The organism is Curtobacterium sp. ME-Dv--P-122a, from assembly GCF_030209645.1.
Lineage (GTDB): Bacteria > Actinomycetota > Actinomycetes > Actinomycetales > Microbacteriaceae > Curtobacterium > Curtobacterium flaccumfaciens.
This window is the reverse complement of record NZ_JARVRO010000006.1, coordinates 616,355-672,142: the sequence shown is the minus strand read 5'-3', so window position 1 is coordinate 672,142 and position 55,788 is coordinate 616,355. Positions and strand designations below refer to the sequence as shown.

Genomic DNA, 55,788 nt, shown 5'->3' with positions numbered 1-55,788 from the left:
CGATCAGCGAAGTCAGGGCGTCGGTGGTCGCCTCGACTTCGGCGTCGTAGAACACCGCGATCTTCTCGAGCATGATCTCGAGGGAACCGGCGTCTTCACCGACCGCGACCATCTGCGTCACCATTGCCGGGAAAACCGATTGTGCAGCGAGTGGCACCGCGATTGATTCACCTTTCCGCACGGCCTCTGCGACATTGTCGAGCGCGCGCTTCACGACGAAGTTGTTCGACACTTCCCCGACGATCCGCAATGCCTGCAGAATGGGAACGCCGGCGCCGATCATGTTCGAGAAGTTGCGAGCGAACCGAGCAATGACGATCTTCTTCTGCAGCGGGCCGAACACCGGCAGTTTCAGGGTGATCGGATCGATGAACGCTCGGACGCGTTCGGTGTTCTTGTTCGCTCGCCACCAGAGCCACGCCAGCACGACGACGATCGCGAGCGGGATCGCGACGTACCGCATGGCGTGTGACAGCGTCACGAGGATCTGCGTCGGCAGCGGGAGCGTGCCGCCGAGCGACGAGAACATGTCCTGGAAGATCGGGACGATGAAGATGAGCATGATGGCGACCGCCACCAGTGACATCACGAGCACGACCACCGGGTAGGTCATCGCCGACTTGATCGTCGAGCGGAGCTTGTGCTCCTTCTCGAAGTTCGTCGCGATGGAGTCCATGGCCTGGTCGAGGAACCCGCCGGTCTCCCCCGCACGGATCATGTTGATCATGATCGGCGGGAAGTCGACCGGGTACTTCGCGACGGCGTCGGAGAACGAGACGCCGCGCTCGACGTCGTCGCGGACCTTGCCGAGGATGTCCTTGAGCTTCTTGTTCTCGGTCTGGTCGGACAGGATCGTCAGGGTCCGCAGGAGCGAGAGCCCCGAGGTGAGCATCGTCGAGGCCTGTCGCGACATGATCGCGAGGTCCTTGAGGCCGACGCCCTTCTCGAACCCGGGGATCTTGATCTCGGTCTGGAGCCCGGTGCCGGCCTTGGCCTCGGTGATGGCGATCGGTGAGACGCCCATCCCCCGGAGGCGCTGGACGACCGCCCCCTCGGACGCGGCGTCGAGGCGGCCCTTGACGAGCTTCCCGGCGCCGTCACGCCCGCGGTAGTCGAACGCGAGTGACATCAGTAGCCTCCGGAGAACTTGTCGCCGAAGTCGATGCCGCTGGCGGCGATCGCGGCGGCCGAGGAATCGGACGGGGACTCGACGCGCTGGACGAGCCGGTCGAAGCCCTCTTCGTCGTGCACCTTCTCCATCGCGGCCTTGCGCGAGATCGTGCCGACGTTGACCAGTTCGGCGAGGTCCTGGTCCATGGTGTGCATGCCGAGGTCACGGCCGGCCTGCATGGCGGAGGTGATCTGGTAGGTCTTGCCCTCGCGGATGAGGTTGCCGATGGCCGGGGTGATCGTCATGATCTCGGTGGCGACGACGCGGCCGACGCCGTTGGCCTTCGGCACGAGGGTCTGGCAGACGACACCCTGCAGGGTGGCCGCGAGCTGGGTGCGGATCTGCCCCTGCTGGTGCGGCGGGAAGACGTCGATGACGCGGTCGATCGTGCCGGGGGCGCTCTGCGTGTGCAGGGTGGCGAACACCAGGTGGCCGGTCTCGGCGGCGGTCAGCGCGACGGAGATGGTCTCGAGGTCGCGGAGCTCACCGATCAGGATGACGTCGGGGTCCTGCCGCAGCACGTGCTTGAGCGCGGAGGCGAAGGAGTGGGTGTCGGCGCCGACCTCGCGCTGGTTGATGATCGACCGCTTGTGGTCGTGCATGAACTCGATCGGGTCCTCGACCGTGACGATGTGGTCGGCACGGCTCTCGTTGACCAGGTCGATGAGCGCGGCGAGGGTGGTCGACTTGCCCGAACCGGTCGGACCGGTGACGAGGACCAGTCCACGGGGCAGGCCGGCGAAGTCGCCGACGTGCGCGGGGATGCCGAGCTGCTTGAGCGTCTTGATCCTGGTGGGGATGATGCGGAACGCGGCGCCCCAGTTGCCGCGCTGCTGGTAGTAGTTCACGCGGAAGCGGTACTCCGGCGACAGCGAGTACGCGAAATCGAGCTCCTGGTCGTGGTCGAACTGCCCGGCCTGTTCGACCGACAGCAGCGTCTTGAGTGCCGCGATGACCTTGCCACGCGACCACGCGCCTCCGGGCACGGCCGGCCGGAGCGAGCCGTCGACGCGGACGGTGGGCGGGGCGTCTGCCGTGACGTGCAGGTCGGAGGCCCCCTGGTAGACGACCTGTGCGAGTGCGGTGATGAGGTCGGGGTCGGCGACCTCGCGTGCGTGCCGGGCGAAGTCGATGTCACCGGCCGAGGCCGCGGCGGGGGCCGGAGCAGGTGCCGGCGGTGCGGCGTGGTGCGCGCCGCTGGAGGCGATGGCCGGCAGCTGCTGGGTCGCCGGCTCGGCGTACCCGTAGGTGGCGGTCGAGGACGGCACCGCGGCGGGCGGCGTCGCCGGAGCGGTCGCGGACTGCGCCACGGGCGCAGCCACCGGACCACCCACGGACCCGGCAACCGGGCTGGCCACGGCCGTGCCGGTGGGCGCGGGCCACACCGCCGAGTCGTCCGTCAGGTCGTAGACCTGCTCGGGCGGGGCGGCCTTGGCTGCGGCCAGACGCGCGGCACGGCGGGAGCCTAACTCGGCGCCGGGGGTGCCGGGGTGCCATCCGGCGACGGGCTCGTCGCCGGGCATGGTGATGTCGTACACGGAGTCGGTCATCTGCTCGTCCTGTTCCCCGGTCACGCGACGACGCGCAGGATCTCGTCGACGCTCGTCATGCCGAGCTTGACCTTCTCGAAGCCGTCCTGGCGGAGCGTGAGCATGCCCTGCTGCTGGGCGACGCGGCTGATCTCGGCGCTCGAGGCACGACCGACGGCGAGCCGCTCGATCTCCTCGGTCACGGTCATGACCTCGTGCAGGGCGATGCGGCCGCGGTACCCGGTGTTCGAGCAGACGGCGCAGCCGACCGGGGCGAAGAACGCGGGCATCTCGTCGCCGGGGGCCAGGAACCCGAGCGCCCGGAGCTGCTCGATCTCGTACACGGCGGGCGCCTTGCACCGGTCGCACAGCCGGCGGGCGAGGCGCTGGGCGACGACGGAGTCGAGGGCGGACCCGACCAGGAACGGCTCGATGTCCATCTCGGTCAGGCGGGTCACGGCCGACGGGGCGTCGTTGGTGTGCAGTGTCGAAAGCACGAGGTGCCCGGTCAGCGACGCCTCGATCGCGATCTGGGCGGTCTCGTGGTCGCGGATCTCACCGAGCAGCACGACGTCGGGGTCGGACCGGAGGATCGAGCGGAGCGCGGAGGCGAACGTCAGGCCGGCCTTCGGGTTGACCTGCACCTGGTTGATGCCGGCCATCCGGTACTCGACCGGGTCCTCCACCGTGATGACGTTGATCTCGGGCTTCGCCACGGCGTTGAGGGTCGTGTACAGCGTCGTCGACTTGCCCGAACCGGTGGGACCGGTGACCAGGATCATGCCGTAGGGCTTCGAGTACGACCGCTGGTACGCCTGGAAGTTCTGCTCGAGGAGGTTGAGGTCCTTGAGGGTCAGCGAGGTGTTCGTGTTGTCGAGGATCCGCATGACGACCTTCTCGCCCCACACGGTGGGCAGCGTCGCGACGCGGAGGTCGATCTGCCGGCCGCCGTGTCGCACGGACATACGGCCGTCCTGCGGCTTGCGACGCTCGGCGATGTCGATGTCGCTCATGATCTTCAGGCGGCTGATCACGCCGTTCTGGATGTTCTTCGGCGCCGGCGCCATCTCGTGCAGCACGCCGTCGATGCGGTACCGGATCCGGACCTCGTGCTCACCGGGCTCGATGTGGATGTCGGACGCCTGGTCCTGGATGGCCTGCGACACGAGCAGGTTCACGAACCGGACGATCGGGACGTCGTCGAGGGCGCCGTCGGCGATGTCGACCTGCGCCTTCGAGGTCGTCGACGCTTCTTCTTCGAGCGACGACGTCAGGTCGTTGAGCTCGTCGTCGGCGCGCAGGTACCGGTCGAGCGCAGCGACGAGGTCACGCTCCTCGACCTGCAGCGGCTTGATCGCGCGACCGGATGCCGTCCGGGCGTCGTCGATGGCGAGCACGTTCGTGGGGTTCACCATCGCGAGGATGAGCAGGTCGCCCTCGAACCCGACGCCGAGCACGCCGTGACGACGGCACAGGGCCGCCGGCAGGATCGACACCGCGGTGCCGTCGACGGGGTAGTCGCTCAGCGGGACGGTGCGTGAGTTGTTCGACGCGGCCCGGGCGGTGATGAACTGGGCCTCGCTCACGACGCCCTGGTCGACCAGGCCGCGGATGGCGCGCTCGTCGAGGTCCTCGTCACCCGTCATCGCATCGAGGTGCTCGATGGGCAGGGCGCCGTTCAGGATGAGGATCTCGGACAGGGTCGCCATGAGTCCCGTGCCTCCTTGGACTCGCGCACGGCGAGACGTCGTCGGGTGATGCGCCACCAGGGATGTGGCGCCCGACCACGCTACTTCTGGGGCCCTCGCCGACCGCAGTCCCAGAAAGAGGGGGCGGAGGGGGTCCGGCTGCACCCAGAACTGGGGTCCACGACCGGTTCGGCCCCGGTCCGGGGGACGTCCGGGCCGGAACGCGGTGCTCGTCCGAGGGTGCATGTCCGACAGCCTCCCGGACCCCGCACGGCTGCCGGTGTCCTGGCGAGCTGTCAGTGGAGAACGTCGGCGCGACACGGGGTGTGGAGGAACGAGGCCGCCGTCCGACGCGGGCCGGACAGCGCGGCACCGCGGAATCCCTCTCGACGTGCGCCCCCACCCGGGCACATGATGAGACATGGACATCACGAGCGTGACCGTGGGGTTGCCCGTCAGCGACATCGAGGCGTCCTGCCTCTGGTACGGCGCGGTCTTCGAGCGCACCGAGCCGGACCTCGAGCCCGAGGACGGCGTCGCCGAGTACGAGGTCGGCGGCATCTGGATCCAGCTCTACGTCGACGAACAGGCCGAGGAGAACCCGGTCAGCGTCCGCTTCGGCGTCGACGACGTCGCCGCGCAGCACGCACGCATCGGCGCGCTCGGCATCGACATCGGCCCCGTCGAGTGCGTCGACGGGGCGGTCGACTGGTTCGACGTCCGCGACCCCGACGGCAACGTGCTGAGCCTGTTCTCGCTGGTCGACGAGACCGGACGCGGTTCCGGCCGCGACAACGGCGCGGGCCGCGCGCTCTAGCCGCGACCCCACGGCGGACGGGAGGCCCGTGGCGGCCCCGCACCGCGCCTCCAGGCCGTCACGTGGTGACGACACGACGAAGGCCCCGCCTCCTTGCGGAGACGGGGCCTTCGTGGGATCACATCAGGCTCAGTTGTACGTGCCCGGCGTGAAGTCGTCCGACGAGAAGCTGTCGAAGTCGACGAAGCTCAGGTCGGCGTCCGAGAACGACGAGTCGTCAGCGAAGATGCGGTTGGGGTACCGCTCCGCCTTCGCCTCTTCGGTCGCGTTCACGTCCACGTCACGGTACCGGCTGAGGCCCGTCCCGGCGGGGATGAGCTTACCGATGATGACGTTCTCCTTGAGGCCGACGAGGTGGTCCTGCTTGCCCTCCATGGCCGCCTGCGTGAGCACGCGGGTGGTCTCCTGGAAGGAAGCGGCGGACAGCCACGACTCGGTCGCGAGGGACGCCTTCGTGATGCCCATGACCTCCTGGCGAGCCGAGGCGGTCTTGCGACCCTCCTGCAGCGCCGCACGGTTCAGCGCGTTGTAGCGCGACCGGTCGACGAGCTCACCCGGCAGCAGGTCGGTGTCGCCGTGGTCGACGACGGTGACCTTGCGGAGCATCTGGCGGACGATGACCTCGATGTGCTTGTCGTGGATCGGCACACCCTGCGAGCCGTAGACGTCCTGCACACCGTTGACCAGGTGCTTCTGGACCTCTCGGACACCCTTGACCCGGAGGACTTCCTTCGGGTCGACGGTGCCGGCGATGAACTGCTCGCCGAGCTCGACGTGCTGGTTGTCCTCGATGAGGAGCGTCGCACGCTTGAGCACCGGGTAGATGAACGGCTCGTCGCCGTTGTCCGGCGTCAGGATGATCCGACGACCCTTGTCCGTGTCCTCGACCACGACGCGGCCGGGGGCCTCGGCGATCGGGGACGCGCCCTTGGGGGTACGCGCCTCGAAGAGCTCCGTGACACGCGGCAGACCCTGGGTGATGTCGTCGGCCGAGGCCGAACCACCCGTGTGGAAGGTACGCATCGTCAGCTGGGTACCGGGCTCACCGATGGACTGCGCGGCGATGATGCCGACTGCCTCACCGATGTCGACCAGGTTGCCGGTGGCGAGCGAACGGCCGTAGCACTTCGCGCAGACACCGACGGCCGACTCGCAGGTCAGGACCGAGCGCACCTTGATGCTCTCGACACCGGCTGCCAGCAGCTTCTCGAGGAGCACGTCACCGACGTCCTCGCGAGCCTCTGCCACGACCGTGCCCTGTGCGTCCACGGCCTCGGTGGCCAGGGTGCGGGAGTACACGGTGTTCTCGACGCGCGGGTCGCGGACGAGCTTGCCGTCGGCGTCCACGGTCGCGATCGGCAGCTCGAGGCCACGCGTCGTGCCGCAGTCGTCCTCGCGGATGATGACGTCCTGCGAGACGTCCACGAGACGACGGGTGAGGTACCCGGAGTCCGCGGTACGGAGCGCGGTGTCGGCAAGACCCTTACGAGCACCGTGGGTGGCGATGAAGTACTCCGCCACGGTCAGGCCCTCGCGGTACGAGTTGATGATCGGGCGGGCGATGATCTCGCCCTTCGGGTTGTTCACCAGACCACGCATACCGGCGATGTTGCGGACCTGGAGCCAGTTACCACGAGCACCGGACGACACCATGCGGTTGATGGTGTTGTCGACCGGGAAGTTGTCGCGCATCTCCTGCGCGATCTCGTTCGTGGCCTCGGTCCAGATCTTGATCAGGTCGGCGCGACGCTCGGAGTCGGTGATCAGACCCTTGTCGAACTCGCCCTGCACCTTGGCGGCCTGGATCTCGTAGCCCGCGATGATCTCCTTCTTGCGAGGAGGCGTCACGACGTCCGACAGGGCGACGGTCACACCGGAGCGGGTGCCCCAGTAGAAGCCGGCGTCCTTGATCCGGTCCAGCGCAGCGGCCGTCTCGGTCTTGGAGTAGCGCTCGGCGAGGTCGTTGACGATCGCGGACAGCACACCCTTGTCGGTGACCTTCTGGACGAACGGGTAGTTCGCCGGCAGGGTCTCGTTGAAGAGCGCACGGCCCAGGGTCGTCTCGAGCAGCACGGTGTCGCCCTGCTCGTAGCCCTCGGGAGCTTCACCCTCGGCGAAGTGGACACCCGTCATGCGGATCTTCGCCATCGCGTTGAGGTGCAGCGTGTGCTGGTCGTTGGCCAGGATCGCCTCGGCGACCGAGGAGAACGCACGGCCCTCACCGACGGCGCCCTCGCGGACGGTCGTCAAGTGGTGCAGACCGATGATCATGTCCTGTGCGGGCAGGGTCACCGGGCGGCCGTCGGACGGCTTCAGGATGTTGTTCGAGGCGAGCATCAGGATGCGGGCCTCGGCCTGGGCCTCGACCGACAGCGGCAGGTGCACGGCCATCTGGTCACCGTCGAAGTCCGCGTTGAACGCAGCACACACGAGCGGGTGGAGCTGGATGGCCTTGCCCTCGACGAGCTGCGGCTCGAACGCCTGGATGCCCAGACGGTGCAGCGTCGGCGCACGGTTCAGCAGCACGGGGCGCTCGCGGATGATCTCCTCGAGCACGTCCCACACCTGCGGACGCGAACGCTCGACCATGCGCTTGGCCGACTTGATGTTCTGCGCGTGCGACAGGTCGATGAGGCGCTTGATCACGAACGGCTTGAAGAGCTCGAGCGCCATCTGCTTGGGCAGACCGCACTGGTGCAGCTTCAGCTGCGGGCCGACGATGATGACCGAACGGCCCGAGTAGTCGACGCGCTTGCCGAGCAGGTTCTGGCGGAAACGACCCTGCTTGCCCTTGAGCATGTCGCTCAGGGACTTCAGGGCACGGTTGCCGGTACCCGTGACCGGACGTCCACGACGACCGTTGTCGAACAGCGCGTCAACGGCTTCCTGCAGCATGCGCTTCTCGTTGTTCACGATGATCTCGGGGGCACCGAGGTCGAGCAGGCGGCGGAGACGGTTGTTGCGGTTGATCACACGACGGTAGAGGTCGTTGAGGTCCGACGTGGCGAAACGGCCACCGTCGAGCTGCACCATCGGGCGCAGCTCCGGCGGGATGACCGGCACGACGCCGAGCACCATCGCGGCCGGCGAGTTGCCGGTGGCGAGGAAGGAGCTGACGACGCGCAGACGCTTGATCGCGCGGATCTTCTTCTGGCCCTTGCCCTCGGCGATCTGCAGACGCAGTGCCTCGGCCTCGGCGGCCAGGTCGAACGCCTCGAGCCGGAGCTTGATCGCCTCGGCGCCCATGTAGGCGTCGAAGTAGATCCCGAACCGGTCCTGGAGCTCGTGGAAGACGGCGTCCTCGGGCTTGAGGTCGCCCACCTTGAGGTTGCGGAAGTCCTCCCACACACGCTCGAGACGGGTGATGTCCTCGTCGAACGACTTGCGGACCTGGGACATCTCCTTCTCGGCGGTGTCCTTGGTGCGGCGCTTGACGTCGGCCTTCGCACCCTCTTCCTCAAGGGCTGCGAGGTCGTCCTCGAGCTTCTTGAGGCGGTCGGCGATGATCGAGTCGCGCTGGCCCTCGAGGGTCTTGATCTCGAGACGCATCTCGTTCTCGAGACCCGGCATGTCCGCGTGACGGCCCTCTTCATCGATGTCGATGATCATGTACGCCGCGAAGTAGATGACCTTCTCGAGGTCCTTCGGCGCCATGTCGAGGAGGTACCCGAGGCGCGACGGGACGCCCTTGAAGTACCAGATGTGCGTGACGGGGGCAGCGAGCTCGATGTGGCCCATGCGCTCACGACGGACCGAGGACTTGGTGACCTCGACGCCGCAGCGCTCGCAGACGATGCCCTTGAACCGGACACGCTTGTACTTGCCACAGGCGCACTCCCAGTCGCGGGAAGGACCGAAGATCTGCTCGCCGAACAGACCGTCCTTCTCGGGCTTCAGGGTGCGGTAGTTGATGGTCTCCGGCTTCTTGACCTCGCCGTACGACCACTGACGGATGTCCTCGGCGGTCGCGAGGCCGATCCGAATGGCGTCAAAGGAAGTTGCTTCGAGCAATGTTCTTCTCTCTTGCTGATTCAGGCTTCGATGTACGGGCGGGATCAGATGTCGTCGACGGAGGACGACTCGAACCGCGAGGAGATGTTGATGCCCAGCTCCTCCGCAGCGCGGAAGACCTCGTCATCGTTGTCGCGCAGGCTGACCGCCTGGCCGTCGGCCGAGAGGACCTCGACGTTCAGGCAGAGCGACTGCATCTCCTTCATGAGGACCTTGAAGGACTCGGGGATGCCGGGTTCCTGGATGTTCTCGCCCTTGACGATCGCCTCGTAGACCTTCACGCGGCCGAGGATGTCGTCGGACTTGATCGTCAGGAGCTCCTGGAGGGCGTAGGCGGCACCGTACGCTTCGAGCGCCCACACCTCCATCTCACCGAATCGCTGTCCACCGAACTGCGCCTTACCACCCAGCGGCTGCTGCGTGATCATCGAGTACGGACCGGTCGAACGCGCGTGGATCTTGTCGTCGACCAGGTGGTGCAGCTTGAGGATGTACATGTAGCCGACCGAGACGGGCTCCGGGAACGGCTCGCCGGAGCGGCCGTCGAAGAGCTGCGCCTTGCCGGACGAGCCGATCAGGCGCTCGCCGTCGCGGTTCGGGAGGGTCGAGTCGAGGAGGCCCTCGATCTCGCGCTCGTACGCACCGTCGAACACCGGGGTGGCGACCTTGGTGCCGGGCTCGGCGCTGTGCGCTGCCTCCGGCAGGTTCTCGGCCCATTCCTGGATGCCCTCGACGTTCCAGCCCTGCTTGGCGAGCCACCCGAGGTGGATCTCGAGCACCTGGCCGAAGTTCATGCGGCCGGGGACGCCGAGCGGGTTGAGGACGATGTCGACGGGGGTGCCGTCGGCGAGGAACGGCATGTCCTCGACCGGGAGGATGGTCGAGATGACGCCCTTGTTGCCGTGACGACCGGCGAGCTTGTCACCCGCGGTGATCTTGCGCTTCTGGGCGATGTAGACGACCACGCGCTGGTTGACACCAGAGCCGAGTTCGTCGTCACCGTCCTGCGAGTCGAACACCTTGACGCCGATGATCGTGCCCTCTTCACCGTGGGGCACCTTGAGCGAGGTGTCGCGGACTTCGCGCGACTTCTCGTTGAAGATGGCACGGAGCAGACGCTCCTCGGCGCTCAGCTCGGTCTCGCCCTTCGGCGTGACCTTGCCGACGAGGATGTCGCCGGGGCGGACCTCGGCACCGATGCGGATGATGCCGCGCTCGTCGAGGTCGGCCAGCAGGTCCGGGCTGACGTTGGGGAGGTCACGGGTGATCTCCTCCTTGCCGAGCTTGGTGTCGCGGGCGTCGACCTCGTACTCCTCGATGTGGATCGAGGAGAGCGTGTCGTCCTTGATGAGGTTCTGCGACAGGATCATCGCGTCCTCGTAGTTGTAGCCCTCCCACGGCATGAACGCGACGAGGAGGTTCTTGCCGAGCGCGAGCTCGCCGTTCTCCGTCGCGGGACCGTCGGCGATGACCTCGCCCTGCTCCACGCGCTCGCCTGCGGAGACGATGACGCGGTGGTTGTAGCTCGTGCCCTGGTTGGAGCGGTCGAACTTGCGCAGGTAGTAGGTCTGCGTGCCGCCCTCGTCGAGCTGCAGGGTGACGGCGTCGGCCGAGACCTCGGAGACGACACCGGCCTTGTCGGCGGTGACGACGTCGCCGGCGTCGATGGCCGTGTAGCCCTCCATGCCGGTGCCGACGAGCGGCGACTCGGAGCGGAGCAGCGGGACGGCCTGACGCTGCATGTTCGCACCCATGAGGGCGCGGTTCGCGTCGTCGTGCTCGAGGAACGGGATGAGCGACGTCGCGACCGACACCATCTGGCGCGGGGAGACGTCCATGTAGTCGACCTCGTCCTTGGCGACGAGTTCGACCTCGCCACCCTTCTTGCGGACGAGCACCTTGTCGTCGGCGAAGTGGAAGTCGTTCGTCAGCGGGGCGTTGGCCTGCGCGACGACGAACTCGTCCTCTTCCGAAGCGGTGAGGTAGTCGATGGTCTTCGTGACCTCGCCGTTGACGACGCGACGGTACGGGGTCTCGATGAAGCCGAAGGAGTTGATCCGACCGAAGGACGCGAGCGAACCGATCAGGCCGATGTTCGGGCCTTCCGGGGTCTCGATCGGGCACATGCGGCCGTAGTGCGACGGGTGGACGTCACGGACCTCGACGCCGGCACGCTCACGGGACAGACCACCCGGGCCGAGGGCCGAGAGACGACGCTTGTGCGTCAGGCCCGCGAGCGGGTTGTTCTGGTCCATGAACTGCGACAGCTGGGACGTTCCGAAGAACTCCTTGATCGCGGCGACGACCGGACGCACGTTGATGAGCGTCTGGGGCGTGATCGCCTCGATGTCCTGCGTGGTCATGCGCTCGCGGACGACGCGCTCCATGCGGGACAGACCCGTGCGGACCTGGTTCTGGATGAGCTCGCCGACGGCGCGGATGCGACGGTTGCCGAAGTGGTCGATGTCGTCCACGTCGAGGCGCAGCTGCACCGGCTCGCCGTCACGGACGCCGTCGATCGTGGTGCGCTCAGCGTGCAGCGACACCAGGTACTTGATCGTCGCGACGATGTCCTTGACGGTGAGCACCGAGTCGGACAGCGGGGCGTCCATGCCGAGCTTGCGGTTGACCTTGTAGCGGCCGACCTTCGCCAGGTCGTAGCGCTTCGGGTTGAAGTAGAAGTTGTCGAGGAGCGCACGCGCGGCCTCGGCAGCGACCTGCTCGCCCGGACGGAGCTTGCGGTAGATGTCCTTGAGCGCCTCTTCCTTCGTGAGGACGGCGTCCTTCTCGAGGGTCGACTCGATCGACGCGAAGCCCTGGAACTCGTCCATGATCTCTTCGCTCGTCAGGCCGAGGGCCTTGAGGAAGACGGTCACGGACTGCTTGCGCTTGCGGTCGATGCGCACGCCCACCTGGTCGCGCTTGTCGATCTCGAACTCGAGCCAGGCACCACGCGACGGGATGATCCGCGCCGAGTAGATGTCCTTGTCGGAGGTCTTCTCCTGCTGGCGCTCGAAGTACACGCCGGGCGAACGGACGAGCTGCGACACGACGACGCGCTCGGTGCCGTTGATGATGAACGTGCCGCGTTCGGTCATGAGCGGGAAGTCGCCCATGAAGACCGTCTGCGTCTTGATCTCACCCGTCATGTGGTTCATGAACTCGGCGTTGACGTACAGCGGAGCGGCGTAGGTCTTGCCGCGCTCCTTGCAGTCGTCGATCGAGTACTTCGGGTCTTCGAGCTCCGGCGCGGTGAACGAGAGCTGCATGGTCTCGCCGAGGTCCTCGATCGGGGAGATCTCCTCGAAGATCTCCTCGAGCCCCGAGTGCAGCGCGAGGTCGGTACGACCCTGCTCCTGCCCTTCGGCGAGGCGGGCCTTCCAGACGTCGTTGCCGACGAGCCAGTCGAAGCTCTCCGTCTGGAGTGCGAGCAGATCAGGAACCGTGAGGGTGTCCGTGATCTTGGCGAACGAGAGTCGCGAGTGGTTGCGACCGTTCTTGGGGTTGGTGGATGCGTTGGGCGCAGCAGCCAAGGGTGTGACCTCCGGTAGGCCCCGTCGGGCCGACACTGACGAGCAGTGTGTAGGTGAGTGGATTGATCGCTCGGCGAACCCTGAGATGCAAGCCCTGCGACCACGCCGACGCGTGCCTTGACGCGGAACGTCGGTGCACGTGTGGGATGATCTCCGTGAGCGGTACCCGCCGCCATATACGGGTCCGGCTGCACCAGGGCGAGATGAGTTTCTGTCTCAGAACTCTGCGTCGACCGCAATATGACGACACGGATGCCAGGGAGCGCGAACTGTCATCATAGTTCGCTCCGTGGCGCGCTGTCCAGTCCCGGCTTGACCGGATTCGGCAGTGGCGTGTATAAGCCGCCACACGCCGCTTCCATTCCCGCGCTCAGCCGGGTCCGTGCTCAGCCGGCACCCTGATCAGCCCAGGCGCTCGCGCTCGACGTGATCCGCGCCTCCCGGCCCGCCCGGCAGTCCGGCCAGCGCACGGAACGCGTCCTCCGGGCGTCGCGTACGGACGAACGTGACCCGACCCCGGTCGTCCGTGAGCTCGATCCCGAGGCCCGGCGTGAGGATGAGCGCACGCTCGCCGCGACGGATCCGCAGGCCGACACCGCCGTAGGTGCCAGCGTCCGCCTCGACCAGGCGGACGTCGGTGATCCGCCGGCGCGGGATGCGCCGCGGCGGGAGCGGACGGAAGTGCAGGGTCACGTGCCGCTCGGTGACGGTGAACCCGGCCCGGGCGAGCAGGAGCAGCGACCCGAGGGCGACGGCGAGCAGGGCCGGCACCAGCAGGGCGACCTCCGGCGCGTCCCCGGGCCAGCCGAGCACGGCGGCGGACAGGCCGGCACCGCCGAGGAGCAGCGCCGTGCCGACGACCCGCATCCAGGTCGGTGCCGTCTCGCGGTCGGCGTGGAACGGCAGGGCGGCGCGGGACGGCCGGGAGGCCCGGATCACCCGGGTGGGTCGGGTTCCGGACCGGCGCGTGTCCGGGGTGGCGAGGCGTGCGGTGGGCACGCTCATGGTGTCGGCGGTCATGACGGAGGTCTCCTGCGGCGGATCAGCAGTGGTGCACTCGTCATCGGGTGCGGTGCGTTCGACGGCCAGCGCGCGCGGGTGGCCGGAGGGGTGGCGCGCAGCAGCACGCCGTCGGCGCGCACGCTCGAGCGGTGGGGGCGCTCACGGGCACGTCGTGGTCACGGTGTCCGGGCGGACGCGTGGAGTGTGGGGCACACACGCATCGACGCTCTGGCGTCGTGACGACAGGCGTCAACGGTACGCAACGAGTCTTGGTGTCCGCTGGTGGTCCATGTGTACGCATTCACGTGGCCGTGGTGGCCGCAGTGGCCCGGGGACGACGGGGTGCTGCGGACGGTCAGCGCAGGACGCGGGCGACGGCCTCGGCGCGGGTCCGGACCCCGAGCTTCGCGAACACCTGGTTCACGTACGACTTCACGGTGGGCACCGTCAGGAACAGCTCGGCGGCGATCTGCGGGTTCGTCCGGCCGTCCGCGATCCGCTCGAGGACGTCCACTTCGCGCGGGGTGAGCTCCGGGAACCGCGCACCGAGCGACGGACCGGGATCGGTATGGGGTGACGCAGGCGCAGGCGCCGCGGAACCAGCAGCGACACCGGCACCTGCACCGGCACCACCGGCGAGGCGCGCCACCAGCCGCGCCCCCACGGTCGCGTCGAAGGTCGACTGCCCGGCGGCCACCGCCCGCACCGCGGTCGCGATCTCCGCCCGTCCGGCGTCCTTCGTCAGGTAGCCGCGAGCTCCCGCCCGCAGCGCGGTGACGATGGAGTCGTCGTCGGCGTAGGTCGTCAGCACCAGGACCGCGACCCCGGGGTGCTCGGCGACGATCCGCGCGGTGGCGGTCGGCCCGTCGACCCCCGGCATCCGCAGGTCCATCAGGACGACGTCGGGCACGTGCCGGTCGACGGCGGCGATCGCCTCGGCACCGTCCGCCGCCTGCCCGACGACCTCCAGGTCGGGCACGAGCGACAGCACCGTCACCAGGCCGTCGCGGACGATGGCCTGGTCGTCGACCACGAGCACCCGGATGGTCACGAGCGGTCGTCCTCGGCGACCGGAGCCCGGACGTCGACGGGCAGGTGCATGGCGACGACGAACTCGTCGTCGGAACGCTCGGCCTCCACCGTGGCCTCGCTGCCGAGTTCCGCGAACCGCTCGCGCATCCCGAGCACCCCCTGCCCGCCGCTCGGCAGCGGGTTGGCCACGACGACGTCCACGGCGTCGCCGTCCCGGATCACGGACAGGGACACGGGGCGGCCGGGAGCGTGCCTGCGGGTGTTGCTGAGGGCCTCCCGGACGACCTGGACCACGGCGGCACGGTGGGCGTCGTCGAGGACCGCGAGGGTCGTGTCACCCTGCACGACGACCTCGCCGCCGAACGAACGGTGCGCGTCGAGCAGGGCCGTCAGGCCCGACCCGTGGTCGGCGGACGGACTGGAGGCACGGGTCGGCTCCGGCTGGCCGGGCTGCGGTTCGTCGCGGAGCGCGTGCACCGCACGCCGTGCCTCGGCCAGGCCGTCCGCGGCCAGCGCGCGGGCCTCGCCGGCTCGGCGGGTGGCCTCGTCGACGCGGCCGGCCTCGAGCAGGGCCTCGACCGCGTCGAGCTGCAGGACCAGGCCGCCGAGCGAGTGGGCGAGGACGTCGTGGATGTCCCGGGACGCCCGGGACCGGTCGGCGAGGAGCCGTGCGCGCTGCTGCTGCCGCTCGGTCTCGCGAGCCTGCGCCGTCGTGATCCGGACCTGCCGACGACTGAAGCCGACGAGCACGCCGAGCAGCAGCCCGCCGCTCACGCCGAGGACGAACTGCACCGACGTCTGCTCGAGCGTCGCGGTGACGGCGACCACCACGACGGCGGCGAGCGCGGCGACCGCGGCCGTCCAGACCGGCAGACGCAGGTCTGCGCCGAGGATGACGAGCCCGACGATCACCGGGACCACCAGCAGCGAGTCGGTCGGCACCACGGTGAGCGATCCGGCGGCGATCATCACGCCGGCTGCGGCGACGAGGAGCCGGGGCGTGCGTGCCGCTTCGCGGACGGCCCAGGCGGCGAGCGCCACGGCCCCGACCGCCCAGACCCACGCGGGGTGGTGGAGCAGGAGGCCGTTCCGCACGAACCAGAAGGCGACCACGGCGATCCCGACGGCGTTCAGCCCCCAGGAGAGCACCGAGGCGGACCGGACCCCGGCGGGGTCGGTCCGGTCCGGGTCGGTCGGCAGGCTCACCGCACCATCATGCCGCGGCGGGCGGCCGCCGACCGGTCGCCGCCGCGGGGGATGCGCCGGTCGACGACCACGGCACGGGCGGCACGGTTCAGGGCGAGCACGAGCAGGATCGTGCCGGTCGAGGTGAGCAGGTGCGCACCGAGGTGGCCGCCGAGGACGTCGAGCCCGATGCGGGCGGCGATCAGGACGATCCAGAGCGCGGCGCCGAGCCACCCGGTGCGGGACTGCAGCGTGCGGCCCTTGGCGTCCGGCGTCGTGACCGTGCGGAACCGGGTCATTGCCCCCATCGCGAGGCCGACGCCGACGGTGAGCAGGGCCTCGAGGCCGAGGAACACGACGTCGGTGGTGGTGACGGTCGCCGTGGTCTGTGCGAGGACGACCACGCCGACGATCGCCATCACGAGCGGTCCGCGCCAGATGCGCGCCGGGTCGAGGGACCGCCAGGTCGCCTGCCGGTACGCCAGGAAACCGACGAGGGCGAGGCCGATGAGCACGTTCGCGAGGAGCTGGACCGACATGGTGTGCCTTTCGAGGTGGTCCGGCGGAGTGTTCCGACCGGTGACATCAGCCTCGTTCCGGGCGCTCCGCGGGCACACCAACCAGGGGTGGGGACGCGGGTGGTGATCGCGGTGGTGTTCCATTGACGGCATGGCTGATGCGTTCGACGGGTTCCGGATCGGTGCGGGGTACTCGGTGGTGGAGCCGGACCGGCACCGACCGGGGTCCTTCACCCTGGTGGTGGACGGCACCCCGCAGTCGCACGTGGACCTCGAGGACCCGACCCACCTGGCGTTCGAGTACATCCGGCGGATCGGGCACGCGATCGACCTGCTGCCGGACGGCCCGATCACGGCACTGCACCTGGGCGCCGGCGCCCTCACCCTGCCCCGCTACGTCGCGGTGACCCGTCCGGGTTCGCGGCAGCAGGTGATCGAGCTCGAGCGCGACCTGGTCGAGCACGTGCGCGAGGCCCTGCCGTTCCCCCGCGGCGCCTCGATCCGGGTGCGGTACGGCGACGCCCGGGAGGTCCTCGGCAAGCTGCCCGCCGGACTCCGCGGCACCGTGGACCTGGCGGTGGTGGACGTCTTCGGCGGTTCGCAGATCCCCGCCCACGTGACGAGCGTCGAGTTCTACCGTGAGGTCGCCGCGTTCCTGTCGCCGACGGGCATCGTCGCGGTGAACGTGGCCGACGGCGCCGGGTTGGCCTTCGCCCGCGGGCAGGCGTCGACGCTGCAGTCCGTGCTGCCGTCGGTCGCCGCGGTCGCGGACACCGGCATGCTCAAGGGCCGGCGGTTCGGGAACATCGTGCTGCTCGGGTCGCCGACCGACCTGCCGGTGGCGGACATGCCGAGGCGGTACTCGTCCGACCCGATGCCAGCGAAGGTCGTGCACGGTGCGGAGCTCAAGGCGTTCATCGCCGGGGCGCCGATCGTCACCGACCAGACGGCGGTCGCGTCGCCGGAGCCGAACCGGAACGTGTTCGGGGCCTGATGCCCGCGCGGCACCGCCGGGGACGGACTTCGGGCACTCGGCGGGTCCGGCTGTCAGGATGGGCTGAACGACCGCGCAGGTGCGCGACCGAGCGATGGGAACCCTGATGACGAACGACGACCGGAACGACCAGGACCGGACGGGCGACGGCCAGGCGCCGCGCTGGGGCGACGCCCCGCAGCAGCAGCCCGACGCCGAGGCCCCGCGGTACGGCGAGCGGGTGGACCCGGCACCGACCTCGACCCCGCAGTACGGCGAGCAGTACGGGCAGGGCCAGCAGCAGCAGTACGGGCAGCAGTCCGGGCAGGGTCAGCAGTACGGCCAGCCGAACGGCGAGCAGCAGTACGGCCAGCCGTCGAGCACGCCGAGCTGGAACGACCAGCAGCGCCACGACCAGCAGCCGTACGCCGCCGCGCCCGCGCACGCCGGTGCCCCGGCCTGGCAGAGCCACGACGAGCCGAAGCCCAAGAAGAAGACCCTCGGTGTCGTGGCGTTCTTCCTCGGACTCGCCGCGCTCGTCATCGGCGTCATCGGCGGGTACGTGATGGGGTCGGCGCTGGCCAACAGCGACGCGATCAACAACCTCGTGCCGAGCAGCGGTGCGACCCCGGACCAGCAGGAGCTGCAGCGTCAGCTCATGAACGACCCGGCCGTCATCTCGCAGATCGGTGTCGGTGCGGTGATCGCCGGCGTCGCCGCGATCCTCGGGCTCTGGGCGCTCGTGCAGGGCATCATCGCCGCCGTGACCAAGCGTGGTCGCGGCTGGGGCATCTTCGCGATCATCCTGGCCGTCGTGGCCACGATCGCGACGCTGGTCACCTACGTCGGCGTGGCTGCTGCCGCCGCGGTGGCCGCCAACTCCTGATCGGCCACTCCGAACGGCCCGTCGTGCTCCGGCACGGCGGGCCGTTCGCCGTCCCCGGGGGCACGCGGGGACGGCCGCACCCGCGCAACCTGAGCGCGTCGCACCGACCGCTCCCGGGAGACCGCGGCTACCCTCGAACCGATGTCCCTCCCGCCCGACGACCGCCAGCAGCCCGATCTGTCCGACCGTTCCCGTGAACCGCGCCACGCGGCTCCCGTGACGGCCGGAGTCAGCCCGGGCAGCACCTTCGCGCCCATCAGCCTGCGACCCGCGGTCGACGTCGACGCCGTGCACCAGCGGCTCCGTGACCTCGGCCAGAGCCGCAGCACCGACGCCCTCGCCGAACGGGCCGAACTCCTCCGCCTGCTCGGTCGTCTGGACGAGTCGCTCGTCATCGCGGAAGAGGTGTTCCGCCTCGCCATGTTCACCGGGGAGCGCCAGGACAAGGTCGCCGCGCGGATCCGTCGTGCGCACGTCCTGCACGACCTCGGGCGGCACGACCGCGCCGCCACCGAGGCCGCCATGGCCCGCGACACCGCCGCCACCGAGGAGTGGCCCGAACTCGAGGGCGCCGCAGCCGAGATCGAGGGCTGGTCGCTGTTCGAGAACGACCGCTTCGACGAGGCCCGCGCCGCACTCTCCCGGGCGTACCAGGCCTTCCGACAGGCCGGCGCGCCGTCCGAGCGCACCGACGCGTTGCGCACCGCGGTCGAAGCCGCCATGCGGGCCTCGATCACGAACCCGGCGGAACCGTCCGACAAGCCACGGACCGCCCGCGAGGTCGCCGCCCGCCGTGCCGAGGACGAGGAACCCACCACCCGCGTCGCCGAGCCGGTGAAGCAGGTCCCGCCGATCCGCCGCCGCGTGCTCGGTGCGCCCGACGCCGCACGGACCGAGGCCGACGACATCTGGGGCCGGATCGCGGCCCGGGCAGCGAAGAAGGGCCAGGCCGACCCGCGCGCCGAGCAGTGACCGCGCTCGAGACCGTCCGGCTCCGTGCCGAAGCGCTCATCGCCGAACACCTCGGTGCCGGCACGTGGGCGTTCGGCTTCGACCACGCCAAGACCCGCGCCGGGCAGTGCGACTTCGCACGGAAGCAGATCACGGTGAGCCGGCACCTGGTCACCCGGTTCTCCGACGACGACGTCGAGCAGGTCCTGCTGCACGAGGTCGCGCACGCACTCGCCGGCGCCCGGGCGGCACACGGACCGAAGTGGAAGCGCACGGCTGCGGCGATCGGGTACACCGGCTCCCGGCTGCACGACGGGCCGATCGCCAGCGAGCTCGCCCCCTGGATCGGCACCTGCCCCGCGGGGCACGAGCACTTCCGGTACCGCACGCCCACCCGTCCCCTGGCTTGCGCCCGCTGTTCCCGGCGCTTCGATGCCCGGAACGTCATCACCTGGCGGCGCCGGACCGCTGACGACGACGCGGCCACGATGGCGTCGACTACCGCATGAGGGTCCCGACGCACGGAGGCGCGCCGGTAACCCGTTAGCCTGGGCGGATGCACACGGGGCAGCACATCCGCACGGACGCCGGTTCCTCCTGGTTCTTCGACGCCGGACGGATCGCGCTCGACTTCGCGCACACGGGTGGCTTCGCCGACGACCCCGCCGGACGCCGTCCGCGATCGCAGCTCGGCGAGCTGCTCGCGAGCCCGGCCGACCTGGACGAGTGGCTCAGCGAGCACACCGAGCCGATCGACGTCGGTGCCAGCGCCCGTGAGCTGCAGGACGCCCGGGCCCTGCGTGCCGCGATCGCCCGGCTCGCCGTGGCCGCGGCCCCCGCGCCGGCGAGCACCGCCGCGGAACGCACCGCCGTGGCGGCTGGCCTGCGTGCCGGGGCCGGCCGCACGCGCCCCGCGCCCGACGACATCGACACCGTCAACCTGTTCGCTGCCCTGCCGGACGTGCCCCCGAGCCTCCCGGGTGGCCGACGCCGCGCCGGAGCCAACCGGGTCCGCCTGGCGCAGGCCCTGTCGAGCGTCGCGCGCGACGCCGTCGCGCTCTTCACCGAGGTCGGCTTCGACGACGTCGAGGCCGACGGCCGGCCGACGCGGCTGAGCCGGTGCTCGGCCGAGGACTGCGGCCTGGTGTTCTACGACTCGTCGCGCGGTGGGACCCGACGCTGGTGCTCGATGCAGCGGTGCGGCAACCGGGCGAAGGTCCGGGCGCACCGCGCCCGCCGCGCCGCGGAGTGACGACGAGCTGACACCTTCCTCTCGTCGTCCGGGAGGGGTGAGTCGCGACCAGCCACCGACCGGGAGGCGCGTGGCGGCGCCGCCACGGGCCTCCTGTCCGCCTTCCGCGAGCGGTCAGGACACCCCGCTCACCTCCGCCGAGCGGTCACCAACCGTCGGCTGGCGGCGTCCCATCCGACGGGTCGTGACCACCCGACACACGCACGCACGGGTGACGACCGGCCAGCGCAACGACACCTCGAAGAAAAAGATTTGGTGTGCCGAATTCTCTGGCAGGATCGGTGCATGACCGACACTGCCAGCCCCCGGCTCGACGAGCACCCATCCGGTGCCCCGCGTCGCCGCGCAGCCGGGCTCACCCTGCTCGGACCGGCGTTCGTCGCGGCCATCGCGTACGTCGACCCGGGCAACGTCGCCGCCAACCTGACGGCCGGGGCCGAGTACGGGTACCTGCTGCTCTGGGTGCTCGTGGCCGCGAACGCCAGCGCCGTGGTGGTGCAGTACCTGTCCGCCAAGCTCGGGGTGGTGACGGGCAAGTCGCTGCCCGAGCACCTCGGCCTGCGGATGCGGCGCACCCCGCGCCTGCTGTTCTGGGGTCAGGCCGAGATCGTCGCCGCCGCGACCGACATCGCCGAGGTCATCGGCGGCGCACTGGCGCTCTACCTGCTCTTCGGCCTGCCGCTCGTGGTCGGCGGGATCATCACCGGGCTCGTCTCGATGCTCCTGCTGACCCTGCACAGCCGCCGGGGCACGCGCCTGTTCGAGACCGTGGTGACGGCGATGCTCGCGATCCTGACGGTGGGCTTCTGTGCCGGGCTGCTGTTCGCCCGGGTGTCCCCGGCCGACCTGGTCGCCGGGCTCGTGCCGCGGTTCGAGGGCTCCGGGTCGGTGCTGCTGGCGGCCTCGATGCTCGGCGCGACCGTGATGCCGCACGCGGTGTACCTGCACTCGGCGCTCGCCCGGGACCGCCACGGGGACGTCCCCGCCGGGCCGGAGCGTCGCCGGGTGCTCGTCGCGACCCGGTGGGACGTCGGCCTCGCGCTGATCGTCGCGGGCGGGGTGAACATCGCGATGCTCGTCCTCGCCGCGGCCACCCTGCCGGGCGTCGAGGGCACCGACTCCATCCCCGGTGCGCAGCGCGCCATCGCCGAGAACGTCGGCCCGGTCGTCGGGGTGCTCTTCGCCGTGGGCCTGCTCGCGTCCGGCCTGGCCTCGACCTCGGTGGGCTGCATGGCCGGCGCGGAAATCATGCAGGGGCTGCTGCACGTGCGGATCCCGCTCGTGGCCCGACGCGCGATCACCCTGGTGCCGGCGATCGTGCTGCTCGCGCTGAACATCGACGCGACGATGCTGCTCGTCGTCAGCCAGGTGGTGCTGAGCTTCGGGATCGCCTTCGCGATCGTGCCCCTGGTGGTCTACACGTCGCGACGGAGCGTGATGGGGACCGACGTGAACGCCGCGACCACCCGCGTGGTGGCGTGGGTGATCGCGGCGGTCATCGTGGCGCTCAACGTCGCGCTGGTCGTGCTCACCCTGACCGGCTGAGACCCGGTCAGGGTGACGGGCGGTCGTCACTCGACGACCTGGACGTCCTTCCAGAACGCGACGTAGCCCGAGTAGTCCTTGCCGACGCGGTCGAACGACGACGGGATCGGCGTCGGGTACGACCACGCGCGGTCCTGCAGCGCCTGTCCGTCGACGTTCACCGTGAAGTACTGGGTGTCGCCCTTCCACGGGCAGTGGTACTGGGTGGGGCTCTCGGTGAAGAGCTCGGTCTTCACGCTCGACGGCGGGAAGTACCAGTTGCCCTCGATCTTGATGAGGTCCTCTTCGGGGGCCTCCGCGATCACCGTGTCGCCGACGACTGCCTTCATGGCGTTGCTCCTTCGCTCGCTGGTTCCGTGACGGGGCGAACGCTACGCGCGCTCCCCCGATTCCCGCAGGACGGGCAGGTCGGGGCCCGCGGCGAGCGCCGCGTGCACGTCGTCACGGCTCAGGACGGCGGCTCCCTCGGACGCGCTGACCAGGTGCTTCACGGCACGGCGCAGCCCCGTGTACGCCGCGCAGGCCGCGGCGGCCTCGGGTGACGTGTGGTCGATGCCGACGTCGGTGAGCGCGTCGACGACGGCTCCGGCGGCGAGCAGGTCCTCGACGGCGAAGTCGGGTGCGTCGGCGACGTCGACGGACTCCCCCGCCGCCTCGGCCGCGTCGTCGAGGACTGCGGAGTGGTGCAGCCCGGCGGCCACGATCGCGACGACGCACCGGTCACCGCGTGCCGCCTGGAGGCCCGTCACCCGTTCCGCGACCGCCGCCGCGTTGCCGAGGTGGCCGAGCACGACCTCCGGACCCTGCGGCAGCTGGGCGGTCACGTTCCGCAGCGCGCGCCGCTGTGCTGCGGCGTCGGGGGTCGGCGGCAGGGCGTCGACCCAGACCAGCAGGTGGGTGCCGTGGGCGATCCGTGCCGCACCTCCGGGACCCCACGCGAACCGGACCTGGTACTTCTCCTGGGTGCGTTCTGCCACGTCCGTCACGATAGCCGTCCGAGCGATGCTGTCCCTCTCCACAGGGTCGCTGTCCGACCGGGTTCCACCAGGGTCGGCGACCCTAGGATGCATGGTCATGGAGATCGCCCCCGTACCCACCCTGACCGGCGACCGTGTGACGCTCGAGCCCCTCGGGCAGGAGCACGCGGAAGACCTGCGGGCGGCGGTCGCGGACGGCGATCTGTGGCGCACCTGGTACACCTCGGTGCCCGCCCCGGCACAGGTCGACGCCGAGATCGACCGGCGGCTCGCCGAGCACGAGGCCGGCCGTATGGTGCCCTTCGCCGTGCGGGACCGCCCGACCGGCCGGGTCGTGGGTGCGACGACCTTCATGAACATCGACCCGGGCAACCGTCACGTCGAGATCGGCAGCACGTTCCTGGCCCGGTCCGCGCAGCGCTCGGGGATCAACACCGAGTCGAAGCTGCTCATGCTGTCGCACGCGTTCGAGGCCTGGCAGTGCATCGCGGTCGAGTTCCGCACCCACTGGCACAACCTGCAGTCCCGGGCGGCCATCGCGGGCCTCGGCGCCAAGCAGGACGGCGTGCTCCGGAACCACGCGATCGGCCGCGACGGCACGCTGCGCGACACCGTGGTGTTCTCGGTGATCGCGTCGGAGTGGCCGGCCGTCCGGCTCGGACTGGCCGAGCGGCTCCGGCGGCACGACCGCGCCGAGGGGTCCCGCCGCCGGTCGGCCCGGCACGCCTGAGTCGTCCCCGCTGCGTCATCCCGCCTGCGACGTCTCCCACCGCCACGACGCATCGTCCAGCCCGCGGGCGTAGCGTCACCGCCATGCACGTCGGCCTCCGGATCGTCCTCGACGCGCCGGTCGAGGCCGTGCGCGATGCCCTGCTGTCCCCCTCCGTGATGGTGGCGGTGACGAAGCCGTTCCTGGCGTACCGCTCGCGCGATCCCAAGGGATTCCCGGAGCGCTGGGAGCCGGGACACCCGCACCCGATCACCGCGGACGCCTTCGGACTGGTGCCGAGCGGCGACACGCACGTCGACCTCGACCTGTACGAGGTCCAGGGGGTCCCCGTGCAGCGCGACAACGGCGGCGGCACGTCCGGGTTGTTCGGGCGGATGACGATGTCGCACCGGATGGCCGTCGTCCCCGCACCGGGTGGCCGGACCCTGCTGCTCGACCGCCTGACCTACCGGATGCGACCGGCCGTCCTCGGGCTCGCCCTGTGGCCCGGCATGTGGGTCATCTGGCAGTGGCGAGCGTTCCGGATGCGCGCCCTCGCGCCCACCTGGCGGACTGACGGCGAGTGACGCGACGCGGGTCGGGCCTCCCGTCCACCGCGGAGCGGGCGTAGCCTCGACCACGTGAGCCAGACGCGCCCCCAGGAGCCGACGACCGACGACCGCGTGCGCAGCACGCTGGCGACGACGGATTGGCGGCGGATGATGTTCGACCTGTACCGCCGCGTCCGCGCCACCCCCGACCCCCAGACGGCGCACGCGCTCTGGCGCGAGACCCGTGACGCGATGTTCGCGGAGCACCCGGCCTCGCCGCTGCTCGACGAGGACGCCCGCGACTTCGAGTCGCTGCCGGTGCCGGACTACGACCCGGCGTGGCGGTTCCAGGTCCGCATCGAGGCCACCGAGCCCGCCGAGTTCGACTTCGAGACCGGCACCGACGGCATCGTGCACTTCGACCGGCTCGGCCTCGTGCGGGTCCCCGGAGTCGGCACCCTCGACGTCTGGAAGCACGGCGGCTACGCGGGCGGGGTGTTCGTCCCTGTCAAGGACTCCAGCGCCGGCAAGGCCCGTGGCACGTACGGCGGCGGACGCTACCTGCTCGACACCATCAAGGGCGCGGACCTGGGCGGCGACGACCTCGGGTCGCTCGTGCTCGACTTCAACTTCGCCTACAACCCGTCGTGCGCGTACGACCCGGCGTGGGCGTGCCCGCTCGCGCCTCCGGGCAACACCGTGCCGGTCCCGATCCCCGTCGGCGAGCAGTACGACTTCTAGGGTGGAACGCATGACAGGACTCGTCGCCCTCGACGTCGGTGGCCGCGTGCCGCCGTTCGAGCAGGTCCGATCGCAGATCGCCGCGCAGATCACCGCCGGGTACCTGGTGGACGGTGAACGGCTGCCGAGCGTGCGTGGGCTGGCGGACGAGCTCGGGCTCGCCGCGGGCACCGTCGCGAAGGCCTACCAGCTGCTCGAGGAGGCCGGGCTCGTGGTCACCGCGCGGGGCGCCGGTACCCGGGTGGTGCGGCCGGCAGCGGTGCCGGACGCCGTGGCCGAGGCCGCTCGTGCCCTGGCCGCCGCGGCACGCTCGGCGGGGCTGTCGGCGGACCAGGCCGCGACCGCGTTGCGGGAGGCCTGGCCGGCGTAGCGGGCGCGGGTGGTGCGAGCGCTCAGCAGTGCTCGTACACGTACGCGTCGTCCTTCGGGGTCACCAGGTCGCGGTCGCGCAGGATCGTCATGGCCGGACGGCTCTTCAGCCCGCAGACCGACCCCCACGAGCGCTCGAGGGTGTCCGAGTACTCCACGTCGATGACCCGCCCGCCGTAGGCCTTCGTGTACGCGGCGCACTCCCGGTACTGCACGCACTCCTCGGCGACGACGAAGTCGAACCCGGTCTGCTTCCGGCCGGACGCCCCGAGCTGCGGCGTGTTCTTCTGCCCGACGGCCAGGCCGTGCCGGTGCCCCTTGGCGACGAGCGACTTCGCGAGCGCCAGGTTGCCGGCACGGGTGAGCCGCTTGCCGCTCCGGGTCCACGAGTCGAGGTTGTCGAACTCCACCGCGTCGAACCCGCGGTCACCGCAGCGGGCGACGGTCTTCGCGAGCACCTTCGTGATCAGGGCACGCTTGGCCGCGGTCCGGGTGTCGAGGAGCATCTCGTCCGGCCACCCCGGGTCCGAGACCGGCTTGCCCGCACGGTCGCGGAGGATCGCCGACGGGTACGACTTCTTCCACGTGCGGGCGGCCTCGGGCTGCGTCTGGAACCCGTTGACGTAGCAGATGTTGTACTTGCCCTTCGCCGGGCGGTCGGTGCTGTCGCGCTCGACGATCGTCACGCCGGAGGGCGGGGTGTACCCGCCGCCGAGCTGGTAGTCCACGCGACCCGAGGTCGGCAGGTTGCGGTAGCTCGCGGCCGCGCTGGTCGTGGCGGCCTCGGCGCAGCCGGCCGTGCCGAGGACGGCCACCAGGGCCATCGCGGTGGTCAACAGGACGGTTCGCATGCGCACCCCGGAATCCTCGCACGCGCAGGGCGAACGACCCCGCCCTCGCTGTTCCGGGGATGTGCACGCTATGCTGGTCGTACTCGAGGCGCCGATCGCCTCGTGCGTCGTACGGACGCCCCGAACTCCCGACCACCTGTCTCCGGACTCTGGTCGATGATCGAGCACCTCACGAAGGTGCCCAGGCTTCTCTGCTGCGGCGACTGCGCCAGCCACATCCGTTGGCGCGCATCCCGCCCGCGCGCTGCCTCAGAGCGCGCCCACAGCCGGACTGCTCCGGCTCGAAAGGTCACCATGACCACCGAAGACATCCGTTTCTCCGACCTCGGCGTCCCCGCGCCGATGGTCTCCGTCCTCGCCGACCAGGGCAAGGACATGGCGTTCCCCATCCAGGCGGACACCCTCCCGGACTCCCTGCAGGGCAAGGACGTCCTCGGCCGCGGCCGCACCGGCTCCGGCAAGACCATCGCCTTCGCGATCCCGCTCGTCGCCCGCCTCGCCGCCAGCGGCCGCAAGCGCCGCGCCGGCCGCCCCCGCGCCCTGGTGCTCGCACCGACGCGTGAGCTCGCGACGCAGATCGACGTCGCCCTCGCCCCGCTCGCCAAGGCCATGGGCCTCAACACCACGACCATCTTCGGTGGCGTCGGTCAGGGTCGTCAGGTCGACGCCCTGCGCGGCGGCGTGGACGTCGTGGTCGCCTGCCCGGGTCGCCTCGCCGACCTCATGCAGCAGGGTCACGTGAACCTGGGCGACATCGAGGTCACCGTCCTCGACGAGGCCGACCACATGGCCGACATGGGCTTCCTGCCCGGCGTGACCAAGATCATGCAGGCGACTCCGGAGAAGGGGCAGCGACTGCTGTTCTCCGCCACGCTCGACAACGGCGTGGACAAGCTCGTCAAGAAGTTCCTGCACAACCCGGTGATGCACTCCGTCGACGAGGCGAACAGCCCCGTCGAGGCGATGACCCACCACCTGTTCGAGGTCGCCGACGCCGACGCGAAGAAGCACCTCGTGAGCGCCCTCGCCTCGGGCAACGGTCGCCGCATCCTCTTCATGCGCACGAAGCACCACGCCAAGCGCCTCGCCAAGCAGCTCAGCAGCCAGGGGATCCCGGCCGTCGACCTGCAGGGCAACCTGTCGCAGGGCGCCCGTGAGCGCAACCTCGCGAAGTTCTCCTCCGGTGAGGCCCTCGTGCTCGTCGCCACCGACGTCGCCGCCCGCGGTGTGCACGTCGACAACGTCGAGCTCGTCGTGCACGTCGACCCGCCCACCGAGCACAAGGCGTACCTGCACCGCTCGGGCCGCACGGCGCGTGCCGGTTCGTCCGGTGACGTCGTCACGGTGACGATGCCCGCCGAGCGTCGCGACGTCGCGCAGATGATGCGTGCAGCCGCGATCAAGGTCACGCCGCAGCACGTCACCTCGACCTCCGCCGCGGTCACCGCGCTCGTCGGTGAGGTCGCCCCGATCCGCCACGTGGCCGAGGAACAGCCCACCCAGCAGCGTCAGCCCAAGCAGCGCTCGGCCGAGTCCGCCGGTGACGGCGGCGGTCGTCGTCGTGGTCGCGGCGGTCGGTCGGGAGGCGCGGCGCAGCCCGCGCGCTCCGGCTCGGCTGGCGAGTCCGCCGGTACGACCGGGGGCCGTCAGGGCCGTCCGGCCCGTGGCGCACGTTCCGAGGGCGCCGGGCGCTCCGGTGCCGCAGCCGCCGGTTCGACCGGTGGTCGCCGCAGCGGCGGCAACCGCCGCTCGGGCAGCAGCGACGTCGTGCGCGGCGGCTCGTCGGCCGTCTGGTCGTCCGAGGGCGGCTACGCCGCGGGTCGGTCCGGCAACGAGTCGGGCGGCAACCGCCGTGGTGGCTCGCGCCGCGCCTCCCGTCCGGCCGGCGCTGCCGACCGCCACTGACCTGCGCGCTCTGACCCGCTCGGCCTGAGCGCGTCGATGCCCGCAAGACACCGGTGTTCACGTTCCGAACCCCCGCATCCCGGGGTGTCATCCGTGAACACCGGTGTTTTGCGTGCCTGCGCTGGCGAACCTTGGCGGGGGCTGGGGGTGGGGTACCCCGGCGGGCGTACGGTCTGCTTCACCGGATGCCGCGCAAGCGGCTGACGGGGAACACGTCCGCTTCTGGAAGGAGTGCCTATGGCTGGCATCGATGACATCAAGAACGCCGCTGAGAAGGCGGCAGGCAAGGTCAAGGAAGCCGTCGGGAACGCGACCGACAACGACCGCCTGAAGGCCGAAGGCCAGACCGACCAGGGCAAGGCCTCGGCGAAGCAGGGCGTCACCGACGTCAAGGACGCCGCGCACGGCGTCGCCGACAGCTTCAAGGACGACAAGCACTGAAGCCGGTTCGCAACCGCGCTGCGAAGCCCCCAGATCCGATCGGATCCGGGGGCTTCGTCGTGCGCGGGCTGCGTCGTGCGCGGGGCGTGGACGCCCCGGTCGGGCTAGTGCAGGGCGCCGACCGATGCCAGACCAGCCCGCAGCAGTGCGCCGCGGCCGCCTTCCATCTCGTCGGCGACGGCGTCGGACGCGGCTTCCATCGGGGTCATCCACGTGAGCTCGAGGGCGTCCTGCCGGGGCTCACACGTCCCCGTGACGGGGACGACGTACGCCAGCGAGATCGCGTGCTGCCGCTCGTCGGTGTACACCGAGGCGCCGGGCAACGGGAAGTACTCGGCCACGGTGAACGGCGTCGGGCTCGAGGGCAGCTGCGGGAACGCCATCGGCCCGAGGTCCTTCTCCAGGTGGCGGAACAGCGCGGTGCGGATCGACTCGCCGAACATCACGCGACCGGACACCAGGGTGCGGGCGATCGAACCGCTCGGGGAGACACGCAGCAGCACGCCGACCTCGGTCACGACGCCGAGGCCGTCGGTGCGGACGGGGACCGCCTCGACGTAGCAGATCGGCAGACGACGGCGGACGTTCGCGAGCTCCTCGTCGGACAGCCAGCCGGAGTCGGGATCGGGGGTGCGCAGCGAGGACATGCACCGTGTCTACCAGGGACGGCGGCGAGTTCGGCGGAAGGCGCGGGAGTTGGGGATGGTTAGCGTTGTCCACATGATCGATGCGGACCTGGTGCAGTGGACCCGGAGTACCTCCGACCGGCGGGGCACACCCCTGCTCGTGGCGATGCACGGGGTCGGGTCGAACGAGCACGACCTGCTCGGCCTCGCCCCCGCGCTGCCGCCCGCGTGGACGGTCGCGTCGCTCCGGGCGACGATGCCGTGGGGGCCCGGCTTCAGCTGGTACCCGCTCGGCACGCCCGGCTCCCCCGCGCCCGAGGCGGTGGACGCCGCGACCGTCGAGGTGCTCGACTGGATCGACTCCGTCGCCGCCGACCACCCGCGGATCGGGCTGCTCGGGTTCTCGCAGGGCGGCTCGATGGCGCTCCAGCTCCTGCGCGCCCGGCCCGCGGCGTTCGCGTTCGCGGTGTCACTGTCGGGCTTCGTCGTGCCGGGCGTCACGGACTCGCGCGACGAGGCCGTGTCGGCCGTGCGGCCGCGGGTGTTCCTCGGGCACGGCGACCTCGACCCGGTGATCCCGCCCGAGGCCACCACCCGGACGCAGGCGTGGGCCGCAGCGCACACCGACGTGACCGACCGCACCTACGCGGGCCTGCCGCACGCCGTGTCGACGGCGGAGCTGTCGGACGTCGCGGCGTTCATCGACGCGGGGTAGCGCTCCGGAGCGCACTTCGTGAGCACGAATGGTCGGGTCCGACGTGCGGACCCGACCATTCGTGCTCACGATGTGCGGACGGACTGGAGGCCCGGTGCCAGCTGGCACCGGGCCTCCAGTCCGTCATGGGTGACGTCCGTCAGTCGGCGAGGATCTGGAGCAAGTCCTTGCGGAGCTGGTCCACCTTGGCCGTGGCGGCCTTGGCCTGTTCCTCGGTCGCGGTGCTGCGGTACATCTGCAGGACGCCCATGGTCTTCCGGAGCGCCTCGAAGAACTCGCGCTGGGCGTCCGGGATGCCCAGGGCCCCGTCGAGTGCCGCAGCGATCTCGTCGGCCTTGGCCTCGGTCTCGGCCTTGCCGGCGTCGGTGAGCTCGAAGAGCGTCTTGCGGCCGTCGCCGGACGAGACCACGAGGTCTTCGTCGACGAGCTGCTGGAGCGTCGGGTAGACCGAGCCGGGGCTCGGCTTCCAGGCGCCGCCGGTGCGCTCGGCGATGGTCTTGATCACGGCGTACCCGTTCTGCGGGCCCTCGGCCAGTAGGCCGAGGATCGCGAGACGGACGTCACCGCGGCGACGGCGTTCGCGGCCGAAGCCGGGGCCGCCGAAACCGGGGCCGAAGCCCATGCCCGGGCCGAAGCCGGGGCCGAACCCGCGACCACCGAAGCCGCGGCCGCCGTGGTCGTGGTCACCGCGGTCACGGCCGGGGAAGCCGGCACCGTGGTGCTGCCGCGCGCCGCCGAAGCGGGGGCCGCGCGGGCCGAACCCGCGCTGGTCACGGGGGGACGTGTTGCTGTTGTCGTCATACGAGGGGCGCATGAGGAGTCCTTTCGTCGTGCTGAGTCGGCTCGCGACCGGTCTGACCTGATCGTCTTCGTCGTATCGCGACGTGTTTACGATAGATCGGTAACTATCGCTCTGTCAAGGGGTACGTGCGCTCGGCCTGCTGTCGGTGGTGGCGGGCAGGATGGGGCGGACCATGACGGACGTCTTCGAGCGCTTCTCCCCCGCAACCACCGAGTGGTTCCGCGGCGCCTTCGACGCACCGACGCCGGCGCAGGCCGGGGCGTGGGACGCCATCTCGACCGGGCAGCACGCACTCGTGATCGCCCCGACCGGCTCCGGCAAGACCCTGGCGTCGTTCCTGTGGTCGATCGACCGGCTCATCAGCGCGACGGACCGCCCGCCGGCGAAGCAGCGCACGCGGGTGCTCTACGTCTCGCCGCTCAAGGCCCTCGGCGTCGACGTCGAGCGCAACCTGCGGAGCCCGCTCGTCGGGATCACCCAGACCGCACGCCGCCTCGGCACCGAACCGCCCGACGTCACGGTCGGTGTGCGCAGCGGTGACACCCCGTCGTCCGACCGCCAGAAGCTCCTGCGCCAGCCGCCGGACATCCTCATCACCACGCCCGAGTCGCTCTACCTGATGCTCACCTCGCAGGCGCGCGAGACCCTGGTGAACGTCGACACCGTCATCGTGGACGAGGTCCACGCGGTCGCCTCGACCAAGCGCGGCGCACACCTGGCCGTGTCGCTCGAGCGCCTCGACGACCTGCTCGACAAGCCCGTGCAGCGCATCGGGCTGTCCGCGACCGTCCGCCCACCGGAAGAGGTCGCCCGGTTCCTCGGCGGCCGTGCACCGGTGACGATCATCGCGCCGCCCGCGCAGAAGACCTTCGACCTGCGGGTCGTCGTGCCCGTCGACGACATGACCGAGCTCGGGGCGCCGCCGGTGGGTGCGGACGCGTCCGAGTCGCCGACGAACGGGTCGATCTGGCCGCACGTCGAAGAACGTGTCGTCGACCTGATCGAGGAACACCGCTCGACCATCGTGTTCGCGAACTCCCGGCGGCTGGCCGAACGGCTGACTGCTCGACTGAACGAGATCCACGAGGAACGCGTGCTCGCCGCCGCCGGCGACGGCGTGCTGGTGCCGGCGGGGGCGTCCCCGGACGACGACGGCCTGCCCGTGGCGCAGAGCCGACCGCAGTCACCGGCCCGCACCTCGGCGCACGCCGTCGCACCCCAGGGGGCCAAGCGACCGCCGGCGCAGCTGATCGGCGGGTCCGGGCAGACGGGCGGCGGGGGCTCGGACGCCTCGGTCCCGGTGCTCGCCCGCGCACACCACGGCTCGGTGTCGAAGGACCAGCGCGCGATCATCGAGGACGACCTGAAGTCCGGCCGGCTGCGGTGCGTCGTCGCGACGAGCTCACTCGAGCTCGGCATCGACATGGGCGAGGTCGACCTGGTCGTCCAGGTCGAGGCGCCGCCCTCGGTCGCGAGCGGCCTGCAACGCGTCGGTCGTGCCGGCCACCAGGTGGGCGAGATCTCCCGCGGCGTGCTGTTCCCGAAGCACCGGGCCGACCTGGTCAACAGCGCGGTCACGGTCGAGCGGATGGTCACGGGCCAGATCGAGTCGATCTCGGTGCCGGCGAACCCGCTCGACGTCCTGGCGCAGCACACCGTGGCTGCCGGGGCGATCGACGCCCTCGACGTCGAGCACTGGTTCGAGCTCGTGCGGCGGAGCGCCCCGTTCAGCGGCCTGCCCCGGTCGGCGTTCGAGGCGACGCTCGACCTGGTCACGGGCCGGTACCCGAGCGACGAGTTCGCCGAACTCCGGCCACGGCTGGTCTGGGACCGCGTGCACGGCACCCTGACCGGTCGCCCCGGTGCGCAGCGACTCGCGGTGACGAGCGGCGGGACGATCCCCGACCGCGGCATGTTCGGCGTCTTCATGGTCGGCGAGAAGGCGTCCCGCGTCGGCGAGCTCGACGAGGAGATGGTCTACGAGTCGCGCGTGGGCGACGTCTTCGCCCTCGGTGCGACGAGCTGGCGGATCGAGGAGATCACCCACGACCGCGTCGTCGTGAGCCCGGCGTTCGGGCAGCCCGGACGCGTGCCGTTCTGGAAGGGCGACGGCATCGGCCGGCCCGCCGAACTCGGCCGTGCCACCGGTGCGTTCGTGCGCGAGGTCGAGGGCGCGTCGGACGACGACGCCCGCGCCCGCGTCGCCGCCGGTGGACTGGACGAGCGTGCGATCACCAACCTGCTGACCTTCCTGCGCGACCAGCGCGCGGCCACCGGTCACGTGCCGAACGACACCACGCTCGTCATCGAGCGGTTCCGCGACGAGCTCGGGGACTGGCGGCTCATCCTGCACTCGCCCTACGGCATGCAGGTGCACGCCCCGTGGGCCCTGGCGGTCGCCGCACGGCTGCGCGAACGGCACGGCATCGACGGTGACGCGATGGCGGCCGACGACGGCATCGTCGTCCGCATCCCGGAGACCGACGCCGAACCGCCGGGTGCCGACCTGTTCGTGTTCGAGCGCGACGACCTCGAGGCCCTGGTCACCGACGAGGTCGGCGGCTCGGCGCTGTTCGCCGCGCGGTTCCGTGAGTGTGCGGCGCGCGCCCTGCTGCTGCCCCGTCGGAACCCCGGGCAGCGGTCGCCGCTCTGGCAGCAGCGGCAGCGGGCCTCGCAGCTGCTCGAGGTCGCGCAGAAGTACCCGACGTTCCCGATCGTGCTCGAGACCGTGCGCGAGGTGCTGCAGGACGTCTACGACGTGCCCGCGCTGCTCGGGATCGCCGACGACATCGCCGGACGTCGGATCCGCCTGGTCGAGACGGAGACCGAACAGCCGTCGCCGTTCGCCCGCTCGATCCTGTTCGGGTACGTCGCGGCCTTCATGTACGAGGGCGACACCCCGCTCGCCGAACGCCGGGCAGCGGCCCTGTCACTCGACTCGACCCTGCTCGGCGAACTGCTCGGCCGTGCGGAGCTGCGCGAGCTGCTCGACCCGGCGGTCATCACCTCGGTGGAGCGCGACCTGCAGCGGCTCTCACCGGACCGCCGTGCCCGTGACGCCGAGGGTCTCGTGGACGTGCTGCGGCTCGTCGGCGCGCTCGACCTCGACGAAGCGGTCGACCGGAGCTGGCTCGCCGACGCCGCCGACCGTCCAGCGGCCACCGCCGATCTGCGCAGCACGCTCGAGGTGTTGGAGCGCGACCGCCGGGTGCTCTCGTTCTCGCACGCCGGGGCGACGCGCTGGGCCGTGATCGAGGACGCCGCCCGCCTGCGCGACGCCCTCGGGGTCCCGCTGCCGATCGGCGTGCCCACGGCGTTCGTCGAACCCGTGGCCGACCCGCTCGGTGACCTGATCGGCCGCTACGCCCGGTCGCACGGGCCGTTCTCCGCGCAGGAGGCCGCCGGTCGCCTCGGGCTGGGCATCGCCGTCGTGCAGGACACCCTGCGCCGGCTCGTCGCCGACCGCCGGGTGGTGGAGGGCGAGTTCCGCCCCGACCGCCAGGGTGCCGAGTGGTGCGACGCCGAGGTCCTGCGACGGATCCGCACGAAGTCCCTCGCAGCGCTGCGGCACGAGGTCGAACCGGTCTCGCCGGACACCCTCGCCCGCTTCCTGCCCGCCTGGCAGCACGTGCAGACCCCGGGGACCCGCGGCGGGCTCCGTGGCGTCGACGGCGTGCTGCAGGTGATCGACCAGCTCGCCGGGGTGGCCCTGCCCGCCAGCGCGTGGGAGACCCTGGTGCTGCCGTCGCGCGTCACCGACTACTCGACGAGCATGCTCGACGAACTCACCGCCACCGGCGAGGTCCTGTGGTCCGGCGGCGGCACCCTGCCCGGCAACGACGGCTGGGTGCGCCTGCACCTGGCCGACACCGCGGCGACGACGCTCGCCGAGCCCTCCGGGGACGAGACGACCGAGCTGCAGCGGGACGTGCTCGGCGCCCTGGCCGGCGGTGGCGCGTACTTCTTCCGGCAGCTGGGCCAGGCCGTGGGCAGCAGCGACGACCAGGCGCTCACCACCGCGCTGTGGGACCTGGTCTGGGCCGGGCAGATCACGAACGACACGTTCGCCCCGCTGCGCTCGATGCTCGGCGGCAAGGCGAAGAGCTCGAGTGCTCCGCGTGCTCGGGCCTACCGCGGCCGTCGGCGGCCGACGATGCCGACGCAGTCCGGGCCGCCGTCCGTCGGGGGTCGTTGGTCGCTCCTGCCGCTGGCCGAGTCCGACTCGACCGTGCGGGCCGCCGCGACCGCCGAACAGCTGCTCGAACGCTACGGCGTCGTCACCCGCGGTGCCGTGCAGGTCGAGGGTGTCCGTGGCGGCTTCGCCGGGGTGTACCGGGTGCTCTCGCGGTTCGAGGAGTCCGGCCGGGCTCGTCGCGGGTACTTCGTCGAGGGGCTCGGCGCGGCGCAGTTCGCCACCGGCCCGACCGTCGACCGGCTGCGCACCTACGCCCGCGAACTCGGCGACGACGAGCGTGACGATCCGGACCGGAAGCGCGAGGCGCTCACGCTCGCCGCGACCGACCCGGCGAACCCGTTCGGGGCCTCGTTGCCGTGGCCGACGGGCGACGCCGACCCCGGTCTCGTGGCCGACGACGGCGGAGCCGCCCCGCCTGAGACCGCGGTCGGCAGCGGCGGGAAGACCGCTCGGGGCCACCGGCCCGGGCGCAAGGCGGGTGCCCTCGTCACGACCGTCGACGGCAAGCTCACCGTGTACGTGGAGCGCGGTGGCAAGTCGGTGCTGACCTTCACCGACGACGCCGCCGACCTCGCTGCCGCGGCCGATTCGATCGCCGGCATCGTCCGGACCGGGCTGCGGAAGCTCTCGGTCGAGCGGGTCGACGGGGACTTCGTGCTCGAGACGCCGCTCGGCGGCGCGCTCCGGGCCGCGGGGTTCACGGCGACCCCGCAGGGGCTGCGGCTCCGTGTGTGAGGCGAGCCGCGCCTCCCGGCAGTGCAGCGACCACGTGCCGGAGGTGACCCGTGCCTGAAGGCGACACTGTCTACCGCGCTGCCCGCCGCCTGCACACCGCGCTGGCGGGCAAGGTCCTGACGAAGAGCGACTTCCGGGTCCCCGCGTTCGCGACGCTCGACCTGGTCGGCCGCACCGTCGACGAGGTCGTCCCCCGCGGCAAGCACCTGCTGCACCGCATCGGCGACCTGACCGTGCACTCGCACCTGAAGATGGAGGGCCGGTGGGACGTCTACGCGCCCGGTGACCGCTGGCGTCGCCCGGCACACCAGGCCCGGGCGATCCTGGACGCCGAGGGGGTCTCCACCGTCGGCTTTGCCCTCGGCGTGCTCGAGGTCGTGCCGCGCGACCAGGAGTCCGAGGTCGTCGGACACCTGGGGCCCGATCTGCTCGGCCCGGACTGGGACGCCGACCTGGCACTCGCCAACCTGACCGAGGACCCCGAGCGCCCGGTCGGGTTGGCACTGCTCGACCAGCGGGTGCTGGCCGGGCTCGGCAACGTGTACCGGAACGAACTCTGCTTCCTGCGCGGGGTGCTGCCGACGCGTCCGGTCGGGCAGGTACCGGACCCGGCGCGGACGATCACGCTCGCCAGCCGACTGATCCTGGCGAACCGCGACCGCAGCGCCCGCGTGACCACCGGCGTCGACCGCCCCGGGCGACGGTTCTGGGTCTACGGTCGCGCCGGCAAGCCGTGCCTGCGGTGCGGGACCCCGATCCGGCACGGCGAACTCGGTGACTCGGAGCTCACCCTGCGCGACACGTACTGGTGTCCGCGCTGTCAGTCTTGACGCTGACGCGCGGGGTGCAGTCGCGACGACGCGGTCGCACGGACGGCGTCGGTGACCCGTTCGAGCAGGGGTGACGCCAGGTTCCAGCGCTGCCACCACAGCGCCACGTCCGCGTGCCGGCCCGGGGCCAGCTCGACCAGGACACCGCGCTCGATCGCCTCGAGGCACTGCGCCTCGGGCAGCAGCCCCCACCCGAACCCGAGCGTGACCGCACGGGCGAAGTCGGCGGAGGTCGGGACGAAGTGACGCGGGCCGCCGGGAGCGTGGCCGAGGACCTGTCGCAGGTACCCCTGCTGCAGGTCGTCGTCGCGGTCGTAGTCGACGAGCGGGACCTCGTCGAGCCGTCGGAGCATCCGCCGCTCGGTGCCGGTGTCGCAGAGGTAGCGGGCGACGAACGCCGGGGACGCCACGGCCCGGTACCGGTCGATGCCGAGTGGCACCGACGAGCAGCCCTGCACCGGGTCCGCCTCGGCCGTGACGGCGCCCATCACCGTGCCGGCGCGGAGCAGTTCGGCGGTGCGGTCCTGGTCCTCGCGGTGCAGGTCGAAGACCACCTCGGTGTCGGCCCGGACGAGGGCGAGGGCGTCGAGGAACCAGGTGCCGAGCGAGTCGGCGTTCACGGCCAGCGGGATCGACGGCACCACCGACGATCCACCGCCGAGCGCTCGGGAGGTCTCCTCGTCGAGCAGCCGGACCTGCCGTGCGTGCCGGAGCACGACTGCGCCGTCCGCGGTCGGGCGCACCGGGGTGGTGCGCTGGAGCAGGACCCGGCCGACCTGCTGCTCCATCGACTTGATCCGCTGCGAGACCGCCGACGGGGTGATCGCCAGCGCACGGGCCGCCGCGTCGAGCGTGCCGTGGTCGACGGCGGCGAGCAGCGTCTCGAGGTGCTCGCGCTGGAACCGGGTCATGCAGCTGAGCTTACGGCGCTGCAGGAACGTGAGCTGTACTACAACGGCACCCGGCCCTAGCGTCGGATCGTGACCTCGATCCTGCCCCTGCTCTCCGGCCTCGGCACCGGCCTCGCACTAATCGTCGCGATCGGTGTGCAGAACACCTACCTGTTGCGCCTCGCCGTGAGCGCCGGGCTCCGGGTGGTGGCCGCTGCCGTCGTGGTGTGCGCGGTCTCGGATGCGCTGCTCATCGTCGCCGGGGTGCTCGGGGTCGGCGCCGTGGTCGAGCGGTTCCCCGTGGCGCTCCTGGTGATCCGGTTCATCGGTGCCGCGTTCCTGCTCACGTACGGGGTGCTGGCGGCGCGGCGTGCGCTGCGGCCCTCGGGGGACGCGATGCGGGTCGCTGACGAGGCGGCCGACGACGGTGTGGTGGGCGCGGACGCGGACGCGGGCGCGGGGGTGGACGCGGCGGTGGACGCGACCACCGGCACGACGGTGGCGGCGGGGCGGACGCGCACCGCGCCTCCCGGCCAGGTGGTGACCATGCGGACGGCCGTGCTGACCATGCTCGTCTTCACGTGGGCGAACCCGCACGTCTACCTGGACACGCTGGTGTTCCTCGGGTCGGTGGCGAACCAGCAGGGCGCAGACGACCGGTGGCTCTGGACGATCGGTGCCGTCGCGGCGAGTTGCCTGTGGTTCGGGGCACTCGGGTTCGGTGGACGCCTGCTGCGGCCGCTGTTCGAGAAGCCGCTGACCTGGCGGGTGTTCGACGGGCTGGTCGCCGTCGTGATGCTCGCGTTCGGCGTGCTGCTGCTCGTCGGCGCGTAGCGGCGGCGGCGCATGGCGCACCGCGAAACGGACACAGCACCACGCGGTCGCGTGGTGCTGTGTCCGGAACCTGGTCCCGGCGAGGCGGAACCGCCCTACTGCATGCGCTGGCCGACGCGGCTGTGCCGACGGCTGTAGCCGAAGTAGATGACGAAGCCGATGACCAGCCAGATGACGAACCGGAGCCAGGTCTCGACCTCGAGGTTCAGCATCAGCCAGAAGCACAGCACCGCCGAGATGATCGGCAGCACGGGCGACCACGGCACCCGGAAGGCCCGCGGGGCGTCGGGTCGCGAGCGACGCAGCACCACGATGCCGATGGACACCAGGACGAACGCGGACAGCGTGCCGATGTTGATCATGCCCTCGAGCTTGTCGACCGCGGTGAACCCTGCCAGCAGCGCCACGACGACACCGGCGACGACCTGCACGCGCACCGGGGTCTGCGTCTTCGGGTTGGTCTTCGAGAACCAGCGGGGCAGCAGGCCGTCGCGGCTCATCGAGAAGACGATGCGGGACAGGCCGAGCAGCAGCACCATGACGACGGTGGTCAGACCGATCAGCGAACCGATGGCGATGATGCCGGCGGCCCACGGCAGCCCGACGATGTTGAACGCCGACGCCAGGGACGGTGTGTCCTCCTCGGCCAGGCGCTGGTACGAGACCATGCCGGTGATGACGATGCTGACGCCGACGTAGAGCAGGGTCACGATGCCGAGGCCGATGAAGATGCCGCGGGGCAGCGTCTTCTGCGGGTTCTCGGTCTCCTCGGCACTGGTGGCGACGACGTCGAACCCGATGAATGCGAAGAACACCAGGGACGCCGCGGCGAGCAGGCCGAAGACGCCGTACTGGGCGGGCTCCGCACCGGTGAACCACGACACGAGCGACTGCGTCCAGACGCTGCCCTCGGCACCCTTGGCGGGCTCGGCCGGCGGGATGAACGGGGTGAAGTTCGCGGCCTTGACGAAGAACGCACCGGCGACGATGACGAACACGACGATGGCGACCTTGATGACCGTGATGACCGCCGACACCCGCGACGACAGGCGGGTGCCGAAGGCGAGGAGCACCGTGAAGATCCCGACGATGAGCACCGGACCCCAGGTGAAGGGGATCGGACCGAGCTGGATCGTGCTCGGCAGGTCGACGCCGAACACCTTGAACGCTTCGCTGAGGTAGATGCCCCAGTACTTCGCGATCACGGCGCTGGCGGTGAGGGTCTCGAGGATGAGGTCCCAGCCCACGATCCAGGCGAGCAGCTCACCCATCGTGGCGTAGGTGAACGTGTACGCGGAGCCGGCGACGGGGATCGTCGAGGCGAACTCGGCGTAGCACATGATCGCCAGGCCGCAGGTGACGGCGGCGAGCAGGAAGGAGATGATGACGCCGGGCCCGGCGAAGTTCGCGGCGGCGTTCGCGCCGACCGAGAAGATGCCGGCGCCGACGGCGACCGCGATCCCCATCGCGGCGATGTCGAACGTCTTCAGGGAGCGTTTCAGGGACCTGCCCTGCTCCTCGGAGTCGGCCAGGGAGGCCTCGATCGACTTGATGCGGAGCTTCGTTGCCATGGGGTGGATCCCGTCATCGGCTGGCGGCGGACCTCGGAAGGGTACTGGTGTACCACTGTGTCACGCAAAGCGTCCGCCCGGACGGTGGTCCGGTCCGGCGACGGCCGGGAGGCGCGGCGGCGGTCCGGCGCGCACCGCTCGGTCGGCCGTCGGGTGCGTCCAGGGCCGCGGCCTCGTCAGCGGGGCGCGGTTGCGGCCGCGTCAGCGGCCGGCGCGCCAGTCCGCCAGGAACCGGGCTCCGGCCTCGTCGTGGATCACGCCGTCGGGCGCGGTGAGCACCGGGTACGGCGTGGCCGGCACCCCGTCGGCGGGACGGACGTCGACGTGCGCGACCTCGTGACCGTGGGCGTGCAGCCAGTCCGCCATGGCGTAGTCGCTCCGGGAGTCCCCCACGGTGCGCCAGGTGACCGGGAGCTCGCCGTCCTGCCCGAGGAGCTCGAGCGAGCGCTCCGCCCCGAGGTCCTTGCCGCTGCGGTCGGACTCGACGTCGGTCGAGATGATCGTGGGGTCGATGCGCCACTGCACGGCGCCGTCGGCATCGGGCCGGACGTCGTCGAGGCGGCGGACACCGAGCCCGCGACGCTCGAGCGCGGCCATGGCCTTCGCGTCGAACTCCGGCTGGCGGGCCAGGTAGGTGGCGTTCGGCACCTCGACGCGCTGCTCGATCGACACCATGGCGCGCTTCGTCTCGTCGAAGAACACCAGGTCGGCGTACTCGTCGCGGACCAGCTCGCGCATCTCGTCGGCGTAGTCCCGCGGCAGCGCGAGGTCCTCGGCGACCGTCAGCTCGCCCATGCCGCCGTCGTACTGCGGACCGATCGAGCACCACACGGCACCCTTCTCGCAGACGGCGTGGACGCGGCCACCCTCGGCGAGGCCCCCGGCGAGCAGCGGACCGACGACCTCGGCGCGGATGAAGGCGTCGCTGCGGCCGGTGTTGAAGACGATCGGGATGCCCTCGGCGGCGAGCGCGACGAGGTCCGCGACGATGCTCGGGATCGCGATGGTGCGGGAGACCGGGCTGGCGATGGGCCCGTCGACGTCGAGCAGGAGACCGAGGCGGGGTGCGTTCACCCGCCCATCCTCTCGCAGTCAGCTGCTGGGCGAGACGATCCGGCTCCGGACGCGGTCGATCAGGGCTCCGAGGGCCGCGGGAGCGGGGACGTGTCCCTGCCCGGGCACCTCGGCGTACTCCGAACCGGGCACCGCTTCGACGAGGGCGCGGGCGGCTCGTCGCATCCACTCGAGTCCGTCGCCACCGGCGCCGACGAGCACCGGTACGCCGACCGCGGCGGCGACCCGCTCGGGCACGGCGAGGCCGTTCAGCACCCGGACCTCGCGGCTCAGCACGTGGGCGTCGACCACCAGGGAGCGCCAGAGCGACCCCTTGAGCCGCAGGGCCGTGACCTGACCCATCGGGACCCCGAGCACCTGGGTGAGGAACCCGCGGACGGCCTGGGCGCGGCGGCCGGCGCCGACGTGTTCGTCGAGCAGGTCGGCGAACACGACGTCGTCGGCGTGCGGGTCGACCGAGGCGCGGTACGGCGGTTCCCACAGGACGGCGCCGTCGACGGGCAGTCCGGTGGCGAGCCCGTGCAGGACGACACCGGCGCCGACGCAGATGCCGACGGCGGTGGTCGGTGCGCCGATGCTCTCGACGACGGCGCGCAGGTCGTCGACCTCGCGCTCGATCGCCCACGTCGCGGAGTCACCGCTGGCACCACGGCCACGGCGGTCGTAGGTCACCACGCGGTGGGTCGAGCCGAGCTCGGCGACCACACGGTCGAGGTACGGGGTCCCCCGGTGGTCGAAGGCACCGCCCACGACGACGACCGCCGGCCCGTCCCCTGCCTCGGAGACGGCGATGGTGGTGCCGTCGGAAGAGACGACCGTTCGGTCGACTGGAGGGAGCATGGGGTCCTTTGCGGGCTGTCGACGGCGATGCGTCGGGCCTCGGAGGGGACCGTGCGGATTACCGGTCCTCCGAGTGTCGCAGGCGTGGGAGTCCGTGTCTCCCCCCGCTTCCAGGGGCAGGACCCGGTCGCTCGACACCGTGGTGGTCGCCGTGCCATCCTGTTTGAGTACACCTGTACTCAAACGAACACCGCCACCGCCACCGCCACCGCCACCGCCTCGGGGAACCATGACACTCATCGCCATCATCGCCTGCGAGATCGCCTTCTGGGTCGCGATCCTCGGCGGCCTGACCACCCGGTACCTGCTGCGACGGCCGCGCACGGGTGCGGCGATGCTCGTCGCGGCACCCGTGATCGACCTCGTGCTGCTCGCGGTCGTCGCGGTCGACCTGCTCGGTGGCGGAACCGCGTCGTGGCACCACGGACTCGCGGCGATCTACATCGGCTTCTCGGTCGCGTACGGGCACCGGATGATCGCGTGGGCGGACGTCCGGTTCACGCACCGGTTCACCGGGGGTCCCGCACCGGAACGCCTGAGTGGACGGCGGTACACGGCCCGGTGCTGGGGCGACGTGCTGCGGACCGGGCTCGCCGTGCTGATCGCCGGCGGGATCATCGGTGCGCTCGTCCTCGTCGTCGGCGACCCGGAGCGCACGGACGAGCTGCAGGGCACGGTCGCACTGCTCGGGGTGATCCTGGGCATCGAACTGCTGTGGGCGATCAGTTACACGATCTGGCCGCGCCGGGTCACCACCGCAGCCGCGGACCCGGCCGGAGCATCGAGCCAGCCGTAGGCTGACCCGGTGCCCCGCCGTGTCGACCTCGAGGAACGGGGATCCCTGGTGGCCGCGGCCTGCCTGCGGATCCTGGAGCGGGACGGCCTGAGCGCACTGTCGGTGCGGAACGTCGCGGACGAGGCCGGCATCGCTCCGGCATCACTCCGCCGCGTGTTCCCCACGCAGGACGCCCTGCGCGAGCACTGCCTGACGATCATCGAGGAACGGGTCACCGCTCGGCTCGCCGCTCTGCGTTCGACGGGTCGTGCGCTCGCACTGGACGTCCTCGCCCAGGTGCTGCCGCTCGATGCCGAGCGCACGACCGAGATCCTGGCGCAGGTGCAGCTCGGCGTGCTCGCGCGCACCGACGGCCACCTGGCCGCGAGCGCCCGACGCCTGAACGACGGGGTCAGCCGGGTGTGCACCCGGGCGCTGGAGATCCTGCGTGAGGACGGCGGCTTCGGCGACGGTCGCGACCTGACCGACGAGGCCGACCGGCTGCACGCACTGATCGACGGGCTGGCGGTCGAGCACACGTGGGATCCGGCGGCACGTGCGCCCGAGCGGGTCCTGGCGCTCGTCGAGCTGCACGTGGACAGCCTGCGCGGCGCGGTCGCCTGACGCCTCAGCGACCCCGGTAGACCTCGCGCCGGTGCCCGGCGCGCACGACGACGACCACGAGCCGCCCATCGTCGATCAGGTAGATCACGCGGTAGCCACCGACCCGGACACGCCATTCCGGGCTGTTGACGAGTCGACGAGCCGCGGGTGGACGTGGCTCGTCAGCCAGGATCGCGAGAACCCCTTCGACGAGTCGTCGGGCATGTGGCGGCAGTTTGCGGATGGCACGCCCCGCACTCGGCTCGAACTCGATGTCGTAGGTCATCCCAGACCGAGTTCGCGCCTGAGGTCCTCCCACTTGACGTTCTCGCCGCCGATGCGCTCGTTCTCGAGTCGGGCCTCTTCCACCGCCTTCAGGTCGTCCAGGTCCTCCGCCGCCTCGAGCAACCGGTCGAGGACGGCCGCGTCGACCACGGCCGCGACGCGCTTGTTGCGCCGGGTCAGGTAGACGGGTTCGTGCCGGGCGTCGTCGATGATCGACGCCAGGCGGCCACGGGCTTCGGAGATCGACACTTCGCTCACCTGTACATTCTAGAGCGTTTTGTACAAGTCAGACGAGTGCCGTGGTGCCGACCGACTCCCGTTCGAGCAGTGATCGCTTGACGTCGAGGCCCCAGGCGAAGCCGCCGAGCGTGCCGTCCGAGCGCAACACCCGGTGGCACGGGACGAAGAGCGCCGGGGCGTTCCGGGCGCACACGCTCGCCGCCGCCCGCACGGCGTCGGGCCGGCCCATCGCCGCCGCGAACCCGGTGTAGGTCAGGGTGCCGCCGGCGGGGATCCGGCGGAGCTGGCGCCACCCCTCGGTGAACAGCTCCGTACCGAACTGGCGCACGGGCACCTGCATGGCGTGCTCGACCTCGCCCGAGTAGAAGGCGTCGACCGCGTCGGCCGAGGCGACCACGCCGCCGAGCACCCGGTCGGGGCGGTGGCGGTCGGCCAGACGGGCCAGGATCCGCTCGACGGAGTCGGTCCACCCGGACGCGAGGACCCTGCCCTCGGCGTCTTCGAGCACGGTGAACGCCCCGTCGGGGGTGTCCAGGGTCTGGATGGTTGCGTCGGTCATCGGTCGTCCTTCCGGTGGTCCTCGGGGGCACGGGCTGCACGGGCGCCGGCGGTCGCGGTCATCGCGCGGTCGATGATCGGTCGCCAGCAGTGCATCGTGAGGTAGCTCCGCCAGGGGGCCACCTGCTCCGACCATAGGGAGAGCTCGCGCGCCGTTCCGGGCAGCCCGAGTTCCTGTGCACCGTTCCGCACGGCGAGGTCGCTGTGGAGGAAGATGTCGGGGTGGTGCCGGACCCGCAGCGCGACGTAGTCGGCGGTCCACGGCCCGATGCCCTTCACGGCGAGGAGTCCGTCGCGCAGGTCACCGAGGGACTGCCCACCGTCCACCACCAGGGACCCGTCGGCGAGCGCCGCAGCCACCCGCAGGATCGTGTCGACGCGGGCGGCGGGGCCGCGCAGCACCTCGTGCCCGCGTTCGGCGATCACCGCCGCGGACGGGAACAGCAGCCCGCCGGGCCGGATGGCGTCGGGCACCGTCGCGCCGAGTGCGGCCACGAGCCGGGTCTGCGCCGTGCGCGCCGCGGCCACCGAGACCTGCTGCCCGATCAGGGTGCGGAACACGATCTCGTGCGCGTCCACCGCACCGGGCAACCGGAGGCCGGGCACCCGTCCGACGGGTCCGGCGAGCTCGGGCACGGCTCCGAGGACGGCGTCGACGGCGACCGGGTCGGCGTCGAGGTCGAACAGCGCACGCACCCGCGCCACGAGCGCGGGCAGGTCGGAGAGGTCGGTGACCCGCACGCGCAGGTCGATCCCGGTGCCCCGCCCGGCCACGTCGGGGACGGCGGCCGACGCGCTGAACCAGCCCGGGCCTCCAGGCAGATCGACCAGCCGCCCGTACGACGTGACCCGGCCCGTGGGGTCGGTGTCCACCTGCTCCGTACCCGGCAGGGCGTGCAGCGCGTGCCAGTCGAGCAGGCCCTGCGCGTCGAAGGGTGCCCGGGCCGGCAGGTGGACGTGCAGTGCCCCGTCGCCGCCGTCCGTGGCACCGTCGCCTCGCCCGGACCGACGTGCGCGGAGCTCCGTCGGGGTGACGGCGAAGACCTCGCGCACGGTGTCGTTGAACTGCCGGACGCTGGCGAAGCCCGCGGCGAACGCGACGTCGGCGACGGGCAGGTCGGACGAGGTGAGCAGGGTCCGCGCGGTCTGCGCCCGGTGCGCCCGGCTGAGCGCCTTCGGCCCGGCGCCCAGCTCGGCCGTCATGATGCGGTTGAGCTGCCGCTCCGAGTACCCCACGCGCGCGGCGAGCCCGGGGACGCCGTCGCGCTCGACGACACCGTCGAGGACGAGTCGCATCGCCCGGCCGGCGACGTCCTCGCGCAGGTCCCACTCGGGGCTGCCGGGGGTCGCCTCGGGCAGGCAGCGCTTGCAGGCGCGGAAGCCGGCCAGGTGCGCTGCGGCGCTCGTGCGGTAGAAGGTGACGCCCGAGACCTTCGGCGTGCGGGCCGGGCAGCTGGGCCGGCAGTAGATGCCGGTGGAGTGCACGGCGGTGACGAACTGACCGTCGAAGCGTGCGTCGCGCGAGGCGACGGCGCGGTGCCGTTCGGCGTGCAGCGCGTCCGGCTGCACGTCGGTGTCCGGGGTGGTCATGGGCTCAGCCTGACATGCGCCGCCGACGTCGACTGGCGGGAATCGGACGGAGCAGCACACGGCCGGGAGGCCCGGCTAGCGTTGGCCGGGTGACTTCCGCAGACGACGTGGCCGGTCTCGACGACCTGCCGTTCCGGACCGAGGTCGAGGTCGCGCTGCTGCTCGTCTCGCCGCGGCACCGGTACGAGGGACGCCCGGCCGACGGCGCGCTGCCGGTGGGCGCGGACGATCCGGACGAGTCACGCGACCGGATCGAGCTGCGGGCCGGGCTGGGCATCGTCGGCGACCGGTACTTCGCGGCCCGGGCGCACGTGCACGCCTCGGTCACGGTGATCGGGATGGAGGGCCTCGAGGCCGTCGGCACGGCGATCGGGGCGACCGTCGACCCCGCTGCGACCCGGCGGAACGTGTTCCTGCGGGGTGCCGACGTCGAGGCGCTGCGGGGCGAGCCGTTCTCGCTGGAGAGCCTGCTTCCCGGTGGCGACGGCAGCGACGCCCTCGGTCGTGCCGTCCGGTTCCGTGGCTACCGCGCGGCGAACCCCTGCGCCTGGATGGACCACGAGGTGGCCCCCGGGGCGTTCCGGGCGATGCGCGGCCGGGGCGGCGTGCGGTGCGACCCGGAGTCCGACGGTGTGCTCACCCTCGGTCCGGCGGTGCTCCGCACGGCCCGCCCCGTGGCGCTCGGCTGACGCGGTCGCCGGTCGGGCGACCGTCCTGCGCCGGCCGAGACTCGGCTCAGACGGCGCAGTGCTCAGGCGGTGAGGGCGCTCTCGATCGCGTCGACGAACGCCGGCAGGTCGTCCGGGGTGCGGGACGTGATGAAGCCGCCGTCGACCTGGACCTCCTGGTCGACCCACTCGGCACCGGCGTTGCGCAGGTCGGTCTGCAGCGACGGGAACGACGTGACGGTCTTGCCCGACAGCACACCCGCCTCGACGAGGGTCCACGGGCCGTGGCAGATCGCCGCGACCGGCTTGCTCGCCTCGGCGAAGGCCTGTACGAGCGTCGCCGCGCGGGACTCCTGGCGCAGCGTGTCGGCGTTGATCGTGCCGCCGGGGATCACGAGCGCGTCGAAGTCCTTCGCGTCGACACCGGCGATGGTGGTGTCCGGCTCGAGGGTCTGCCCTGGGTCCTTGTCGCCGACCAGCGTCTGGATCGTGCCGGTCTCCTTCGCCGCCACGGTCACCGAGGCACCGCGCTCACGCAGCTGCTCGGTGGGGACGACGATCTCGTCCTGCTCCACGCCGTAGTTCGTCGTGATGACGAGGATCTTCTTGCCGTCGAGGGTTGCCATGATCCGCTCCTTCCGCGGCCCGGTCGTTCCGGCCGCACACCCGAGGGTCGTCGGGGTCGGCTGGGCAGGCCTCCAGGGGCGGTCCGGCGCCCGGCCGACTGGTCACGACTCCCCGCTCACGTCCGCCGGACGGTCACGAAGCGTCGGTAGGCGGCGGCGCAGCCGACGGTTCCTGACCACTCGGCGCAGGCCGGGCGGGGTGTCCTGACCGGCGGCAGACCGGCGGGCGCGCAGGACGGGCGCCGGGCTCAGCCGCGGATGCGGAAGGCGTCACCGTCGCGCTCGACGGTCAGGCCGTCGTACCCGTGGACGCGGTGCAGGCCGGCCGTCACCGGGTGCTCGAGGGGCCCGACGACGACCGTGGTCGCGCCGGAGGCGATGGCGGACTCCAACCCGGCCGGGGCGTCCTCGAACGCCACGCAGTCGGTCGGGTCGACGCCGAGCAGGGCAGCTCCGCGCAGGTAGCCGTCGGGGTGGGGCTTGCCGTGCTCGACGTCCTCCGAGGGCACGAAGGCCTCGGGCACGGCGAACCCGGCGGCGGCCATCCGGCCCGCGGCGAGGTCACGCGGGGCACTCGTCACGAGGGCCACCGGGACGCCGAGTTCGACGAGCCGCTGCACGAAGGCGACGGCGCCGGGGATCTCGAGGATGCCCTCGGTGCTCGCGGTCTCCTCGGCGACGAGTTCCGCCGCGATCCGCTGCTGCTCGGCCAGGGGCAGGTCGGGCAGGAAGCGCCGCAGGGTGTCGATCGCCTGCCGTCCGTGCGAGAACGCGAGGATCTCGTCGGGGTCGATGCCGTTCGCGTGGCCGAACCGGGTCCAGGTCGCCTCGACCACCGCGGTCGAGTCGACGAGCGTCCCGTCCATGTCGAAGAGGACCCCGGACGCCACGATGTCGATCACGCGCCCGACCCTAGCCCACGGGCTCGACCGTCCCGCGGTCCGCGCGCGAGCGGTGTCAGCGCGCCCGCGGTCCGCGGTCGAGCGGTGTCAGTGCGCCCGGACGTACCGGGTGAGCAGCACACCGCCGGCACCGAGCAGCACGTGCGCCGGTCGCATCCGCCGGAGCTCCGGCGACGACCCGCGGGCGATGCGCGGCCCCTCCCCGCCCTCGAGCGACGGGTCGATCGTCAGGGTCAGCTCGTCGACGGCGTCCGCGGCGATGAGCGCCCCGAGGAACGACGGCCCGCCCTCGCAGTGGATCATCCCGAGCCCACGGTCGGCCAACACGCCTCGGATCCGTCCGGAGTCCACCGAGTCCGGCTCGTCCTCCGCGCTGCAGGGCACGACGTCGGCGACCTCGGCGAGCGCCTGGGCCTTCGACGACGCAGCCGCCGTCGCCGAAGTCAGGACGATCGGGCGCACCGGCGCCTCGGTGAACACCCGAGACCCCGGGTCGAGCGACAGCGAGCCCGTGACGATCGCGAACACGGGGTGATCCGGCTTGCCGTGCGCCCGACGCCAGGCGACGTCGGCGTCGTGCAGGACCATCGGCCCGTAGCCCTCGTCACGGACGGTGCCGGCGGCGACGAGCACGACGTCGGCCACCCGGCGGAGCAGGTCGAAGACGCGCAGGTCGTCGTCGCCGCCGAGCGACCCGGACACCCCGGCAGCCGAGGCCGAACCGTCCAGCGTCGCGACGAAGTTCACCCGGAGCCAGAGGGCCCCGGCGTCGGCGGTGTAGAGGTCGAGCAGGTCGTCGTCGGACAGGTCCGCGATCGACGGGGGCAGGACGTTCACGTGTTGTGCCTCGATTCCACGGGGGTGCGCCATCCGAGCGTGGCCTCGACCATGCGCATCGCGTCGACGCTCTCGGCGACGTCGTGCATCCGGACGATCCGGGCGCCGAGCATCGCGCTCACGGTCGCCACGGCGAGCGATCCGGAGAGCCGTTCCCCGCGGGGGCGTCCGAGCGACTCCCCGACGAAGTCCTTGTTCGACACCGCGGCGAGGACCGGGTAGCCGAGCGCGACGACCTCGGGCAGCCGACGGGTGAGCTCGAGGGTGTGCACGGTGTTCTTGTGCAGGTCGTGGCCCGGGTCGACGATGATCCGCGACTCGGGGATGCCCGCGGCGAGCGCCCGGTCGACCCGTTCGCGCAGGAACGCGACGACCTCGCCCGCGATGTCGCCGTACTGCGGCGGCGCCGGCAGGGGCCGTCGGGGTTCGGCGAGCGAGTGCGTGATGACGACGGTGGCCTCGGAGTCGGCGACCACGGCGGCCATCCGCGGGTCGGACAGGCCGGTGGTGTCGTTGACGACGGTCGCCCCGGCTGCGATCGCCGCTGCGGCGACCTCCGGGCGGAAGGTGTCGACGCTGATGACGACGTCGGACTGCTGGGCGAGCTGCTCGACGACGGGCACGACGCGGTCGATCTCGTCGGAGGCGGGCAGTTCCGGACCGGGGGCGAACTTCACGCCGCCGATGTCGACCCAGTCGGCGCCCTGTTCGGCGGCACGGACCGAGGCGGCGACGGCCTGGTCGAGCTCGAAGGTGGCGCCGCGGTCGTGGAACGAGTCGGGGGTGCGGTTCACGATCGCCATCACGGCGATGCGGTGGTCGAAGTCGATGGTGCGGCGGCCGAACGTCCGGACCGGGTGGCGCAGGTCCGGCACGACCCAGCCGGGTTCGGCCACGCCGGGTCCGGCCGCGCCGTCCGGGAGGCCCGTCATGCGTCCGCCCCGGCACGCTCGTCGTGCTCGGCCTCGGTCCCACGCCCCGCACCGATGAGCGCGATCGCCTCGGCCCGTCCCGCGGCGTCGGCGAGCGAACCGGTCGCCGCCACCGTCACGGTCGTCGAACCGGTCTGGCGCTCCCCACGCGTCGTGACGCACTGGTGCTGCGCGTCGAGGACCACCAGGACGCCCTCGGCGCCGAGCCCCTCGGCGATGGTCGCGGCGACCTGTTCGCCGAGCCGCTCCTGCAGCTGCGGACGGGAGGCCACCGCGTCGAGCACCCGCGCCAGCGTGCCGAGCCCGATGAGCCGGTCGCCCGGCGCGTACGCCAGGTGCGCGACCCCGAGGAACGGCAGCAGGTGGTGCTCGCAGACGGAGCGGAACTTCACGTCACGGACGATGACGAGCCGACCGCGTTCGCCGTCCTCGGCGTGCACGGTGCCGTCGCGGGCGATGGCGACCGCGTCGGTGCCGATCCCGGAGAAGAACTCGGCGTACGAGTCGGCGACCCGGGCGGGGGTGCGGGTGAGTTCCGGGCGGTCGGGATCCTCGCCGATGGCGAGCAGCAGCTCGCGGACGGCGGCCTCCACACGGGCGCGGTCCATGGGTGACGTCACCCGCTCATCCAACACCAGCCCTGGCCGGAGAACGCGGGCAGACGCCCAGCGCGAGGTGCACGAACCGCGTGGAACGGGCCTCCCGGCCGTCACAACCTGTGAGACCGGTGTGACACGCCCGAAACCCAGCGTCCTTTAAACTCTCGTGGTGAGCGCCCCGCAGACCGACACCACGCCCCGGAACCGCTTCGCGACCGGCCTCGACCGATTCTTCTCCATCACGCAACGCGGATCGTCGATCCCCCGCGAGGTCCGCGGTGGCCTCGTCTCGTTCGTGACGATGGCGTACATCGTCATCCTGAACCCCCTCATCCTCGGCGGGTTCAGCGCCGACCAGGCCGCCAAGGACGTCAGCGGCGGATGGCTCGAGAACGCTCAGGTGGCCGCGGCGACCGGCCTCGTCGCCGGCGTCATGACCATCGCGATGGGCATCATCGCGAACCTGCCGTTCGGCATCGCCGCGGGGCTCGGGATCAACTCGTTCCTCGCCGTCAGCGTCGTGCACCAGGTCACCTGGGCCGAGGCGATGGGCCTGGTCGTCATCAACGGTGTGATCATCGTGATCCTCGCGTTGACCGGCATCCGGACGATGATCTTCACCGCCGTCCCGGCTCAGCTCAAGGCTGCGATCACCGTCGGCATCGGCCTGTTCATCGCGTTCATCGGGCTCGTCGACTCCGGCTTCGTGCGGTCCTCCGGGCTCGCCTCGCCGCCGCTGCAGCTCGGCGAGGACGGCTCCGTCGGCGCCCTGCCGACCATCGTGTTCCTCATCGGCCTGATCATCATCGGCACGCTCATGGCCCGCCGGGTCAAGGGTGCGCTGCTCATCGGCATCGTCGCGACCACGATCATCGCGATCATCCTGCAGGCGATCTTCCAGGTGCCGACGTCGGTCGACTCGAAGACCGGCTGGAACCTCAACGCCCCCGGCCTGCCGAGCGCACTGTTCGCCGTGCCGGACCTGTCGCTCGTCGGCCACGCCGACGTCTTCGGTGCCTTCACCCGCATCGGCCCGCTCGCCGCGTCGATGCTCGTCTTCACCCTGGTCTTCACGAACTTCTTCGACGCCATGGGCACCATGACCGGTCTGGCCAAGGCCGCCGGTGTCGCGAAGCCCGACGGCACGTTCCCCCGCCTGAAGTCGGCGCTCGTCGTCGAGGGCGTCGGTGCGATCGCCGGCGGTGGCGCGTCGGTGTCGTCGAACACGGTCTTCATCGACTCGGCCTCCGGCATCGGCGAGGGCGCCCGCACGGGCATGGCCTCGGTCGTCACCGGCCTGCTGTTCCTGGCGTCGATGTTCCTCACACCGCTCACCCAGGTCGTCCCGCTCGAGGTCGCCGCCGCCGGGCTCGTCGTCGTCGGTGCGCTCATGGTCGCGCAGGTCGCGGACATCTCGTGGACGGACTTCGGGTCGGCCCTGCCGGCGTTCCTGACGATCGTCGTCATGCCGCTGACCTACTCGATCGCGAACGGCATCGGCGCCGGCTTCATCAGCTGGGTGCTCATCAAGCTGCTGTCCGGCCGCGGCCGCGAGGTCTCGTGGCTGCTCTACGTCGTCGCCGCGGGCTTCCTGCTGTACTTCGCGCGGGGGCCGTTGGAGGCGCTGCTCGGCGTCGGCTGAGGCGTTCGTCCGACCTTGCTTCCGGACGGTTCGGTTCGGTCCGGCACAACCAAGATCGGCTCGCGCCACGGGGTTCCGTGGCGCGAGCCGTCTTTGGTTGTGCGGCGGCGGGCGGGTGGGACGCGGTCGACCGCATCGGCGGCGTTGGCCGCGTCCGCCGCGTCGGCCTGGAGGCCCGTGGTCAGTCCGGCAGGTCGCTCGGCGTCGCCTCGTGGTGGCGCTGGTCCTGGGTGCGACGGTCTTCCTTCATGCCCGCCTCGAACAGGTGGCGGCGGCCCTGCACGAGCTCGTCGCGCGCGGTGCGCTCGAGCTCCTTGGCGAGGGCGTAGTAGCCGTCGTCGTAGTCCTCGACGATCTGGAACGTCCAGCGGCCCGCGATGACGTTGCGGCCCACGAGTTCGGTGTCGATGCGCTCGGCGAGTTCGGTGTGCCCGGCCTTCCGCAGCTGCTCGACCGCCTCACCGAGGTTCAGGTCAGCGGTGCCGGTCAGTCGGTGGAACCCGTAGAGCAGGCCGCGGGCGTGCTCGATGACCTCGACCGCGGCGGACAGGCTGCCGAGTGCCTCGACCGTGGCCTCGGACACCCCCTCGGGAACCTGGTGCTGCGCGTCGGGGCCCTGTGCGTCGTTCGTCATGGGTCCCGTCTACACGAGGGCTGCCGAGGCCGAGCGCAGTCACTTCGTCTGGTTGGGGTGGTGCGACTGCGTTCCGCTGCACCGCCACCACGTCGCGCCACCCCTGTTCCGCGCCGCGCGTCCCGAAGACGATCGTGTACTCCGTCGAACGGATCGGCCGGGGGACCCCGCCGCGCCGGCCCGCCACCGCGTCAGGGCTTCTCGACGCGGATCGGCTCGGCGAGGATCTCCGGCTCTCCGGTGTCCCAGCCCGCGGCGATCGCCTCGGCACTGTTGCGCCACGCCTGCATCTCGAGCAGGAGCCTGCGCGGCTGCCGGAGCGAGAACGAGCCACGGGCGACGTCGACGATCTCCCGGGCGAAGCGCTGCTGGGATGCGGCGCTGAGGAGCTTGATCCACGGGTACGGGATCGCCAGCCGATCGTGGAGCGGCAGTTGCTCGTTGAGCGTCAACGCGGCGATGAGCTGTGCCGCGATGTCCAGGACCGCGTCGTCGTCGTCGGATCGTTCCTTCGTGGTGAGGACCAGGGGCTTCCCGTCGCGACGGGTGACCTCGAGCGGGGCTTCCTCGGCGGCAGCGAACACCTGCTTGGCGTGGCGGGAGAGGTCAGAGGACTGCACCGACCGTCGGGATCGGGGCGGAGCGACGAGCGTCATGGATCGAGCCTATTCAGAACGTGTTCTGAACGCAACGGTCGGTTGCGACGTCGGAGGTCCACACTTACCATTCGAACACACGTTCGAATGAGGAGACCCGATGATGATCACCGACACGGCCGCCACGGTGTGGTGGGCCGAGGGCACGCCGACCCGGCTGGTGTGGGCCGGACGGCGCTGGCGGGTGAGCGACACCCCCACGCGGCTGACCGTGACGCGCGCCGAACTGCCCACCGCGATCACCCATGCGCCCGAACGCACCGTGGGCTGGCGGTTCCAGGCGACCAGCGACGACGACGGCGAGGCCCTGGTGGTCGACATCGTGCCGCAGGGTGCCGGCTGGGGTGTGGCCCGGACGTGGACGTGAGCGGCCCGGACCGCTACCGTCCGGACATGGACAGGTGGGTGGCGCTGCTGCGCGGGGTCAACGTGAACGGCATCACGATCCGGAGCGCCGAGCTCGCGGAACTCTTCCGAGGGCTCGGGTTCGACGACGTCCGCACCGTGCTCGCCTCGGGCAACGTCGTGTTCTCCGCCGACGTGCCCGCCGAGCAGCTCAAGACGTCGATCGAGCAGGGCTTGCGCGACCGGTTCGGGTACGACGCCTGGATCGTGCTCGTCCGGCACGACGCCCTCGCGGCCGTGGTCGACGGGTTCCCCTTCGCGCGTGCCGACGAACGGCACGACTACGTCGTGTTCGGGTCCGACGACGGTGCGCTCGACGCGTTGGTCGCGGACCTCGAACTCGACGAGTCGGTCGAGCAGGTCACCCGCGGGGACGGCGTCGTCTACTGGTCGTGTCCGAAGGGGTCGAGCACCGACACCGTGTTCGCCAAGCGGGCCGCCGCCGCCCGCTTCAAGCACACGACGACGACCCGCAACACGAACACCCTGCGGAAGCTCCTGTGACACTCGGCACGCTGCACCACGTCGAGCTCCGCACCGCCGACCTCGACACCGCCGTCGGCCCCTGGGGCTGGCTGCTCGGAGAACTCGGCTACGAGCCGTTCCAGCGCTGGGAGCACGGCCGGAGCTGGCGGCTGGGCCCGTTGTACGTCGTCCTCGAATCGGCGCCGCTGGACGGCGACCACGACCGGCGCCGACCGGGCCTCAGCCACCTGGCGTTCCACGCCGGTGCTGCCGAGACGGTGGAGCGGCTCTGGGCCGAGGCTCCCGGTCACGGCTGGGCACGCCTGTACGAGGACCGGCACCCGTTCGCCGGTGGCCCGGAGCACCACGCGGCCTTCCTCGAGGACGCCGAGCGGTTCAAGGTCGAGCTCGTCGCCAGCTGACGGTGCCGCCGACGCCGGGGTGGCTCAGGCCTGCGGCGGCTGCCCGTTGCTCGCCATGGTCCCGCCGTCCACCGGCAGGACCGCACCGGTGATGAACGAGGCCGCGTCGCTGGCCAGGAACAGGATCGCCTCGGCGACCTCGGCAGAGCGACCCCCGCGGCCGAGGGCGATGCGCTCGGTGAACTTCGACTGCAGGGCCTCGTCCTCCGCCTGCTCCTGGGTCAGGTCGGTCCAGATGAGTCCCGGAGCGACGGCGTTGACGCGCACGCCGAACTGTCCGTTGTCGAGCGCGGCGGCCTTGGTGAAGTTCGTCACGCCACCCTTCGCCGCGTTGTAGGGACTCATCCGCCAGTCGGCGTCCTCACCGGAGACCGACGAGGTGTTGACGATCGACCCCTTCGTCTCGCGCAGGAACGGCAGGGCCGCCCGGGTGCCGTAGAACACACCGGACAGGTCGGTCTCGATGACCCGCCGCCACTCGGCCGTGCTGATGTCGGTGATGTCGCCCGAGCTGAAGGTTCCGGCGTTGTTCACCAGGACGTCGAGCCGGTCGAAGCGGTCGATCGCCGCCGAGACGACGGTCTCCCAGTCCTCCGGGCTCGCCACGTCGGCGTGCAGGGCGACGACCCGGTGCGTCGGCAGGGAGTCGCCCACCGCGCGGACCTTCTCCTCGACGCTGTCGGTCAGCACGACCGACGCGCCCTCGTCGATGAACGCCCGCACCGTCGCCTCACCGATGCCGGACCCCGCGCCCGTGACGATCGCGACCTTGCCCTCGAACCGGTTGCCCATGATGTCTCCTCTCGTTGCACGAACCGTGCCCGGGGAGACGCCATCGACCCGAGGGGCACGGCAGACCACGGTGCCCCGGACCGACTGGACGCGTTCGGAGGCGCCGGCAACGTCCCGGGAACACAGGTCGCCCCGGCCCCGCGAGGCGGAACCGGGGCGACGTGCTACTGCGGCGCAGGGCAGGTACCGGCGTCAGCCGGTCGAGTCGTCGAGGTCGAAGTCGCGCTCCAGGGAGATCGTCGGGATCGACGCGGTGATGACCGAGCCGTCCGCACGCAGCGTGCCCTGGATGTCGCTCGTGGTCGGGGCGTGCCCGGACATCCGCGGCCCGTGGTGCGGCAGCGGCACCACGGTGGGCTCCCCCGCCTCGATGTCCCACTGCTGGTTGTGCACCCACACCGTGAAGCC

General features: G+C 71.4%; 54 protein-coding genes and 1 pseudogene (2 of these 55 only partly in view). 24 read left to right on the top strand and 31 right to left on the bottom strand.

Annotated elements, in window-relative coordinates:
- The 3 genes in view from QRN49_RS08165 to QRN49_RS08155 are tightly spaced (at most 20 nt apart) and all read right to left on the bottom strand, a layout consistent with a single transcriptional unit that may run on beyond the window.
- Positions 1 to 1,129 carry the 5' portion of a type II secretion system F family protein gene (locus QRN49_RS08165; protein WP_111023277.1) on the bottom strand. Its footprint begins 104 nt before the window's first position, so 1,129 of the gene's 1,233 nt are visible here — the first part of the coding sequence; it begins with the start codon at positions 1,127 to 1,129; its stop codon lies beyond the left edge, outside the window.
- Positions 1,129 to 2,721, bottom strand: a complete 1,593-nt coding sequence (locus QRN49_RS08160) for a type IV pilus twitching motility protein PilT (protein ID WP_284755106.1) — start codon at positions 2,719 to 2,721, stop codon at positions 1,129 to 1,131. Before QRN49_RS08160 ends, QRN49_RS08165 begins: the two co-directional genes overlap by 1 nt.
- Positions 2,722 to 2,741: 20 nt before the next feature.
- Positions 2,742 to 4,409, bottom strand: a complete 1,668-nt coding sequence (locus QRN49_RS08155) for a GspE/PulE family protein (RefSeq protein WP_284755105.1) — start codon at positions 4,407 to 4,409, stop codon at positions 2,742 to 2,744.
- Between the two features lie 400 nt (positions 4,410 to 4,809).
- Here QRN49_RS08155 and QRN49_RS08150 point away from each other — a divergent pair, with 400 nt between their 5' ends.
- A complete protein-coding gene (locus tag QRN49_RS08150) occupies positions 4,810 to 5,205 on the top strand; it encodes a VOC family protein (RefSeq protein WP_071245506.1) in 396 nt (131 codons plus the stop codon).
- Between the two features lie 129 nt (positions 5,206 to 5,334).
- Here the strand turns inward: QRN49_RS08150 and rpoC are convergent, their stop codons facing one another.
- The 6 genes from rpoC to QRN49_RS08120 form a co-directional block, all read right to left on the bottom strand.
- Complete coding sequence (gene rpoC / locus QRN49_RS08145; protein ID WP_110863230.1) at positions 5,335 to 9,216, bottom strand: DNA-directed RNA polymerase subunit beta'; 3,882 nt, start codon at positions 9,214 to 9,216, stop codon at positions 5,335 to 5,337.
- 44 nt (positions 9,217 to 9,260) lie between these two features.
- Positions 9,261 to 12,749 carry a DNA-directed RNA polymerase subunit beta gene (gene rpoB / locus QRN49_RS08140; RefSeq protein ID WP_111023275.1) on the bottom strand — a complete coding sequence of 1,163 codons (3,489 nt, stop codon included), beginning with the start codon at positions 12,747 to 12,749 and terminating at the stop codon, positions 9,261 to 9,263.
- Positions 12,750 to 13,151: 402 nt separating this feature from the next.
- Positions 13,152 to 13,769 carry a hypothetical protein gene (locus tag QRN49_RS08135; RefSeq protein ID WP_284755104.1) on the bottom strand — a complete coding sequence of 206 codons (618 nt, stop codon included), beginning with the start codon at positions 13,767 to 13,769 and terminating at the stop codon, positions 13,152 to 13,154.
- 337 nt (positions 13,770 to 14,106) lie between these two features.
- Positions 14,107 to 14,802 carry a response regulator transcription factor gene (locus tag QRN49_RS08130; RefSeq protein WP_262131312.1) on the bottom strand — a complete coding sequence of 232 codons (696 nt, stop codon included), beginning with the start codon at positions 14,800 to 14,802 and terminating at the stop codon, positions 14,107 to 14,109.
- Positions 14,799 to 15,989 (bottom strand): sensor histidine kinase, encoded by a 1,191-nt coding sequence (locus tag QRN49_RS08125; protein ID WP_284755103.1) that lies wholly within the window; start codon positions 15,987 to 15,989, stop codon positions 14,799 to 14,801. Before QRN49_RS08125 ends, QRN49_RS08130 begins: the two co-directional genes overlap by 4 nt.
- On the bottom strand, positions 15,986 to 16,507 hold the full coding sequence (locus tag QRN49_RS08120; RefSeq protein ID WP_284755102.1) for a hypothetical protein: 522 nt from the start codon (positions 16,505 to 16,507) through the stop codon (positions 15,986 to 15,988). Before QRN49_RS08120 ends, QRN49_RS08125 begins: the two co-directional genes overlap by 4 nt.
- A gap of 130 nt (positions 16,508 to 16,637) precedes the next feature.
- Here QRN49_RS08120 and QRN49_RS08115 point away from each other — a divergent pair, with 130 nt between their 5' ends.
- The 6 genes from QRN49_RS08115 to QRN49_RS08090 all read left to right on the top strand — a co-directional run bounded on the left by QRN49_RS08115 (position 16,638) and on the right by QRN49_RS08090 (position 22,093).
- On the top strand, positions 16,638 to 17,480 hold the full coding sequence (locus QRN49_RS08115) for a spermidine synthase (RefSeq protein WP_209080904.1): 843 nt from the start codon (positions 16,638 to 16,640) through the stop codon (positions 17,478 to 17,480).
- Between the two features lie 106 nt (positions 17,481 to 17,586).
- Entirely contained in the window at positions 17,587 to 18,345 is a 759-nt protein-coding gene (locus tag QRN49_RS08110; protein ID WP_284755101.1) for a YhjD/YihY/BrkB family envelope integrity protein, read from the top strand.
- 141 nt (positions 18,346 to 18,486) lie between these two features.
- Entirely contained in the window at positions 18,487 to 19,317 is an 831-nt protein-coding gene (locus QRN49_RS08105; RefSeq protein ID WP_071406181.1) for a hypothetical protein, read from the top strand.
- Positions 19,314 to 19,805, top strand: coding sequence for a SprT-like domain-containing protein (locus tag QRN49_RS08100; protein ID WP_284755099.1), 492 nt, complete (start codon positions 19,314 to 19,316; stop codon positions 19,803 to 19,805). Before QRN49_RS08105 ends, QRN49_RS08100 begins: the two co-directional genes overlap by 4 nt.
- Positions 19,806 to 19,852: 47 nt before the next feature.
- A complete protein-coding gene (locus QRN49_RS08095; RefSeq protein WP_110859474.1) occupies positions 19,853 to 20,548 on the top strand; it encodes a CGNR zinc finger domain-containing protein in 696 nt (231 codons plus the stop codon).
- Positions 20,549 to 20,833: 285 nt separating this feature from the next.
- Positions 20,834 to 22,093, top strand: a complete 1,260-nt coding sequence (locus tag QRN49_RS08090; RefSeq protein ID WP_111038472.1) for an Nramp family divalent metal transporter — start codon at positions 20,834 to 20,836, stop codon at positions 22,091 to 22,093.
- Positions 22,094 to 22,119: 26 nt separating this feature from the next.
- Here the strand turns inward: QRN49_RS08090 and QRN49_RS08085 are convergent.
- Positions 22,120 to 22,428: pseudogene (locus tag QRN49_RS08085) on the bottom strand (DUF427 domain-containing protein); the annotation flags it as partial.
- Positions 22,429 to 22,464: 36 nt separating this feature from the next.
- On the bottom strand, positions 22,465 to 23,070 hold the full coding sequence (locus QRN49_RS08080; protein WP_259586660.1) for a hypothetical protein: 606 nt from the start codon (positions 23,068 to 23,070) through the stop codon (positions 22,465 to 22,467).
- 91 nt (positions 23,071 to 23,161) lie between these two features.
- Between QRN49_RS08080 and QRN49_RS08075 the strand changes: the two genes are divergently transcribed.
- From QRN49_RS08075 to QRN49_RS08060, 4 genes are all read left to right on the top strand, one after another.
- On the top strand, positions 23,162 to 23,800 hold the full coding sequence (locus QRN49_RS08075; protein ID WP_284755091.1) for a GNAT family N-acetyltransferase: 639 nt from the start codon (positions 23,162 to 23,164) through the stop codon (positions 23,798 to 23,800).
- 83 nt (positions 23,801 to 23,883) lie between these two features.
- On the top strand, positions 23,884 to 24,366 hold the full coding sequence (locus tag QRN49_RS08070; RefSeq protein ID WP_284755090.1) for a hypothetical protein: 483 nt from the start codon (positions 23,884 to 23,886) through the stop codon (positions 24,364 to 24,366).
- Between the two features lie 132 nt (positions 24,367 to 24,498).
- Positions 24,499 to 25,071 carry a DUF1684 domain-containing protein gene (locus tag QRN49_RS08065; protein ID WP_194653344.1) on the top strand — a complete coding sequence of 191 codons (573 nt, stop codon included), beginning with the start codon at positions 24,499 to 24,501 and terminating at the stop codon, positions 25,069 to 25,071.
- A gap of 10 nt (positions 25,072 to 25,081) precedes the next feature.
- Complete coding sequence (locus QRN49_RS08060; RefSeq protein ID WP_284755089.1) at positions 25,082 to 25,441, top strand: GntR family transcriptional regulator; 360 nt, start codon at positions 25,082 to 25,084, stop codon at positions 25,439 to 25,441.
- 22 nt (positions 25,442 to 25,463) lie between these two features.
- Here the strand turns inward: QRN49_RS08060 and QRN49_RS08055 are convergent, their stop codons facing one another.
- Positions 25,464 to 26,291 carry an endo alpha-1,4 polygalactosaminidase gene (locus QRN49_RS08055; protein ID WP_228513189.1) on the bottom strand — a complete coding sequence of 276 codons (828 nt, stop codon included), beginning with the start codon at positions 26,289 to 26,291 and terminating at the stop codon, positions 25,464 to 25,466.
- Between the two features lie 294 nt (positions 26,292 to 26,585).
- On the opposite strand from QRN49_RS08055, the gene QRN49_RS08050 reads away from it, so the two are divergent.
- Complete coding sequence (locus QRN49_RS08050) at positions 26,586 to 28,196, top strand: DEAD/DEAH box helicase (RefSeq protein ID WP_284755088.1); 1,611 nt, start codon at positions 26,586 to 26,588, stop codon at positions 28,194 to 28,196.
- A 237-nt stretch (positions 28,197 to 28,433) separates the two neighbouring features.
- Positions 28,434 to 28,637: a CsbD family protein gene (locus QRN49_RS08045; RefSeq protein WP_111023260.1), complete on the top strand. Its 204-nt coding sequence runs from the start codon at positions 28,434 to 28,436 to the stop codon at positions 28,635 to 28,637.
- Positions 28,638 to 28,741: 104 nt separating this feature from the next.
- Here QRN49_RS08045 and QRN49_RS08040 read toward each other — a convergent pair whose 3' ends face one another.
- Positions 28,742 to 29,284: an NUDIX hydrolase family protein gene (locus QRN49_RS08040; protein WP_071406188.1), complete on the bottom strand. Its 543-nt coding sequence runs from the start codon at positions 29,282 to 29,284 to the stop codon at positions 28,742 to 28,744.
- 73 nt (positions 29,285 to 29,357) lie between these two features.
- On the opposite strand from QRN49_RS08040, the gene QRN49_RS08035 reads away from it, so the two are divergent.
- Complete coding sequence (locus QRN49_RS08035; protein WP_194653238.1) at positions 29,358 to 29,978, top strand: alpha/beta hydrolase; 621 nt, start codon at positions 29,358 to 29,360, stop codon at positions 29,976 to 29,978.
- 139 nt (positions 29,979 to 30,117) lie between these two features.
- On the opposite strand, the gene QRN49_RS08030 is transcribed toward QRN49_RS08035, so the two are convergent.
- Positions 30,118 to 30,792 carry a PadR family transcriptional regulator gene (locus tag QRN49_RS08030; RefSeq protein ID WP_284755087.1) on the bottom strand — a complete coding sequence of 225 codons (675 nt, stop codon included), beginning with the start codon at positions 30,790 to 30,792 and terminating at the stop codon, positions 30,118 to 30,120.
- A 160-nt stretch (positions 30,793 to 30,952) separates the two neighbouring features.
- On the opposite strand from QRN49_RS08030, the gene QRN49_RS08025 reads away from it, so the two are divergent.
- Entirely contained in the window at positions 30,953 to 35,710 is a 4,758-nt protein-coding gene (locus QRN49_RS08025) for an Lhr family ATP-dependent helicase (protein ID WP_284755086.1), read from the top strand.
- Between the two features lie 50 nt (positions 35,711 to 35,760).
- Entirely contained in the window at positions 35,761 to 36,540 is a 780-nt protein-coding gene (locus QRN49_RS08020; protein WP_111028945.1) for an Fpg/Nei family DNA glycosylase, read from the top strand.
- On the opposite strand, the gene QRN49_RS08015 is transcribed toward QRN49_RS08020, so the two are convergent.
- The gene (locus tag QRN49_RS08015) at positions 36,531 to 37,451 is read right to left on the bottom strand and encodes a LysR family transcriptional regulator ArgP (protein WP_284755085.1); all 921 of its coding nucleotides are present in this window, start codon (positions 37,449 to 37,451) and stop codon (positions 36,531 to 36,533) included. The genes QRN49_RS08020 and QRN49_RS08015 overlap by 10 nt on opposite strands.
- Positions 37,452 to 37,520: 69 nt before the next feature.
- Between QRN49_RS08015 and QRN49_RS08010 the strand changes: the two genes are divergently transcribed.
- Complete coding sequence (locus tag QRN49_RS08010; RefSeq protein WP_284755084.1) at positions 37,521 to 38,264, top strand: LysE/ArgO family amino acid transporter; 744 nt, start codon at positions 37,521 to 37,523, stop codon at positions 38,262 to 38,264.
- Positions 38,265 to 38,359: 95 nt separating this feature from the next.
- On the opposite strand, the gene QRN49_RS08005 is transcribed toward QRN49_RS08010, so the two are convergent.
- The 3 genes from QRN49_RS08005 to QRN49_RS07995 all read right to left on the bottom strand — a co-directional run bounded on the left by QRN49_RS08005 (position 38,360) and on the right by QRN49_RS07995 (position 41,749).
- Positions 38,360 to 39,835, bottom strand: coding sequence for an APC family permease (locus QRN49_RS08005; protein ID WP_111104785.1), 1,476 nt, complete (start codon positions 39,833 to 39,835; stop codon positions 38,360 to 38,362).
- Between the two features lie 201 nt (positions 39,836 to 40,036).
- Positions 40,037 to 40,909: an HAD family hydrolase gene (locus QRN49_RS08000; protein ID WP_209050385.1), complete on the bottom strand. Its 873-nt coding sequence runs from the start codon at positions 40,907 to 40,909 to the stop codon at positions 40,037 to 40,039.
- 18 nt (positions 40,910 to 40,927) lie between these two features.
- Positions 40,928 to 41,749, bottom strand: coding sequence for an alpha/beta fold hydrolase (locus QRN49_RS07995; RefSeq protein ID WP_284755083.1), 822 nt, complete (start codon positions 41,747 to 41,749; stop codon positions 40,928 to 40,930).
- 229 nt (positions 41,750 to 41,978) lie between these two features.
- On the opposite strand from QRN49_RS07995, the gene QRN49_RS07990 reads away from it, so the two are divergent.
- Positions 41,979 to 42,545, top strand: a complete 567-nt coding sequence (locus tag QRN49_RS07990) for a hypothetical protein (RefSeq protein WP_284755082.1) — start codon at positions 41,979 to 41,981, stop codon at positions 42,543 to 42,545.
- Positions 42,546 to 42,554: 9 nt separating this feature from the next.
- On the top strand, positions 42,555 to 43,148 hold the full coding sequence (locus QRN49_RS07985; RefSeq protein ID WP_284755080.1) for a TetR/AcrR family transcriptional regulator: 594 nt from the start codon (positions 42,555 to 42,557) through the stop codon (positions 43,146 to 43,148).
- Between the two features lie 4 nt (positions 43,149 to 43,152).
- Here the strand turns inward: QRN49_RS07985 and QRN49_RS07980 are convergent, their stop codons facing one another.
- Genes QRN49_RS07980 through QRN49_RS07965 form a run of 4 tightly spaced genes read right to left on the bottom strand, consistent with a single transcriptional unit; the run spans position 43,153 to position 45,800 of the window.
- Positions 43,153 to 43,413, bottom strand: a complete 261-nt coding sequence (locus tag QRN49_RS07980; RefSeq protein WP_284755078.1) for a type II toxin-antitoxin system RelE family toxin — start codon at positions 43,411 to 43,413, stop codon at positions 43,153 to 43,155.
- The gene (locus QRN49_RS07975) at positions 43,410 to 43,670 is read right to left on the bottom strand and encodes a type II toxin-antitoxin system prevent-host-death family antitoxin (protein WP_071250100.1); all 261 of its coding nucleotides are present in this window, start codon (positions 43,668 to 43,670) and stop codon (positions 43,410 to 43,412) included. Before QRN49_RS07975 ends, QRN49_RS07980 begins: the two co-directional genes overlap by 4 nt.
- 28 nt (positions 43,671 to 43,698) lie before the next feature.
- Positions 43,699 to 44,211 carry a methylated-DNA--[protein]-cysteine S-methyltransferase gene (locus QRN49_RS07970; RefSeq protein WP_284755074.1) on the bottom strand — a complete coding sequence of 171 codons (513 nt, stop codon included), beginning with the start codon at positions 44,209 to 44,211 and terminating at the stop codon, positions 43,699 to 43,701.
- On the bottom strand, positions 44,208 to 45,800 hold the full coding sequence (locus QRN49_RS07965) for an AlkA N-terminal domain-containing protein (protein WP_284755072.1): 1,593 nt from the start codon (positions 45,798 to 45,800) through the stop codon (positions 44,208 to 44,210). The genes QRN49_RS07970 and QRN49_RS07965 overlap by 4 nt, the downstream gene beginning before the upstream one ends.
- A gap of 89 nt (positions 45,801 to 45,889) precedes the next feature.
- On the opposite strand from QRN49_RS07965, the gene QRN49_RS07960 reads away from it, so the two are divergent.
- Positions 45,890 to 46,489, top strand: coding sequence for a molybdenum cofactor biosysynthesis protein (locus QRN49_RS07960; protein ID WP_260688441.1), 600 nt, complete (start codon positions 45,890 to 45,892; stop codon positions 46,487 to 46,489).
- A 62-nt stretch (positions 46,490 to 46,551) separates the two neighbouring features.
- Here QRN49_RS07960 and QRN49_RS07955 read toward each other — a convergent pair whose 3' ends face one another.
- The 5 genes from QRN49_RS07955 to folE all read right to left on the bottom strand — a co-directional run bounded on the left by QRN49_RS07955 (position 46,552) and on the right by folE (position 50,373).
- Positions 46,552 to 47,094, bottom strand: a complete 543-nt coding sequence (locus QRN49_RS07955) for a type 1 glutamine amidotransferase domain-containing protein (RefSeq protein ID WP_071245566.1) — start codon at positions 47,092 to 47,094, stop codon at positions 46,552 to 46,554.
- Positions 47,095 to 47,342: 248 nt separating this feature from the next.
- Complete coding sequence (locus QRN49_RS07950) at positions 47,343 to 47,996, bottom strand: HAD-IA family hydrolase (RefSeq protein WP_111028938.1); 654 nt, start codon at positions 47,994 to 47,996, stop codon at positions 47,343 to 47,345.
- A gap of 87 nt (positions 47,997 to 48,083) precedes the next feature.
- The gene (locus tag QRN49_RS07945) at positions 48,084 to 48,833 is read right to left on the bottom strand and encodes a pyrimidine reductase family protein (protein WP_284755069.1); all 750 of its coding nucleotides are present in this window, start codon (positions 48,831 to 48,833) and stop codon (positions 48,084 to 48,086) included.
- The gene (folP, locus tag QRN49_RS07940) at positions 48,830 to 49,765 is read right to left on the bottom strand and encodes a dihydropteroate synthase (protein ID WP_284755067.1); all 936 of its coding nucleotides are present in this window, start codon (positions 49,763 to 49,765) and stop codon (positions 48,830 to 48,832) included. The genes QRN49_RS07945 and folP overlap by 4 nt, the downstream gene beginning before the upstream one ends.
- Positions 49,762 to 50,373, bottom strand: coding sequence for a GTP cyclohydrolase I (gene folE / locus QRN49_RS07935; protein WP_209081142.1), 612 nt, complete (start codon positions 50,371 to 50,373; stop codon positions 49,762 to 49,764). The genes folP and folE overlap by 4 nt, the downstream gene beginning before the upstream one ends.
- A 157-nt stretch (positions 50,374 to 50,530) precedes the next feature.
- Between folE and QRN49_RS07930 the strand changes: the two genes are divergently transcribed.
- The gene (locus QRN49_RS07930; protein ID WP_111023334.1) at positions 50,531 to 52,006 is read left to right on the top strand and encodes an NCS2 family permease; all 1,476 of its coding nucleotides are present in this window, start codon (positions 50,531 to 50,533) and stop codon (positions 52,004 to 52,006) included.
- Between the two features lie 181 nt (positions 52,007 to 52,187).
- Here QRN49_RS07930 and QRN49_RS07925 read toward each other — a convergent pair whose 3' ends face one another.
- Together QRN49_RS07925 and QRN49_RS07920 are read right to left on the bottom strand one after the other, a co-directional pair.
- Complete coding sequence (locus QRN49_RS07925) at positions 52,188 to 52,640, bottom strand: hypothetical protein (RefSeq protein ID WP_017887957.1); 453 nt, start codon at positions 52,638 to 52,640, stop codon at positions 52,188 to 52,190.
- Positions 52,641 to 52,831: 191 nt separating this feature from the next.
- A complete protein-coding gene (locus QRN49_RS07920; protein WP_284755064.1) occupies positions 52,832 to 53,296 on the bottom strand; it encodes a prevent-host-death protein in 465 nt (154 codons plus the stop codon).
- A gap of 103 nt (positions 53,297 to 53,399) precedes the next feature.
- On the opposite strand from QRN49_RS07920, the gene QRN49_RS07915 reads away from it, so the two are divergent.
- From QRN49_RS07915 to QRN49_RS07905, 3 genes are read left to right on the top strand one after another with little or no spacing between them, the layout of a single operon-like run.
- Positions 53,400 to 53,663 carry a hypothetical protein gene (locus tag QRN49_RS07915; RefSeq protein WP_244993283.1) on the top strand — a complete coding sequence of 88 codons (264 nt, stop codon included), beginning with the start codon at positions 53,400 to 53,402 and terminating at the stop codon, positions 53,661 to 53,663.
- Positions 53,664 to 53,689: 26 nt separating this feature from the next.
- Entirely contained in the window at positions 53,690 to 54,205 is a 516-nt protein-coding gene (locus QRN49_RS07910; RefSeq protein WP_284755062.1) for a DUF1697 domain-containing protein, read from the top strand.
- Positions 54,202 to 54,588: a VOC family protein gene (locus tag QRN49_RS07905; RefSeq protein WP_209129648.1), complete on the top strand. Its 387-nt coding sequence runs from the start codon at positions 54,202 to 54,204 to the stop codon at positions 54,586 to 54,588. Before QRN49_RS07910 ends, QRN49_RS07905 begins: the two co-directional genes overlap by 4 nt.
- Positions 54,589 to 54,612: 24 nt before the next feature.
- Here the strand turns inward: QRN49_RS07905 and budC are convergent, their stop codons facing one another.
- Together budC and QRN49_RS07895 are read right to left on the bottom strand one after the other, a co-directional pair.
- Positions 54,613 to 55,380: a meso-2,3-butanediol dehydrogenase gene (gene budC / locus QRN49_RS07900; protein ID WP_111099607.1), complete on the bottom strand. Its 768-nt coding sequence runs from the start codon at positions 55,378 to 55,380 to the stop codon at positions 54,613 to 54,615.
- A gap of 192 nt (positions 55,381 to 55,572) precedes the next feature.
- A protein-coding gene (locus QRN49_RS07895) for a glycoside hydrolase family 65 protein (RefSeq protein WP_071406211.1) crosses the window boundary here: on the bottom strand, positions 55,573 to 55,788 show its 3' end. The gene runs 2,295 nt beyond the window's last position; only the last 216 of its 2,511 coding nucleotides appear in the window; the start codon falls outside the window, past its right edge; the stop codon is at positions 55,573 to 55,575.

Excerpts from the sequence above, each read along its gene's own strand:
- folP (WP_284755067.1), bottom strand. The coding sequence starts at position 49,765 with ATGACGGGCCTCCCGGACGGCGCGGCCGGACCCGGCGTGGCCGAACCC.
- QRN49_RS08030 (WP_284755087.1), bottom strand. The coding sequence starts at position 30,792 with ATGCGCCCCTCGTATGACGACAACAGCAACACGTCCCCCCGTGACCAG.
- QRN49_RS07955 (WP_071245566.1), bottom strand. The coding sequence starts at position 47,094 with ATGGCAACCCTCGACGGCAAGAAGATCCTCGTCATCACGACGAACTAC.
- QRN49_RS08160 (WP_284755106.1), bottom strand. The coding sequence starts at position 2,721 with ATGACCGACTCCGTGTACGACATCACCATGCCCGGCGACGAGCCCGTC.
- QRN49_RS08150 (WP_071245506.1), top strand. The coding sequence starts at position 4,810 with ATGGACATCACGAGCGTGACCGTGGGGTTGCCCGTCAGCGACATCGAG.
- QRN49_RS08075 (WP_284755091.1), top strand. The coding sequence starts at position 23,162 with ATGGTCATGGAGATCGCCCCCGTACCCACCCTGACCGGCGACCGTGTG.
- QRN49_RS08095 (WP_110859474.1), top strand. The coding sequence starts at position 19,853 with ATGCACACGGGGCAGCACATCCGCACGGACGCCGGTTCCTCCTGGTTC.
- QRN49_RS07920 (WP_284755064.1), bottom strand. The coding sequence starts at position 53,296 with ATGACGCTCGTCGCTCCGCCCCGATCCCGACGGTCGGTGCAGTCCTCT.
- QRN49_RS07915 (WP_244993283.1), top strand. The coding sequence starts at position 53,400 with ATGATCACCGACACGGCCGCCACGGTGTGGTGGGCCGAGGGCACGCCG.
- QRN49_RS08110 (WP_284755101.1), top strand. The coding sequence starts at position 17,587 with ATGACGAACGACGACCGGAACGACCAGGACCGGACGGGCGACGGCCAG.
- QRN49_RS07995 (WP_284755083.1), bottom strand. The coding sequence starts at position 41,749 with ATGCTCCCTCCAGTCGACCGAACGGTCGTCTCTTCCGACGGCACCACC.
- QRN49_RS08070 (WP_284755090.1), top strand. The coding sequence starts at position 23,884 with ATGCACGTCGGCCTCCGGATCGTCCTCGACGCGCCGGTCGAGGCCGTG.
- QRN49_RS08065 (WP_194653344.1), top strand. The coding sequence starts at position 24,499 with ATGATGTTCGACCTGTACCGCCGCGTCCGCGCCACCCCCGACCCCCAG.
- QRN49_RS08005 (WP_111104785.1), bottom strand. The coding sequence starts at position 39,835 with ATGGCAACGAAGCTCCGCATCAAGTCGATCGAGGCCTCCCTGGCCGAC.
- QRN49_RS07910 (WP_284755062.1), top strand. The coding sequence starts at position 53,690 with ATGGACAGGTGGGTGGCGCTGCTGCGCGGGGTCAACGTGAACGGCATC.
- QRN49_RS07990 (WP_284755082.1), top strand. The coding sequence starts at position 41,979 with ATGACACTCATCGCCATCATCGCCTGCGAGATCGCCTTCTGGGTCGCG.
- QRN49_RS08155 (WP_284755105.1), bottom strand. The coding sequence starts at position 4,409 with ATGGCGACCCTGTCCGAGATCCTCATCCTGAACGGCGCCCTGCCCATC.
- QRN49_RS07970 (WP_284755074.1), bottom strand. The coding sequence starts at position 44,211 with ATGACCGACGCAACCATCCAGACCCTGGACACCCCCGACGGGGCGTTC.
- QRN49_RS08115 (WP_209080904.1), top strand. The coding sequence starts at position 16,638 with ATGGCTGATGCGTTCGACGGGTTCCGGATCGGTGCGGGGTACTCGGTG.
- folE (WP_209081142.1), bottom strand. The coding sequence starts at position 50,373 with ATGGACCGCGCCCGTGTGGAGGCCGCCGTCCGCGAGCTGCTGCTCGCC.
- QRN49_RS08105 (WP_071406181.1), top strand. The coding sequence starts at position 18,487 with ATGTCCCTCCCGCCCGACGACCGCCAGCAGCCCGATCTGTCCGACCGT.
- QRN49_RS07980 (WP_284755078.1), bottom strand. The coding sequence starts at position 43,413 with ATGACCTACGACATCGAGTTCGAGCCGAGTGCGGGGCGTGCCATCCGC.
- QRN49_RS07965 (WP_284755072.1), bottom strand. The coding sequence starts at position 45,800 with ATGACCACCCCGGACACCGACGTGCAGCCGGACGCGCTGCACGCCGAA.
- QRN49_RS08120 (WP_284755102.1), bottom strand. The coding sequence starts at position 16,507 with ATGTCGGTCCAGCTCCTCGCGAACGTGCTCATCGGCCTCGCCCTCGTC.
- QRN49_RS08040 (WP_071406188.1), bottom strand. The coding sequence starts at position 29,284 with ATGTCCTCGCTGCGCACCCCCGATCCCGACTCCGGCTGGCTGTCCGAC.
- budC (WP_111099607.1), bottom strand. The coding sequence starts at position 55,380 with ATGGGCAACCGGTTCGAGGGCAAGGTCGCGATCGTCACGGGCGCGGGG.
- QRN49_RS08015 (WP_284755085.1), bottom strand. The coding sequence starts at position 37,451 with ATGACCCGGTTCCAGCGCGAGCACCTCGAGACGCTGCTCGCCGCCGTC.
- QRN49_RS08060 (WP_284755089.1), top strand. The coding sequence starts at position 25,082 with ATGACAGGACTCGTCGCCCTCGACGTCGGTGGCCGCGTGCCGCCGTTC.
- QRN49_RS08045 (WP_111023260.1), top strand. The coding sequence starts at position 28,434 with ATGGCTGGCATCGATGACATCAAGAACGCCGCTGAGAAGGCGGCAGGC.
- QRN49_RS08025 (WP_284755086.1), top strand. The coding sequence starts at position 30,953 with ATGACGGACGTCTTCGAGCGCTTCTCCCCCGCAACCACCGAGTGGTTC.
- QRN49_RS08135 (WP_284755104.1), bottom strand. The coding sequence starts at position 13,769 with ATGACCGCCGACACCATGAGCGTGCCCACCGCACGCCTCGCCACCCCG.
- QRN49_RS08055 (WP_228513189.1), bottom strand. The coding sequence starts at position 26,291 with ATGCGAACCGTCCTGTTGACCACCGCGATGGCCCTGGTGGCCGTCCTC.
- QRN49_RS08090 (WP_111038472.1), top strand. The coding sequence starts at position 20,834 with ATGACCGACACTGCCAGCCCCCGGCTCGACGAGCACCCATCCGGTGCC.
- QRN49_RS07925 (WP_017887957.1), bottom strand. The coding sequence starts at position 52,640 with ATGACGAACGACGCACAGGGCCCCGACGCGCAGCACCAGGTTCCCGAG.
- QRN49_RS08035 (WP_194653238.1), top strand. The coding sequence starts at position 29,358 with ATGATCGATGCGGACCTGGTGCAGTGGACCCGGAGTACCTCCGACCGG.
- QRN49_RS08050 (WP_284755088.1), top strand. The coding sequence starts at position 26,586 with ATGACCACCGAAGACATCCGTTTCTCCGACCTCGGCGTCCCCGCGCCG.